The 46136-nt window shown below is 68.3% G+C and carries 53 protein-coding genes and 1 tRNA gene; 5 read left to right on the top strand and 49 right to left on the bottom strand.

Features of this window, described 5'->3' with window-relative positions; translation table 11 throughout:
* Window positions 1–650: 650 nt before the first annotated feature.
* The 26 genes from KGQ19_RS19850 to KGQ19_RS19725 all read right to left on the bottom strand — a co-directional run bounded on the left by KGQ19_RS19850 (window position 651) and on the right by KGQ19_RS19725 (window position 16600).
* Window positions 651–1475 (bottom strand): sensor domain-containing protein, encoded by an 825-nt coding sequence (locus KGQ19_RS19850; protein ID WP_212010685.1) that lies wholly within the window; start codon window positions 1473–1475, stop codon window positions 651–653.
* Window positions 1476–1549: 74 nt separating this feature from the next.
* Entirely contained in the window at window positions 1550–2377 is an 828-nt protein-coding gene (gene map / locus KGQ19_RS19845; RefSeq protein WP_212010684.1) for a type I methionyl aminopeptidase, read from the bottom strand.
* Window positions 2378–2428: 51 nt separating this feature from the next.
* Window positions 2429–3106 carry an adenylate kinase gene (locus KGQ19_RS19840; RefSeq protein ID WP_212010683.1) on the bottom strand — a complete coding sequence of 226 codons (678 nt, stop codon included), beginning with the start codon at window positions 3104–3106 and terminating at the stop codon, window positions 2429–2431.
* 91 nt (window positions 3107–3197) lie between these two features.
* Window positions 3198–4544: a preprotein translocase subunit SecY gene (secY, locus tag KGQ19_RS19835; protein ID WP_194896201.1), complete on the bottom strand. Its 1347-nt coding sequence runs from the start codon at window positions 4542–4544 to the stop codon at window positions 3198–3200.
* 553 nt (window positions 4545–5097) lie between these two features.
* Window positions 5098–5538, bottom strand: coding sequence for a 50S ribosomal protein L15 (gene rplO, locus KGQ19_RS19830; RefSeq protein ID WP_212010682.1), 441 nt, complete (start codon window positions 5536–5538; stop codon window positions 5098–5100).
* Between the two features lies 1 nt (window position 5539).
* Window positions 5540–5722, bottom strand: a complete 183-nt coding sequence (gene rpmD, locus KGQ19_RS19825; RefSeq protein WP_012785176.1) for a 50S ribosomal protein L30 — start codon at window positions 5720–5722, stop codon at window positions 5540–5542.
* Window positions 5723–5727: 5 nt separating this feature from the next.
* Window positions 5728–6366 (bottom strand): 30S ribosomal protein S5, encoded by a 639-nt coding sequence (gene rpsE / locus KGQ19_RS19820; RefSeq protein WP_230418973.1) that lies wholly within the window; start codon window positions 6364–6366, stop codon window positions 5728–5730.
* 55 nt (window positions 6367–6421) lie between these two features.
* Window positions 6422–6805: a 50S ribosomal protein L18 gene (rplR, locus tag KGQ19_RS19815; RefSeq protein ID WP_212010681.1), complete on the bottom strand. Its 384-nt coding sequence runs from the start codon at window positions 6803–6805 to the stop codon at window positions 6422–6424.
* The gene (gene rplF / locus KGQ19_RS19810; protein ID WP_212010680.1) at window positions 6805–7347 is read right to left on the bottom strand and encodes a 50S ribosomal protein L6; all 543 of its coding nucleotides are present in this window, start codon (window positions 7345–7347) and stop codon (window positions 6805–6807) included. The genes rplR and rplF overlap by 1 nt, the downstream gene beginning before the upstream one ends.
* 17 nt (window positions 7348–7364) lie before the next feature.
* Window positions 7365–7763 carry a 30S ribosomal protein S8 gene (rpsH, locus tag KGQ19_RS19805; RefSeq protein ID WP_212010679.1) on the bottom strand — a complete coding sequence of 133 codons (399 nt, stop codon included), beginning with the start codon at window positions 7761–7763 and terminating at the stop codon, window positions 7365–7367.
* Window positions 7764–7858: 95 nt separating this feature from the next.
* Window positions 7859–8044 carry a type Z 30S ribosomal protein S14 gene (locus KGQ19_RS19800; RefSeq protein ID WP_012785171.1) on the bottom strand — a complete coding sequence of 62 codons (186 nt, stop codon included), beginning with the start codon at window positions 8042–8044 and terminating at the stop codon, window positions 7859–7861.
* Window positions 8045–8048: 4 nt separating this feature from the next.
* Entirely contained in the window at window positions 8049–8621 is a 573-nt protein-coding gene (gene rplE / locus KGQ19_RS19795; protein WP_212010678.1) for a 50S ribosomal protein L5, read from the bottom strand.
* Window positions 8621–8980 (bottom strand): 50S ribosomal protein L24, encoded by a 360-nt coding sequence (gene rplX, locus KGQ19_RS19790; RefSeq protein WP_194896228.1) that lies wholly within the window; start codon window positions 8978–8980, stop codon window positions 8621–8623. Before rplX ends, rplE begins: the two co-directional genes overlap by 1 nt.
* A gap of 12 nt (window positions 8981–8992) precedes the next feature.
* Complete coding sequence (gene rplN, locus KGQ19_RS19785; RefSeq protein WP_194896208.1) at window positions 8993–9361, bottom strand: 50S ribosomal protein L14; 369 nt, start codon at window positions 9359–9361, stop codon at window positions 8993–8995.
* A 90-nt stretch (window positions 9362–9451) separates the two neighbouring features.
* Window positions 9452–9733 (bottom strand): 30S ribosomal protein S17, encoded by a 282-nt coding sequence (rpsQ, locus tag KGQ19_RS19780; RefSeq protein ID WP_212010677.1) that lies wholly within the window; start codon window positions 9731–9733, stop codon window positions 9452–9454.
* Window positions 9730–9954 carry a 50S ribosomal protein L29 gene (gene rpmC, locus KGQ19_RS19775; RefSeq protein WP_194896210.1) on the bottom strand — a complete coding sequence of 75 codons (225 nt, stop codon included), beginning with the start codon at window positions 9952–9954 and terminating at the stop codon, window positions 9730–9732. Before rpmC ends, rpsQ begins: the two co-directional genes overlap by 4 nt.
* Window positions 9954–10373, bottom strand: coding sequence for a 50S ribosomal protein L16 (gene rplP, locus KGQ19_RS19770; RefSeq protein ID WP_012785165.1), 420 nt, complete (start codon window positions 10371–10373; stop codon window positions 9954–9956). The genes rpmC and rplP overlap by 1 nt, the downstream gene beginning before the upstream one ends.
* Window positions 10374–10375: 2 nt before the next feature.
* On the bottom strand, window positions 10376–11284 hold the full coding sequence (gene rpsC, locus KGQ19_RS19765; protein WP_212010676.1) for a 30S ribosomal protein S3: 909 nt from the start codon (window positions 11282–11284) through the stop codon (window positions 10376–10378).
* Window positions 11284–11676 (bottom strand): 50S ribosomal protein L22, encoded by a 393-nt coding sequence (rplV, locus tag KGQ19_RS19760; protein ID WP_212010675.1) that lies wholly within the window; start codon window positions 11674–11676, stop codon window positions 11284–11286. Before rplV ends, rpsC begins: the two co-directional genes overlap by 1 nt.
* Window positions 11669–11950, bottom strand: coding sequence for a 30S ribosomal protein S19 (gene rpsS / locus KGQ19_RS19755; RefSeq protein WP_212010674.1), 282 nt, complete (start codon window positions 11948–11950; stop codon window positions 11669–11671). The genes rplV and rpsS overlap by 8 nt, the downstream gene beginning before the upstream one ends.
* A 12-nt stretch (window positions 11951–11962) precedes the next feature.
* Complete coding sequence (gene rplB / locus KGQ19_RS19750) at window positions 11963–12799, bottom strand: 50S ribosomal protein L2 (RefSeq protein ID WP_212010673.1); 837 nt, start codon at window positions 12797–12799, stop codon at window positions 11963–11965.
* Window positions 12799–13134 (bottom strand): 50S ribosomal protein L23, encoded by a 336-nt coding sequence (rplW, locus tag KGQ19_RS19745; RefSeq protein WP_194896215.1) that lies wholly within the window; start codon window positions 13132–13134, stop codon window positions 12799–12801. Before rplW ends, rplB begins: the two co-directional genes overlap by 1 nt.
* Window positions 13131–13784 (bottom strand): 50S ribosomal protein L4, encoded by a 654-nt coding sequence (gene rplD, locus KGQ19_RS19740; RefSeq protein WP_212010672.1) that lies wholly within the window; start codon window positions 13782–13784, stop codon window positions 13131–13133. The genes rplW and rplD overlap by 4 nt, the downstream gene beginning before the upstream one ends.
* A 2-nt stretch (window positions 13785–13786) precedes the next feature.
* Entirely contained in the window at window positions 13787–14434 is a 648-nt protein-coding gene (gene rplC, locus KGQ19_RS19735) for a 50S ribosomal protein L3 (RefSeq protein WP_194896217.1), read from the bottom strand.
* Between the two features lie 11 nt (window positions 14435–14445).
* Window positions 14446–14754 carry a 30S ribosomal protein S10 gene (gene rpsJ / locus KGQ19_RS19730; protein WP_012785157.1) on the bottom strand — a complete coding sequence of 103 codons (309 nt, stop codon included), beginning with the start codon at window positions 14752–14754 and terminating at the stop codon, window positions 14446–14448.
* Between the two features lie 625 nt (window positions 14755–15379).
* Window positions 15380–16600: an FAD-dependent monooxygenase gene (locus tag KGQ19_RS19725; RefSeq protein ID WP_212010671.1), complete on the bottom strand. Its 1221-nt coding sequence runs from the start codon at window positions 16598–16600 to the stop codon at window positions 15380–15382.
* A 136-nt stretch (window positions 16601–16736) separates the two neighbouring features.
* On the opposite strand from KGQ19_RS19725, the gene KGQ19_RS19720 reads away from it, so the two are divergent.
* Complete coding sequence (locus tag KGQ19_RS19720; RefSeq protein ID WP_212010670.1) at window positions 16737–16922, top strand: type II toxin-antitoxin system prevent-host-death family antitoxin; 186 nt, start codon at window positions 16737–16739, stop codon at window positions 16920–16922.
* Here the strand turns inward: KGQ19_RS19720 and KGQ19_RS19715 are convergent.
* From KGQ19_RS19715 to KGQ19_RS19685, 7 genes are all read right to left on the bottom strand, one after another.
* On the bottom strand, window positions 16911–17354 hold the full coding sequence (locus tag KGQ19_RS19715) for a PIN domain-containing protein (protein WP_212010669.1): 444 nt from the start codon (window positions 17352–17354) through the stop codon (window positions 16911–16913). The genes KGQ19_RS19720 and KGQ19_RS19715 overlap by 12 nt on opposite strands.
* Window positions 17344–17562, bottom strand: a complete 219-nt coding sequence (locus KGQ19_RS19710; protein WP_212010668.1) for a hypothetical protein — start codon at window positions 17560–17562, stop codon at window positions 17344–17346. The genes KGQ19_RS19715 and KGQ19_RS19710 overlap by 11 nt, the downstream gene beginning before the upstream one ends.
* A 329-nt stretch (window positions 17563–17891) precedes the next feature.
* Window positions 17892–19085: an elongation factor Tu gene (gene tuf, locus KGQ19_RS19705; protein WP_212010667.1), complete on the bottom strand. Its 1194-nt coding sequence runs from the start codon at window positions 19083–19085 to the stop codon at window positions 17892–17894.
* Between the two features lie 88 nt (window positions 19086–19173).
* The gene (gene fusA, locus KGQ19_RS19700; protein WP_212010666.1) at window positions 19174–21291 is read right to left on the bottom strand and encodes an elongation factor G; all 2118 of its coding nucleotides are present in this window, start codon (window positions 21289–21291) and stop codon (window positions 19174–19176) included.
* Window positions 21292–21316: 25 nt separating this feature from the next.
* On the bottom strand, window positions 21317–21787 hold the full coding sequence (gene rpsG / locus KGQ19_RS19695; RefSeq protein WP_012785149.1) for a 30S ribosomal protein S7: 471 nt from the start codon (window positions 21785–21787) through the stop codon (window positions 21317–21319).
* Entirely contained in the window at window positions 21787–22161 is a 375-nt protein-coding gene (gene rpsL / locus KGQ19_RS19690) for a 30S ribosomal protein S12 (RefSeq protein ID WP_194896225.1), read from the bottom strand. Before rpsL ends, rpsG begins: the two co-directional genes overlap by 1 nt.
* A gap of 563 nt (window positions 22162–22724) precedes the next feature.
* A complete protein-coding gene (locus tag KGQ19_RS19685) occupies window positions 22725–23138 on the bottom strand; it encodes a hypothetical protein (protein ID WP_212010665.1) in 414 nt (137 codons plus the stop codon).
* A 111-nt stretch (window positions 23139–23249) separates the two neighbouring features.
* On the opposite strand from KGQ19_RS19685, the gene KGQ19_RS19680 reads away from it, so the two are divergent.
* Window positions 23250–23600: a hypothetical protein gene (locus KGQ19_RS19680; RefSeq protein ID WP_212010664.1), complete on the top strand. Its 351-nt coding sequence runs from the start codon at window positions 23250–23252 to the stop codon at window positions 23598–23600.
* Between the two features lie 8 nt (window positions 23601–23608).
* On the opposite strand, the gene KGQ19_RS19675 is transcribed toward KGQ19_RS19680, so the two are convergent.
* The 12 genes from KGQ19_RS19675 to KGQ19_RS19620 all read right to left on the bottom strand — a co-directional run bounded on the left by KGQ19_RS19675 (window position 23609) and on the right by KGQ19_RS19620 (window position 38636).
* Window positions 23609–23890 carry a type II toxin-antitoxin system RelE family toxin gene (locus tag KGQ19_RS19675; protein ID WP_212010663.1) on the bottom strand — a complete coding sequence of 94 codons (282 nt, stop codon included), beginning with the start codon at window positions 23888–23890 and terminating at the stop codon, window positions 23609–23611.
* Window positions 23887–24168 (bottom strand): type II toxin-antitoxin system Phd/YefM family antitoxin, encoded by a 282-nt coding sequence (locus KGQ19_RS19670; RefSeq protein ID WP_212010662.1) that lies wholly within the window; start codon window positions 24166–24168, stop codon window positions 23887–23889. The genes KGQ19_RS19675 and KGQ19_RS19670 overlap by 4 nt, the downstream gene beginning before the upstream one ends.
* 99 nt (window positions 24169–24267) lie before the next feature.
* Window positions 24268–28143 (bottom strand): DNA-directed RNA polymerase subunit beta', encoded by a 3876-nt coding sequence (locus KGQ19_RS19665; protein ID WP_212010661.1) that lies wholly within the window; start codon window positions 28141–28143, stop codon window positions 24268–24270.
* Window positions 28144–28175: 32 nt separating this feature from the next.
* Window positions 28176–31652: a DNA-directed RNA polymerase subunit beta gene (gene rpoB / locus KGQ19_RS19660; RefSeq protein ID WP_212010660.1), complete on the bottom strand. Its 3477-nt coding sequence runs from the start codon at window positions 31650–31652 to the stop codon at window positions 28176–28178.
* Between the two features lie 607 nt (window positions 31653–32259).
* Window positions 32260–32643 (bottom strand): 50S ribosomal protein L7/L12, encoded by a 384-nt coding sequence (gene rplL, locus KGQ19_RS19655; protein WP_212010659.1) that lies wholly within the window; start codon window positions 32641–32643, stop codon window positions 32260–32262.
* A 52-nt stretch (window positions 32644–32695) separates the two neighbouring features.
* Complete coding sequence (gene rplJ / locus KGQ19_RS19650; RefSeq protein WP_212010658.1) at window positions 32696–33220, bottom strand: 50S ribosomal protein L10; 525 nt, start codon at window positions 33218–33220, stop codon at window positions 32696–32698.
* A gap of 329 nt (window positions 33221–33549) precedes the next feature.
* A complete protein-coding gene (rplA, locus tag KGQ19_RS19645; RefSeq protein ID WP_212010657.1) occupies window positions 33550–34263 on the bottom strand; it encodes a 50S ribosomal protein L1 in 714 nt (237 codons plus the stop codon).
* 143 nt (window positions 34264–34406) lie between these two features.
* The gene (gene rplK, locus KGQ19_RS19640) at window positions 34407–34841 is read right to left on the bottom strand and encodes a 50S ribosomal protein L11 (protein ID WP_212010686.1); all 435 of its coding nucleotides are present in this window, start codon (window positions 34839–34841) and stop codon (window positions 34407–34409) included.
* Window positions 34842–35070: 229 nt separating this feature from the next.
* Window positions 35071–37194 carry a cell wall-binding repeat-containing protein gene (locus tag KGQ19_RS19635; RefSeq protein ID WP_212010656.1) on the bottom strand — a complete coding sequence of 708 codons (2124 nt, stop codon included), beginning with the start codon at window positions 37192–37194 and terminating at the stop codon, window positions 35071–35073.
* A 161-nt stretch (window positions 37195–37355) separates the two neighbouring features.
* Window positions 37356–38135 carry a transcription termination/antitermination protein NusG gene (gene nusG / locus KGQ19_RS19630; protein WP_212010655.1) on the bottom strand — a complete coding sequence of 260 codons (780 nt, stop codon included), beginning with the start codon at window positions 38133–38135 and terminating at the stop codon, window positions 37356–37358.
* Between the two features lie 49 nt (window positions 38136–38184).
* Window positions 38185–38454: a preprotein translocase subunit SecE gene (secE, locus tag KGQ19_RS51950; protein WP_212010654.1), complete on the bottom strand. Its 270-nt coding sequence runs from the start codon at window positions 38452–38454 to the stop codon at window positions 38185–38187.
* A gap of 109 nt (window positions 38455–38563) precedes the next feature.
* Window positions 38564–38636: transfer RNA gene (locus tag KGQ19_RS19620), tRNA-Trp, on the bottom strand.
* A 199-nt stretch (window positions 38637–38835) separates the two neighbouring features.
* On the opposite strand from KGQ19_RS19620, the gene KGQ19_RS19615 reads away from it, so the two are divergent.
* The 3 genes from KGQ19_RS19615 (at window position 38836) to KGQ19_RS19605 (ending at window position 42737) form a co-directional block, all read left to right on the top strand.
* Window positions 38836–40068, top strand: a complete 1233-nt coding sequence (locus tag KGQ19_RS19615) for a pyridoxal phosphate-dependent aminotransferase (RefSeq protein WP_212010653.1) — start codon at window positions 38836–38838, stop codon at window positions 40066–40068.
* A 117-nt stretch (window positions 40069–40185) separates the two neighbouring features.
* Window positions 40186–41973: an alpha/beta hydrolase gene (locus KGQ19_RS19610; RefSeq protein WP_212010652.1), complete on the top strand. Its 1788-nt coding sequence runs from the start codon at window positions 40186–40188 to the stop codon at window positions 41971–41973.
* A complete protein-coding gene (locus KGQ19_RS19605; RefSeq protein ID WP_212010651.1) occupies window positions 41964–42737 on the top strand; it encodes a CPBP family intramembrane glutamic endopeptidase in 774 nt (257 codons plus the stop codon). Before KGQ19_RS19610 ends, KGQ19_RS19605 begins: the two co-directional genes overlap by 10 nt.
* Here KGQ19_RS19605 and KGQ19_RS19600 read toward each other — a convergent pair.
* The 4 genes from KGQ19_RS19600 to KGQ19_RS19585 all read right to left on the bottom strand — a co-directional run bounded on the left by KGQ19_RS19600 (window position 42624) and on the right by KGQ19_RS19585 (window position 45999).
* Entirely contained in the window at window positions 42624–44180 is a 1557-nt protein-coding gene (locus KGQ19_RS19600) for a DHA2 family efflux MFS transporter permease subunit (protein ID WP_230418970.1), read from the bottom strand. The genes KGQ19_RS19605 and KGQ19_RS19600 overlap by 114 nt on opposite strands.
* A 206-nt stretch (window positions 44181–44386) precedes the next feature.
* Window positions 44387–45145: a TetR/AcrR family transcriptional regulator gene (locus tag KGQ19_RS19595; RefSeq protein WP_212010650.1), complete on the bottom strand. Its 759-nt coding sequence runs from the start codon at window positions 45143–45145 to the stop codon at window positions 44387–44389.
* A gap of 96 nt (window positions 45146–45241) precedes the next feature.
* Complete coding sequence (locus tag KGQ19_RS19590; RefSeq protein ID WP_212010649.1) at window positions 45242–45673, bottom strand: PNPOx family protein; 432 nt, start codon at window positions 45671–45673, stop codon at window positions 45242–45244.
* Between the two features lie 83 nt (window positions 45674–45756).
* Complete coding sequence (locus KGQ19_RS19585; protein WP_212010648.1) at window positions 45757–45999, bottom strand: hypothetical protein; 243 nt, start codon at window positions 45997–45999, stop codon at window positions 45757–45759.
* Window positions 46000–46136: the final 137 nt, after the last annotated feature.

The raw sequence follows: 46136 nt of genomic DNA, 5'->3' as shown, positions 1-46136 counted from the left end.
CCGCCGCCTACCTGCATGTCCGCCGCGCGCGGACTTTACCCCCGGACACCGGTGCTGTACCCCCCGGGCTGACGACGCGACCGAGGGGAACGGACCGCACCACCCCACAAACCGCAGCCGCTGAGACTAGATCGGCCACCCTAGGGAACCGCGCTAGTTTCCCTGAGGTTGCCGAGGCCCGCCGGAGGCCCGGCCCTTCATCACAGCCCTTGACCTTGACCTTAGCTTGGGGTCTTGCTGTTGATCTTACCCTTGCCCGGACTTGCTGGAGTTGAAGAGGCCTGAGGTGGGGCGGGGTTGTGAACGCGGGAACCGGCAGCCGACAAACAGACTCGCCGACCCGAACCCCGAACCGGCACAACTATGACCGAAGGCCGTAAAAAGCCTTGAAACCCACAACCAAACCGCAACCCGGCCCGCAGAGCCAGCCACCAACAGATCCCGCCCAGCGACCGGCGCGTCGTGAACCACCAGGCAAAGGTTGCCTGACAAGGCACTGACGCGGAGACCGGATCTGACTGCGCAGCGCGAACGGCGCCGACTTCCGCCAGCGAAGATCAAGCCCCTGCGATCGGGAAGAGTTCGGCGAGCGATCCCCGGGCTTCGGCTGGCGAAGCAGCAGCTCAACTCGGCGAATCCACCCTCTGTGATCAGCCGAGCCGCAAAGCCCCAGCTTCAGTCTTAGCCCCAGCTTCAGCCTCAGTCTTAGCCCCAACCCCAACCCCAACCGCCGCAGCCTGAGCCGACCCCGAACTCGTCACCGGCCCAGCCCCGAAATCCGCCGCCCCCGGGTCCTCCACCTTCGCCACCGCCCGGCTCACCACCTGCTGCGTCAGGTCCGGGTCGCCGTCGCCGAAGCCGGTGTCGGCGACGTACAGCAGGGTGCTGCCGACCCGGGTCAGTACCAGGTCCACCTGGGCCGGGAGGTCGTCTATGTCGGCGGTGATGCGGATTGCGGCGCTGGCGTCGCCGGTGGGTGGGAAGGGGAGTTGCGCTACCAGGAAGTCGTAGGTGCTGCCGTCTTTGTCGGTCTCGGTGAGTTTGGTGCAGCTGCGCATCGCTTCGGTGACGGTGGCCAGGAGTCGCTGGGCTGCTTCGGGGGTGGCGAAGCCGGCCAGGCCGGTGGCGATGTTGGGGCCGAACTGGGAGCGGGTGAAGGAGGTGTTGGCGGTGACCAGGGCACCGGAGGGGTGGCCTTCGGTGTTCATCAGGTCCGTCATCGGGCGGCAGGCTGGGTCGGCGGACGACATGGTGCCGTTGGCGTCGTCGGTGCCGTCGTCGGTGATGAAGCCCGGTGGCATGTCGGCCAGGGTCAGCAGGCGGGCGTGCAGGTCCGCCGCGGTGGGCCGGGCCGGGGGCGCCGCCGGGTGCGAGGCGGCGGGCTTGGCCGCGCTCTTGCCGGCGCCGCAGCCGGCCGCGGTGCCCAGGGCCAGCAGCGCCGCGGCGGCGAGGGCGGCCGTTCGGTCACGAGCCATGGTTCGTCGTCCGCCGGGGTCGGGGCCGGTGGGTGGCTTGGTGCGCGGGGCCCTGTCGGTCACTGGGTCTGTCGTCACTCTTCCGGAGCAGTGGTCACCACGATGCCCTCGGGGGTCAGGGCGACCGTGTGCTCCCAGTGTGCGGCGTGGGACCCGTCCTTGGCCACGACCGTCCAGTCGTCGGCCAGCACCCGGGTCTTGTTCTTGCCCAGGGTCAGCATCGGCTCGATGGCGATCGCCATGCCGGTGGTCAGGACCGTGCGCTCGCCGCGGACCGGGTAGTTGAACACCATCGGCGCCATGTGCATGGCCGAGCCGATGCCGTGGCCGCCGTAGTCGCGGACGATGCCGTAGCGGCGGGGCTGCGAGCGGGTGTAGCCGTCGATCGCGGTGGAGACGTCGTTGAGGGCGACGCCCTCCTTGACCGCGTTGATGCCGGCCCACATCGCCTGCTCGGTGACCCGGGACAGCTCGGTGAGCTCCGGGGCCACCTCGCCGACCGGGACGGTGATCGCCGCGTCCGCGTGCCAGCCCCGGGTGTTCCAGCGGCCGGTCGCGGCCTGGGCCGGGTCGGCCGGGATGATCGCGCCGCAGTCGATGGAGATCAGGTCGCCCTCGCGCAGCGTGCGCGAGCCGGGGATGCCGTGCACGACCTCCTCGTTGACCGAGGCGCAGATCGAGCCGGGGAAGTCGCCGTAGCCCAGGAAGGACGGCGCGGCGCCCTGGGAGCGGATGGACTCCTCGGCGATCCGGTCCAGCTCACCGGTGGTGATGCCCGGCCGGACCGCCGAGCGCAGCAGCGCCAGCGTGCGGGAGACGACCAGACCGGCCTGCTTCATAGCCTGGAACTGCTCGGCGGTCTTCAGCTCGATGATGCCGTCGTCGTCACCGTGGGCGTGCATGTGTGGGATTTCCTTCGGGACTGCGGGAGGGTACGGCCGGGCTGTCGTGCCTCAGCCGCGGGCGGCGTCGACCGCCGCGAACGCGCGCTCGGTGATGACGTCGACCTCGCCGGTGGCGTTGATCGTGGTCAGCACGCCCTGCTCGCGGTAGTAGTCGATGATCGGGGCGGTCTCGGCGGCGTAGACCTCCAGGCGGGTGCGCACCACGTCCTCGGCGTCGTCCGAGCGCTGGTAGAGCTCACCACCGCAGATGTCGCACTTGTCGCCGGCCTTGGACGGGCTGTAGTCGACGTGGAAGATGTGCCCGGAGTCGTTGCGGCACAGCCGGCGGCCGGAGATCCGCTTGATCACCTCGTCGTTGTCCACCTCCAGGTCCAGCACGACGTCCAGGTAGGCCTTGCCGGCCGAGGGCGAGACGCCGTTGTCGGCCAGGATCTTGTCCAGCTCCTCGGCCTGCGCGACGTTGCGCGGGAAGCCGTCGAGCAGGAAACCGCCCGCCGCGTCCGCCTGGCCGAGCCGGTCGCGGACGATGTCTATGGTGAGCTCGTCCGGCACCAACTGGCCGGCGTCCAGGTACTCCTTGGCCTTCACGCCCAGCGGGGTGCCCTGCGAGATGTTCGCCCGGAAGATGTCACCGGTACTGATCTTCGGTACGCCCAGGTGCGAGGCGATGAACGAGGCCTGCGTGCCCTTGCCCGCACCCGGCGGTCCGACGAGAACGATACGCACTAGATGAGGAACCCTTCGGCGTCAGTGGGACGGACGGCCGAGTGCCGCCCGCTTCGGGTGAGGCGCGTCGACGCCGTCGTCATCACCGCCGTCACCGCAGGAAGCCTTCGTAGTTGTGCTGCTGGAGCTGGGACTCGATCTGCTTCACGGTCTCCAGGCCCACACCCACCATGATCAGGATCGTGGTGCCGCCGAACGGGAACTTACCGCTGGCGTGCAGCTCGGCCAGCGCGATCATCGGGATGATCGCGATGATCGACAGGTACAGGGCACCGGGCCAGGTGACCCGGGTGGAGACGTACTGCAGGTACTCGGCGGTGGGCTTGCCGGCCCGGATACCCGGGATGAAGCCGCCGTACTTCTTCATGTTGTCCGCGATCTCGTCCGGGACGAAGGTGATCGAGACGTAGAAGAAGGCGAAGCCGAGGATCAGCAGGAAGTACGCGATGGAGTAGGTCAGCGAGTAACCGTTGGTGCTCATCCCGAACTCCTTGTTCACCCAGTGCGCCCACCCCTTCTGGGCGTTCGGGTTCGTGAAGTTCGCGATCATCAGCGGCAGCTGGAGCAGCGAGGAGGCGAAGATGACCGGGATGACGCCGGCCTGGTTCACCTTCATCGGGATGTAGGTCGAGGACCCGCCGTACATCCGCCTGCCGACCATGCGCTTGGCGTACTGCACCGGGATCCGGCGCTGGCCCTGTTCGACGAAGACCACCGCGCCGACCATGACCATGCCCATCAGCAGCACGCCGAAGAACACCGGCCAGCCGTTCATGGTGGTGCTGGCCTGCTTGATGGACCACAGCGAGGACGGGAAGTTCGCGGTGATCGAGGTGAAGATCAGCAGCGACATGCCGTTGCCGATGCCGCGGTCGGTGATCAGCTCGCCGAGCCACATGATCAGCGTGGTGGCCGCGGTCAGGGTGATCACCATGACGCCCATGCCGGCCCAGTTGACCTTGGTGAAGATCACGTTCGAGCCGGAACACCCCGGGCCGAGCAGCGCGCTCGGGTTGTTCTTCATCAGGGTGAGCATCGTGGTCGACTGCAGGACCGCCAGCCCGATGGTCAGGTACCGGGTGTACTGCGTGATCTTCGTCTGGCCGGCCTGGCCCTCCTTCTTGAGGGCTTCCAGGCGCGGGATCACGACGGTCAGCAGCTGCAGGATGATCGACGCGGTGATGTAGGGCATGATGCCCAGCGCGAAGATCGACAGCTGCAGCAACGCGCCGCCGGAGAACAGGTTGATCAGGCCCAGCGCGCCGTTGCTCTGGCCGTTGGCCTTGCTGATGCCCACACACTGGCTCAGGGTGTGTGTGTCCACGCCCGGCGCGGGGATATGGGCGCCCAGCCGGAACAGGGCCATGATGGCCAGCGTGAAGAGCAGCTTCTTGCGCAGGTCGGGCGTACGAAACGCCCGAGCGAATGCGGTGAGCATGGTCCTCCTGCGCCTTGACGCGACAGATTGTCAAAGGGTCCTGATGACCGCGGTCCTGCCGGCTCCACGCTGGTACGCGGGGCTGGCGAGGGCACGCGGGGTCGGGTCGGGGTGATGGCCGACCTGCGCCATCTTACGCATAGCAGGAGCGCGATGGCGAGCGTCGGGTGGGGGGCTTGGGCGGTCGGTGGCTGACAGGTGACCGGGGGTGGAGGCGGCGAACCCTCACAGCCGGCTGATCCGGCCTTGCCACCGGGCACACGCAGGACGTCTTCGGCGCCCACGGCCCAGGTCCGGGCCGGGAAGACCGAAACCGTGCCGGTGTACCCGGCACAGGCGCACTACGCTGCGCGATCCCCTTTGTGTGCTTGAACATCGCCCGACCGATCGTGCGATCGGCTGGCAACGCGACGCTCGGCCTCACCTATCTATATAGACGCGCCACACATCGACATGGACACGCCACACGCGACAGGCGCGGGCCACACGCGTGATGGGCGCCGCCCGAACCTTCCGGCCCGGACAGCGCCCATCACGTTTAGTACTGCTCTGCTCAGATCTCCTCGGCGGAGCCGCCGGCGGCAGCCAGCTTCTCCTTCGCGGAGGCGGAGAAGGCGTGAACCTTCACCTGCAGGGCGACCGAGATCTCGCCGGTCCCGAGTACCTTGACCAGTTCGTTGTCGCGGACCGCGCCCTTGGCGATCAGGTCCTCGACGGTGACCTCGCCGCCGGCCGGGTACAGCGCCGACAGCTTGTCCAGGTTCACGACCTGGAACGTCACCTTGAACGGGTTCTTGAAGCCCCGGGCCTTCGGCAGCCGCATGTGCAGCGGCATCTGGCCGCCCTCGAAGCGGGCCGAGACCTGGTAGCGGGCCTTGGTGCCCTTGGTACCGCGGCCGGCGGTCTTGCCCTTGGACCCCTCACCGCGACCCACGCGGGTCTTCGGCGTCTTGGCGCCCGGGGCCGGGCGGAGGTGGTGGACCTTCAGTGTCATGTCAGTCGACCTCCTCGACCTTGACCAGGTGGCGAACGGTGTGGACCATGCCGCGGAACTGCGGCAGGTCTTCCTTCACCACGGTGTCGTTGATCCGCTTCAGACCGAGCGACCGGAGGGTGTCCCGGTGGTTCTGCTTGGTCCCGATCTTCGAGCGGGTCTGCGTGATCTTCAAACGGGCCATGTCTCTCAGCTCCCCACACCGGCGCGGGCGCGCAGGAGGGCGGCCGGGGCCACGTCCTCCAGCGGCAGCCCGCGGCGCGCGGCGACTTCCTCGGGGCGCACCAGGCCCTTCAGAGCCGCCACGGTCGCGTGGACGATGTTGATCGGGTTGTCCGAGCCGAGCGACTTGCTCAGCACGTCGTGGACGCCCGCGCACTCCAGCACGGCGCGCACCGGACCGCCGGCGATGACGCCGGTACCGGGGGCGGCCGGCTTCAGGAGAACGACGCCGGCGGCGCGCTCGCCCTGAATCGGGTGCGGGATGGTGCCCTGGATGCGGGGGACCTTGAAGAAGTTCTTCTTGGCCTCCTCGACACCCTTGGCGATCGCGTCGCGGACTTCCTTCGCCTTGCCGTAGCCGACGCCCACGGTGCCATCGCCGTCGCCGACGATCACCAGGGCGGTGAAGCTGAAGCGGCGGCCACCGCGCACGACCTTGGCCACCCGGTTGATGGTGACGACGCGCTCGATGTGCGCCGACTTCTCAACCGGCGCCTGGTCGCCGCGACGGTCCCGGCGCTCGCGGCGGTTGTTGCCGCCCTCGCCGCCGCCGCCCTGGTTGTTCTGACCACCGAAGCCGCCTCCGCGGCGCTGCGGACCAGCCATCAGAGGCTCCTTCCGTTCGTTGAATACCCGTTGTCTGCCTTGTTCGGCACAAGCCTCACAGCTCCAGCCCCGCTTCCCGGGCGCCGTCGGCCACCGCGGCCACCCGGCCGTGGTACTTGTTGCCGCCACGGTCGAAGACGACCGTGCCGACACCCTTGGCCTTGGCCCGCTCGGCGACGAGCTTGCCGACTTCCTTGGCCTTGGCGGTCTTGTCGCCCTCGCCGGTGCGCAGGCCATCCTCCATGGTGGAGGCGGAGGCCAGCGTCACGCGGGTGACGTCGTCCACGACCTGCGCCACCATGTGGCGCGAGGAGCGGGTGACCACCAGGCGCGGCCGCAGGGCGGTGCCGGCGACCTTCTTGCGGACGCGCAGGTGGCGCCGCTTGACGGCGTTGCGCTTCTTCGCCGAACCCTTGCCGATCTTGACTGCGAAAGCCATTACTTCTTCCCAGCCTTTCCGGCCTTGCGGCGGATGACCTCGCCGGTGAACTTGATGCCCTTGCCCTTGTAGGGGTCGATCTTGCGCAGCTTCTTGATGTAGGCGCAGGTCTCGCCCACCAGCTGCTTGTCGATCCCGGACACGGAGAACCTGGTCGGGCTCTCCACGGCGAAGGTGATGCCATCGGGGGCCGGGACCGGCACCGAGTGGCTGTAGCCGAGGGCGAACTCGAGGTCCTTGCCCTTGGCGGTCACGCGGTAACCGACACCGGAGATCTCCAGCTGCTTGGTGTAGCCCTGGGTCACGCCGATGATCATGTTGTTGACCAGAGTCCGCGACAGACCGTGGCGCTCCTTGGCGACCCGCTCGTCGTTCGGGCGCGCGACGACCAGATTGCCGTCCTCGCCCTTGGAGATCGTGATCGGGGTCACGACGGTGTGCGACAGGGTGCCCTTGGGCCCCTTGACGGTCACGTCCTGGCCGTTGATGGTGACGTCGACGCCGGTGGGAACCGGGATCGGCAGCCGTCCAATACGAGACATTGCTACTCCTCCTTCCCTTACCAGACGTAGGCGAGGACTTCGCCGCCGACGCCCTTGCGGGCGGCCTGGCGGTCGGTCAGCAGACCGGTCGAAGTCGAGATGATGGCGACGCCGAGTCCGCCCAGAACCCGAGGCAGGCTCGTGGACTTCGCGTAGACACGCAGACCCGGCTTGGAGATCCGCTTGATACCGGCGATGGAGCGCTCACGGTTCGGCCCGAACTTCAGGTCGATGGTGAGGGACTTGCCCACCTCCGCGTCCTCGACCTTCCAGGAGGCGATGTAGCCCTCCTGCTTGAGGATCTCGCAGATGTGCGTCTTGATCTTGCTCGACGGCATGGTCACCTGGTCGTGGTACGCCGAGTTGGCGTTCCGCAGCCGGGTGAGCATGTCCGCGATCGGGTCGGTCATGGTCATAGTTGGCCGTAGGCCTTCCTCGCCGTGGTATCCCCGCGCTGCTCACGCTCTTCCGATAGGAGCGCACATACACGGGGACCTGCGGCGTGTAGTAGTTACCAGGAGCTCTTCGTGACGCCCGGCAGTTCGCCGGCGTGCGCCATCTCGCGCAGGCAAACCCGGCACAGGCCGAACTTGCGGTAGACCGAGTGCGGACGGCCGCACTTGGAGCAGCGGGTGTAGCCGCGCACCTTGAACTTCGGCTTCGCGAGAGCCTTGTTGATCAGGGCCTTCTTCGCCATTTGCTCACGCCTCCTTGAACGGGAATCCGAGGAGACGCAGCAGCGCGCGACCCTCATCGTCGTTGCGAGCGGTCGTCACGACGGTGATGTCCATGCCGCGCACGCGGTCGATCTTGTCCTGGTCGATCTCGTGGAACATCGACTGCTCGTTCAGACCGAAGGTGTAGTTGCCCCGGCCGTCGAACTGCTTGGGCGACAGACCGCGGAAGTCGCGGATACGGGGCAGCGCGATCGACACCAGCCGGTCGCAGAACTCCCACATCCGGTCGCCGCGCAGCGTGACGTGCGCGCCGATGGGCTGGCCCTCACGCAGCTTGAACTGCGCGATGGACTTGCGGGCCCGGGTCACGGTCGGCTTCTGGCCGGTGATCGCCGCGAGGTCGCGGACGGCGCCGTCCATCAGCTTGGAGTCACGGGCGGCGTCGCCGACACCCATGTTCACGACGATCTTGGTCAGACCGGGGATCAGCATGACGTTCGGGAAGCCGAACTGCTCCTTGAGCGCCGGGGCGATCTCCGAGCGGAAACGCAGCTTCAGCCGCGGCTGCACCGCGGTCTGGGTCTCAGTCACAGTCATCAGATGTCCTTACCGGTGCGCTTGGCGTAACGAACGCTGCGCGTGACGGTCTTCTTCGAACCGTCGGCGAGCGTGCGCTCCTCCTCCACGCGGCGGTAACCCACGCGCGTGACGACCTTGGCGCCCTCGTGCTCGACGACCAGCATCACGTTGGAGACGTGGACCGGGGCCTCGACGGTGATGATGCCGCCGGTCTTGCTCCCGCGGACGGACTGGCCGACCTTGGTGTGCTTCTTGACCCGGTTGACACCCTCGACCAGGACCTTCTCGGTCTCCGGGAAGGCCTGGATGACCTTGCCCTGCAGACCCTTGTCCTTGCCGGTGATGACCTGGACCAGGTCACCCTTCTTGATGTTCAGCGACGCCATGGCTTACAGCACCTCCGGGGCGAGCGAGACGATGCGCATGTAGCGCTTCTCGCGCAGCTCACGGCCCACCGGGCCGAAGATGCGGGTCCCGCGCGGGTCCCCGCCGTCCTTGATCAGGACGGCCGCGTTCTCGTCGAAGCGGATGTACGAGCCGTCGGGACGCCGGCGCTCCTTGACGGTGCGCACGACGACCGCCTTGACGACGTCGCCCTTCTTGACGCCCGCGCCGGGCAGAGCGTCCTTGACGGTGGCGACGATGACGTCGCCGATTCCGGCGTAGCGGCGGCTGGAGCCACCGAGCACGCGGATGCAGAGGATTTCCTTCGCACCCGTGTTGTCGGCGACCCGGAGCCGCGACTCCTGCTGGATCACTTATCTATCTCCTTCGTCGTGCCGGTTCACCGCAGGGCCGCGGGGTTCGAATCCCGCGGCCGATCCGCGGTGCCTGGCCGAACGGACTGGTTACTTGGCCTTCTCGAGAACCTCGACCAGGCGCCAGCGCTTGGTCGCCGAGAGCGGCCGGGTCTCCATGAGCAGGACGCGGTCGCCGATGCCGGCCGTGTTCTGCTCGTCGTGGGCCTTCAGCTTGGTGGTGCGGCGCACGACCTTGCGGTACTTGGGGTGCGTCTTGCGGTCCTCGACGAGAACGACGATGGTCTTCTCCATCTTGTCGCTCACGACGTAGCCCTCACGCACCTTGCGCGCGCCACGCTCCTCGGTGTTCTCCACCGCCTGCTCGCTCACTTCGCCTCCTCAGTACTGATGCCGAGCTCACGCTCTGTCATCAAGGTGTAGATGCGAGCGATGTCCTTCTTCACGGCGCGCATGCGGCCGTGGTTCTCAAGCTGGCCGGTGGCCTGCTGGAAGCGGAGGTTGAACAGCTCCTCCTTGCTCTCACGGAGCTTCTCCAGCAGTTCGGCGTCGCCGAGTTCGCGCAGTTCGCGCGCGGTGGTCCCGGTCGCCATCAGATGTCACCTGCCTCACGCTTGATGATCCGGCACTTGAGCGGGAGCTTGTGCGTCGCGCGAAGCAGGGCCTCGCGTGCGCGCTCCTCGTTCGGGTACGAGAGCTCGAAGAGCACCCGGCCGGGCTTGACGTTCGCGACCCACCACTCGGGCGAGCCCTTACCGGAACCCATGCGGGTCTCGGCCGGCTTCTTGGTCAGCGGACGGTCCGGGTAGATGTTGATCCACACCTTGCCACCACGGCGGATGTGCCGGTTGATGGCGATACGAGCGGACTCGATCTGCCGGTTGGTCACGTACGCCGGGGTCAGCGCCTGGATGCCGTACTCGCCGAACGCCAGGTTGTTGCCGCCCTTGGAGGCGCCGGAGCGACCGGGGTGGTGCTGCTTGCGGTGCTTGACCCGCCGAGGGATCAGCATCGTCACGCCTCCTTGTTCTGAGCAGCCTCGGTCGAGGCCTCGGCCACCGGGGCCTCCGCCGTCGGAGCCGAAGCCTGAGCCTGGTTCTGCTGGCCGCCGTCGCGACCGCCGCCGGCGCCGCCTTCGCGACGCGGGCCACGGCCACCGCCGCCGCCGTCACGACGCGGGCCACGGCCACCGTCGCGACCGCCGCCGCCGCCGTCACGGCCACCGCCACGGCGGTCGCCATCACGCTGCGGACGCCCGGCACGGGCCTCGGCGGCGTTCAGCGCACGCTGAGCGGACAGCGAGGTGACATCGCCCTTGTAGATCCAGACCTTCACGCCGATCCGGCCGAAGGTGGTCTTGGCCTCGTAGAAGCCGTAGTCGATGTTCGCGCGCAGCGTGTGCAGCGGCACGCGACCCTCGCGGTACTGCTCCGAACGGCTCATCTCGGCGCCGCCCAGACGACCGGAGACCTGGACCTTGATGCCCTTGACGCCGGCCTTCATCGAGGACTGGATCGCCTTGCGCATCGCGCGGCGGAACGCCACGCGCTGGGCCAGCTGCTCCGCGATGCCCTGCGCGACCAGCTGAGCGTCGCTCTCGGGGTTGCGCACCTCGAGGATGTTCAGCTGGACCTGCTTGGCGGTCAGCTTCTCGAGCTTGCCGCGGATGCGGTCGGCCTCGGCGCCGCGGCGGCCGATGACGATGCCCGGACGCGCGGTGTGGATGTCGACGCGGACGCGGTCACGCGTGCGCTCGATCTCCACCTTGCTGATGCCCGCGCGGTCCATGCCGTCGGTCATCAGGCGGCGGATCGCGACGTCTTCCTTGACGTAGTCCTTGTACAGCTTGTCGGCGTACCACCGGGACTTGAAGTCCGTGGTGATGCCGAGGCGGAACCCATGCGGGTTAACCTTCTGGCCCACTATCGGGTCCTGCCCTTCTGCGCGACGCCCGCGGTCTCGCTGACCACGATCGTGATGTGCGAGGTCCGCTTGCGGATGCGGTAGGCGCGGCCCTGAGCACGCGGCCGGAACCGCTTCAGGGTCGGACCCTCGTCCACGTAGGCCTCGGTGATGACCAACTGGCCGTTGAGCTTCTTGTTGTTGCGGGCGTTGGCGGCAGCCGACGCGACGCACTTGAAGACCGGCTCGGCGGCGGCGTACGGGGCGAAGCGCAGGGTGTCCAGCGCCTGCTCCACGTCCTGGCCGCGGACCATGTCCACGACCCGGCGCACCTTCATGGCGGTCATGCGGATGTTCTTCGCCTGGGCAATAGCCTCGTTGCCCGCGAGGTCCTTGGCCTTGTTCTCAGCCACGGCGCGACCTCCGATCGTCCTTCACGTGACCCTTGAACGTACGGGTCGGGGAGAACTCACCGAGCTTGTGGCCGACCATGGCCTCGGTGATGAACACCGGGACGTGCTTGCGGCCGTCGTGCACGGCGATGGTGTGACCCAGCATGTCCGGCACGATCATCGAGCGCCGGGACCAGGTCTTGATGACGTTCTTGGTGTTCTTCGCGTTCTGGGCGTCCACCTTCTTGATCAGGTGGCCGTCGACGAAGGGGCCCTTCTTGAGACTGCGCGGCATCTAAACCTCCTCCTAGCGCTTCTTGTTGGACTTGCGACGGCGGACGATGTACTTGTCGGAGGCCTTGCCCGGCTTGCGGGTACGGCCCTCCTTCTGACCCCACGGGGACACCGGGTGGCGGCCACCGGAGGTCTTGCCCTCACCACCACCGTGCGGGTGGTCGATCGGGTTCATCGCCACACCGCGGACGGTCGGGCGCTTGCCCTTCCAGCGCATGCGGCCGGCCTTGCCCCAGTTGATGTTCGACTGCTCGGCGTTGCCGACCTCGCCGACCGTGGCGCGGCAGCGCATGTCGACGTTGCGGATCTCGCCGGAGGGCAGGCGCAGCTGCGCGAAGCCGCCGTCCTTGGCGACCAGCTGGACGCTGGCACCGGCGGACCGGGCCATCTTCGCGCCGCCGCCCGGACGGAGCTCGATCGCGTGGATCGTGGTACCGGTCGGGATGTTGCGCAGCGGCAGGTTGTTGCCGGGCTTGATGTCCGCGCCGGGACCGTTCTCGATCCGGTCGCCCTGGCTCAGGTTCTTCGGAGCCAGGATGTAGCGCTTCTCGCCGTCCGCGTAGTGCAGCAGCGCGATGCGCGCGGTGCGGTTCGGGTCGTACTCGATGTGCGCGACCTTGGCCGGCACGCCGTCCTTGTCGTGGCGGCGGAAGTCGATCAGACGGTACGCACGCTTGTGGCCGCCACCCTGGTGGCGGACGGTGATACGTCCGTTGCTGTTCCGGCCGCCCTTGCTGTGGACCGGGACGACCAGCGACTTCTCCGGGGTGCTCCGGGTGATCTCGACGAAGTCGGCGACCGAGGAGCCGCGGCGGCCCGGGGTCGTCGGCTTGTACTTACGGATGCCCATTAGGAAACCGGCCCTCCAAACAGCTCGATGCGGCCCTTCTTGCCGTCACCGGGATTGGGGTCCACGGTCACGATCGCGCGCTTGGTGTTCTTGCGCTGGCCCACGCCGAAGCGGGTCCGCTTGCGCTTGCCCTGGCGGTTGATCGTGTTCACCGACAGGACCTTGACGTCGAAGATCTCCTCGACGGCCTCGCGGATCTGGATCTTGTTCGTGTCCGGGTGGACGACGAAGGTGTAGGTGTTCTGGTCCAGGAGCGCGTAGCTCTTCTCGGACACCACCGGCTTGATGATGATGTCGCGGGCCAGGACGCCGCGGTCAGCGAACTTGCTGGTCACGCGTCGCTCCCCTCAACTTCGAGGGAGGACGCCACCGCGGTGGCGGACTTCCCCTTGGCGGGACCGGCCACGAACTGGTCGTACGCGCCGCGGGTGAACACGACGGCGTCGTTGACGAGCACGTCGTAGGTGTTCAGCTGGCCGACGTCGATCAGGTGCACGGTCGGGACGTTCCGGAGGCTCTTGTAGGAGACCTCGTCGGTGCGCTGCAGCACGACCAGCACGTTGCGGTGCTCGGTCACGCCCTTCAGCAGCGCCACGGCGGACTTGGTGTTCGGGGTCTGACCCTCCACCAGCGCGTCCACCACGATCACGCGGCCGTCGCGCGCCCGGTCGGACAAGGCTCCGCGCAGCGCGGCGGCCTTCATCTTCTTCGGGGTGCGCTGGGCGTAGTCGCGCGGCACCGGGCCGTGGACGACGCCACCGCCGGCGAACTGCGGCGCGCGGGTCGAACCCTGACGGGCCCGGCCGGTGCCCTTCTGGCGGTACGGCTTCTTGCCGCCGCCGGACACCTCGCCGCGGGTCTTGGTCTTGTGCGTGCCCTGACGGGCCGCCGCCAGCTGGGCCACCACGACCTGGTGGATCAGCGGGATGTTGGTCTGGACGTCGAAGATCTCGCCGGGGAGGTCGACGGAGACAACCTGCGTCATAGTCAGGCTCCCTTCTTGACCGAGGTCTTGACCAGCACCAGGCCGCCGTTGGGGCCGGGGATGGCGCCCTTGACCAGGATCAGGCCCTTCTCGGCGTCCACAGCCTGGACGGTGAGGTTCTGGACGGTCACGCGCGCCGAGCCCATGCGGCCGGCCATGCGCACGCCCTTGAACACGCGACCGGGGGTCGCGCAGGCGCCGATGGAACCGGGCGAGCGGTGCTTGCGCTGCACGCCGTGGCCCGCGCCGAGGCCCTTGAAGTTGTGGCGCTTCATGACGCCGGCGAAGCCGTGGCCCTTGGAGGTCCCGGAGACGTCGACGATCTGGCCGGAGGCGAAGGCCTCGGCGGTGATCTCCTGGCCGAGCGCGTACTCGGCGGCGTCGGTGGTCCGGATCTCCACGGTGTAGCGGCGCGGCGTCACGCCGGCCTTCGCGAAGTGGCCGGCCTCCGGCTTGTTCACCTTGGTCGGCTTCACGGCACCGTAGGCGATCTGCACGGCCTCGTAGCCGTCGATCTCCTGCTTGCGGATCTGCGTCACCACGCACGGCCCGGCCTTGACGACGGTCACCGGGATCACCCGGTTGTTCTCGTCCCAGACCTGGGTCATGCCGAGCTTTTCGCCCAGGACGCCCTTAATCTGCTTTCCCATGTGCCGGCCGCCTAGAGCTTGATCTCGATGTCGACGCCCGCCGGCAGGTCGAGACGCATCAGCGAGTCAACCGTCTTCGGGGTCGGGTCGAGGATGTCGATGAGTCGCTTGTGCGTGCGCATCTCGAAGTGCTCGCGCGAGTCCTTGTACTTGTGCGGCGAGCGGATGACGCAGTACACGTTCTTCTCAGTCGGCAGCGGCACCGGGCCGGCGACCTGCGCACCAGTGCGGATCACGGTCTCGACGATCTTCTTCGCCGAGGAGTCGATCACCTCGTGGTCGTAGGCCTTGAGCCTGATGCGGATCTTCTGTCCCGCCATGGCTGCTTGGTTCCTTATCCTTCGTCTTTCTTGGACCTGTTGTCCGGCGTCTGCGTCGGCCGACCCCGATCGGTGCCGAGGACTGCTCGCATCAACGCGCCCGGCGGATCGGGGTGGTTGTGGACCCACCCGACCACCGGGTTCGCACGCGTTCCACAGCCTGTGTGTCCCGCGAAGCTTGTCGTGCTTGTCCCGTGTCGTCCGGTCCACGCGGTCGGGCGTGTCGCCCGGTGGAGCGCAGTGATTCCGTGGGCGTGGCTCATCGCCTCGCCTGCAGAACCGGATTCCGCGAGAATGTGCTCTACCAGCTACGGAACCCCGGCCGAAGACGGCCTGGAGTCCCCGCGCACCCTGCGAGCGGGCGCGAACGGTCGAGCAACCTCAACAGTATGGCCCAGGCCTGGGGGTTTTGGGAAATCGGGGCGTGGGCATACCACGGTTCTATTTTGAGATGTGATATGGGGCACGCTGTCGCCCGGCCGGAATCGACGCCCCGACGCTGGTCACCCACCGGAATCGGGCCGGCACTGTCGACATTCGCGCGGGGCACTCCCCGCACCTGCCGATCCAGATACCGACCCGACTGAGGCGGCGCCGATCCGACTGACGTGGCGCCGATCCGGCTTCACGCCGCGACGCGCGGCTCCGGCGCCGCGGACACCGTGGCCGCGGTCACGTACTCCTTGTACTCCACCGCGTTCGCGGCCCGGCCGGTGAGCCAGTTGAAGAAGCCGGCGACCAGCTTGCGGGTCAGCATCTTGTAGGCCTTGTTGCGGCTGCGGATCTTCTTGTCGTCGACCGGCGCCAGGAAGTTGCCCGAGCCCTTGCCCTGCTTCTGGCCGATCTTGGCCCCCGGGCGCAGGATCCGCTCGTAGGCGGCGAAGGCCGCGGCGAAGTCGCCACCCGACCCGGCGAGTTCGCCGGCCAGCACGTTCGCGCCCATCATCGCCATGCCGGTGCCGCTGCCGCCGGGACCGGCGCACCAGGCGGCGTCGCCGAGGAGCACGACCCGACCGGTGGACCAGCGGTCCATGTGGATCTGGCTGAGGGTGTCGAAGTAGAGGTCCTCGGCCTCCCACATGTCCTTCAGGAGAGTCGGCACCTCCCACCCCGCGTTCGCGTAGGTGGCGGCGACCAATTCCTTCTGCGCCTCGGCGTCGCGGCGGTCGTAGACCAGGCCCGGGGCGTGGAAGACGAAGCCGACGCCGAGGCGGTCCCGATCCCGGGCGCTGGCGGCCATCACACCGCAGCCGGGAACGTTGTAGATGCGGCCTTCGTGGTCCAGGCCGAGGGTGTTCGGCGCGGTGAAGCCGGCGATCGCCCAGCCGAGGTCCTTACGGAACCCCTCCTCGGGGCCGAAGGCCAGCCGGCGCACACCGGAGTGCAGGCCGTCGGCGCCGACCACCAGGTCGTAACTGCCGGTCGCGCCACTGGCGAAGGTCACCTGGACGCTGTCCGGGCCCTGCTCCAGGCCGACTATCGACTCGTCGAAGACGTAGTCGGTGTACTCGCGGGTCGCGTCATACAGGATCCGGGCCAGATCCCCGCGCTCGACCTCGACCTCGCCGCTGAAGAAGGCCGAGTCGAAGGCCACCACCGGCCGCCCCGCGTTGTCGATCACCACCTGGTCCCCCATCGCGGTCTCGGCCGCCTTGACCGCCTCGAAGATGCCCATCGCCTTCAGCAGCTTCACCTGCTCACCGCGGAAGTCCACGGCGCCGCCGCTGTCGCGCAGGAAGGCCGAGCGCTCGACGACGGTCGTCTGGAAGCCGTGCCGGTGCAGCCAGTAGGCCAGCGCGGGACCGGCGATCCCGGCGCCGGAGATGAGGATGCTGCGGTTGTTCATGGCTGTGCTCCCTTGGATCGCCCGCCCTGTCGTGCTCGATGAGACGACTGTACAATCGTCTTGAACAATCGTGCAAGACGATTGTACAAACGTGTCGATCCGCGATTCCCGGCGGCGTGCGGCATACCGTCGCGCCATGGAAGCCGCCTACACCCTCGACGACGCCCGCGCCCTGTTCCCCGACCTGGTCGAGGAGGCCCGGCTGACGCGCCACCCGGTCTACGTCACCGACGAGGCCGGCGAGCCGGTCGTGGCGATCGTCGGAATGCGGTGGCTGGAGGAGTGCGAGAAGTTGCTGGCGCAGAGCGGGTCACCGGCCTGAGACCACCTCCAGGCCGTAGCGGTCGGCGAAGTACCGGTAGGGCCGCGGGTCGCCGGTGGCCAGCGGCAGGCCGTAGGACAGGCACCCGGCGGCGAGCCAGCAGTGGTTCAGCGCCGGCGCGCTCCCGGTCCGCTGCGCCGCCACCGTGATGCGGCCCCAGATCCGGGCCACGGTCTCGTCCCCGAGGATCATGCGCCGTGGATCAACCCACTGGCACAGCTCCTCGGCCCGGGAATGGCCCCACAACAGCCGCTCGGGCCAGGTGACCAACTCGGCCACCGTGGTGAACGGCAACACGACGGTCCGGCCCGCGAGCCCGCCCGGCGCCCGCTCGGCCACGAACAGGCGTGAGGCGACATCGGTATCGGCGGCGATGAGATCGGGGCCCGCGTCCGCACCGCGCTCCGGGCCGCCGTGCCGGTCAGCCGGCATGCTGCCGCCGCTCCGCACGCAGCCAGGCCAGGAAGGCCTCGTGCTCGCGATCGGAGGCGAACAACGTCGGCCAGCCGGCCAGCTCATCGAGCGTCATCGGCCGCACGCCGGCCACCCTGACCTGCCGGTCCAGATCGCTCCGCCGGAGCGGCTGGATCCGGGCCAGCCAAGCGTCGAAGGTCTCGCCGGGCAACGGTGGATACTTCACACCAACCTCCGAGGTTCGGGGAATTACATCTAGTTAATGTCCCCCCTGCCGCTCATGAGCGTGAGGCGGTCAGGAAATTCACTCGAAAGTAGAACGCTGCGATTCCGGTACGGTGCCGGACGTGATGACTGCTGACGACGTGCTCCTGGTCCACACCCTGCTGTCCGAGGCCGGTGCCGACCACTGGATCGGCGGCGGCGCCACGACATGGCCCGGCTGCGTCAGGCGTTCGGGATCGCCACTCACTTCTGAGGCAGACAGAAAGGCCCCCGGAGCCGAAGCTCCGAGGGCCTTCCCAGTACCGCGGTGGCCTGACGGCCAGAAGGTACTTACTTCGTGATCTTCACAACGCGGCCGGCGCCGACGGTGCGGCCACCCTCACGGATGGCGAACCGCAGGCCCTCCTCCATGGCGATCGGCTGGATCAGCTCGACGGCCATCTCGGTGTTGTCGCCCGGCATGACCATCTCGGTGCCCTCGGGGAGGGTCACGACGCCGGTCACGTCGGTGGTCCGGAAGTAGAACTGCGGACGGTAGTTGTTGAAGAACGGGGTGTGGCGGCCGCCTTCGTCCTTGGACAGGATGTAGACGTTCGCGTCGAACCCGGTGTGCGGGGTGGTCGTGCCCGGCTTGATCACGACCTGGCCGCGCTCGACGTCGTCGCGCTTGATGCCGCGCAGCAGCAGACCGACGTTCTCACCGGCCTGGCCCTCGTCGAGCAGCTTGCGGAACATCTCGACGCCGGTGACCGTGGTGGTCTGCTTCTCGTTGCGGATGCCCACGATGTCGACGGTCTCGTTGACCTTGACGACGCCGCGCTCGATGCGACCGGTGACCACGGTGCCACGGCCGGTGATCGTGAAGACGTCCTCGATCGGCATCAGGAACGGCTTGTCGATCTCGCGCTCGGGCTGCGGGATCGACTCGTCGACCGCGTTCATCAGCTCCATGAGCTTGGCGCTCCACTCGGGGTCGCCCTCCAGCGCCTTCAGCGCCGAGACGCGGATCACCGGCAGGTCGTCGCCCGGGAACTCGTACTCCGAGAGCAGCTCGCGGACCTCGAGCTCGACGAGCTCCAGGATCTCCTCGTCGTCCACCATGTCGGACTTGTTCAGCGCGACGACGATGTAGGGGACGCCGACCTGGCGGGCCAGGAGCACGTGCTCCTTGGTCTGCGGCATCGGGCCGTCGGTGGCGGCCACGACCAGGATGGCGCCGTCCATCTGGGCCGCACCGGTGATCATGTTCTTGATGTAGTCCGCGTGACCGGGGCAGTCGACGTGCGCGTAGTGACGCGCCTCGGTCTGGTACTCGACGTGCGCGATGGAGATGGTGATACCGCGCTGACGCTCTTCGGGCGCCTTGTCGATCTGGTCGAACGGGGTGTACGGGTTCAGGTCCGGGTGAGCGTCGTGCAGAACCTTGGTGATGGCCGCGGTCAGCGTCGTCTTACCGTGGTCGATGTGACCAATGGTGCCGATGTTGACGTGCGGCTTGGTCCGCTCGAACTTCGCCTTCGCCACGATGTCCTCCTGTTGGACGGTTGTGGTGCCGCCGAGGGATGGCTGCCCCCGGCGGCTCTACAGATTTGTTTAGGTGAACCGGCTTGGGCTACTCGCCGCGCGCCTTCTTAACGATCTCTTCCGCCACGTTCCGGGGAACCTCGGCGTAGGAGTCGAACTGCATGCTGTACGAGGCCCGGCCCGACGTCTTGGACCGCAGGTCCCCGACGTAACCGAACATCTCGCTCAGCGGAACCAGGGCCTTGACGACCCGGGAGCCGAACCGCTCCTCCATGGCCTGGATCTGGCCACGGCGGGAGTTCAGGTCGCCGATCACTTCGCCCATGTAGTCCTCGGGCGTGGTGACCTCGACCGCCATCATCGGCTCCAGCAGCGCCGGATCGGCCTTGCGGGCCGCTTCCTTGAACGCCATGGAACCGGCGACCTTGAACGCCATCTCCGAGGAGTCGACGTCGTGGTACTTGCCGTCCAGCAGCGTCACCTTGACGCCGGTCAGCGGGAAGCCGGCGAGCACGCCGAACTCCATCGCGTCCTGGCAGCCGGCGTCCACCGAGGGGATGTACTCCTTGGGGATGCGGCCGCCGCTGACGGCGTTGACGAACTCGTAGCCCTCGGCACCCGGCTCGCCGTCCGCAAGCGGCTCCAGCGAGATGATGACGGAGGCGTACTGGCCCGAACCACCGGTCTGCTTCTTGTGCGTGTACTCGACCTTCGGCACCGCGCGCCGGATGGTCTCGCGGTAGGCCACCTGGGGCTTGCCGACGTTGGCCTCGACCTTGAACTCCCGGCGCATGCGGTCCACCAGGATCTCCAGGTGGAGCTCGCCCATGCCGGAGATGATGGTCTGGCCGGTCTCCTCGTCCGTGCGGACCTGGAAGGACGGGTCCTCCTCGGCCAGCCGCTGGATCGCGGTGCCCAGCTTCTCCTGGTCGGACTTCGTCTTCGGCTCGACGGCCACGTGGATCACCGGGGCCGGGAAGGTCATCGACTCCAGGATGATCGGGTTCGCCTGGTCCGACAGCGTCTCGCCGGTCGTGGTGTCCTTCAGACCCATGACGGCGATGATGTCGCCGGCGCCCACCGACTCGATCTCCTCACGCTTGTTGGCGTGCATGCGGTAGATCTTGCCGATGCGCTCCTTGCGCCCCTTCACGGAGTTCAGGTAGGTGCCACCGGACTCCAGGACGCCGGAGTAGACCCGGACGAAGGTGAGCTTGCCCAGGTGCGGGTCGCTCATGATCTTGAACGCCAGGGCCGACATCGGCTCCTCGGAGGACGGCTTGCGGTGCAGCACCGTCTCCTCGTCACCGACTTTGTGGCCGTCGATGGCGTCCACGTCCAGCGGCGAGGGCAGGTACCGGACGATCGCGTCGAGCAGGGGCTGAACGCCCTTGTTCTTGAACGCGGTCCCGCAGAACACCGGGTTCAGCTTGGCGGCGAGGGTGGCGCGGCGGATCGCCACGTACAGCTGCTCCAGGGTGGGCTCCTTGCCCTCCAGGTACAGCTCCATCATCTCGTCGTCGGCCTCGGCCAGGGTCTCCAGCAACCGTCCGCGCCACTCGTCGGCGGCCTCGGTGTGGGTGTCCGGGATGTCGACCTCGTCGTAGGCCTCGCCCAGCTTGGTCTCGGCACTCCAGACCAGGGCCTTCATCTTCACCAGGTCGATGACGCCCTTGAAGTCCGCCTCAGCGCCGATCGGCAGCTGCATGACCAGCGGCACGGCCTGCAGCCGGGTCACGATCATGTCGACGCAGCGGTGGAACTCCGCGCCGGTGCGGTCCAGCTTGTTGACGAAGCAGATCCGCGGGACGCCGTAACGGTCGGCCTGCCGCCAGACCGTCTCGGACTGCGGTTCCACGCCGGCGACCCCGTCGAACACCGCGACCGCGCCGTCGAGCACGCGCAGGGAGCGCTCCACCTCGACGGTGAAGTCGACGTGCCCGGGCGTGTCGATGATGTTGATCGTGTTGTCGACGTTGTCCACCGTCCAGTGACAGGTGACAGCAGCGGAGGTGATCGTGATGCCACGCTCCTGCTCCTGCTCCATCCAGTCGGTGGTGGCAGCGCCGTCGTGGACCTCGCCGATCTTGTAGCTCATCCCGGTGTAGTACAGGATGCGCTCGGTCGTCGTGGTCTTGCCCGCGTCGATGTGGGCCATGATCCCGATGTTGCGGACCTTGGCCAGGTCAACGGCGTTGGGGGCCATTTCGCTCAGCTCTTTCCGGTCTCGACTACCAGCGGTAGTGCGCGAACGCCTTGTTGGCGTCGGCCATCTTGTGCGTGTCCTCGCGGCGCTTGACCGAGGCACCCAGGCCGTTGGAGGCGTCCAGGAGCTCGTTCATCAGGCGCTCGGTCATCGTCTTCTCGCGGCGCTGCCGGGAGTAGCCGACGAGCCAGCGCAGGGCGAGGGTCGTCGAGCGGCCGGCGCGGACCTCGATCGGCACCTGGTAGGTGGCACCGCCGACGCGGCGGGACTTGACTTCCAGGGTCGGCTTGACGTTGTCCAGCGCGCGCTTGAGCGTGATCACCGGGTCGGTGCCGGTCTTCTCCCGGCAGCCTTCCAGGGCGCCGTAGACGATGCGCTCGGCGGTGGAGCGCTTGCCGTCCAGCAGGACCTTGTTCACCAGCGAGGTGACCAGGGGGGAGTTGTAGACCGGGTCGATGACGACCGGGTGCTTCGGGGCAGGACCCTTGCGAGGCATTAGCTCTTCTCCTTCTTGGCGCCGTAGCGGCTGCGGGCCTGCTTGCGGTTCTTGACGCCCTGGGTGTCGAGCGAGCCACGGACGATCTTGTACCGAACGCCCGGCAGGTCCTTCACTCGGCCGCCGCGCACGAGCACGATGGAGTGCTCCTGCAGGTTGTGGCCGACGCCCGGGATGTAAGCCGTGACCTCGATGCCGGAGGAGAGCTTCACACGGGCCACCTTGCGCAGAGCCGAGTTCGGCTTCTTGGGCGTGGTGGTGTACACGCGGGTGCAGACGCCGCGGCGCTGCGGGGACCCCTTGAGCGCAGGAGTGTTGTTCTTCACAACCTTGTCCTGCCGGCCCTTGCGGACCAACTGCTGAATGGTAGGCACTAGGTCAGGCCTTCCCTTTCTTTCTAAGTCTCCGCGTGGGCGACCCCGGGCGCGGAGTGCTACTACCTCTCGGTTTCGCGTCGAGTTCCTGCTGGTTGTCCACCGACCGCGACGGTCCGCCCGCGGGGCGGGCGTCTTGTCCGGGTATCACCCGGGACGTCCGGTCCACGAGGTCGGGTGTGTCGCGACCTACAGACCCCTGCTGACTCCCGGTTGGGCTGTGCGGTGAACGCCAGCTCATACCCGGATGGTGCGCAGGCAGGAGTAGCCGGGGGGACACCCCTGGCACGGCGACGAGCCTACCCAGGGCATGCCGGTGAGGTCAAAACGGGGAGAGGGACCCTAGCACCGGAGGGGGCCACCATCAAGGCGGCTGGTCCGTGCGCCGGGCACCTCCACGTCAGTCCCCGCCCCGAACTTATCTATTCTCGCATGCCGGACACCCTCGCGTAACCGATTAACGAGGCGGGTGACAACAAGCGGCAGATGGGTCAACGGCTGGGGCACAGGAGGTATTCCCGCGCCACGCCCGCGCCCTGCCGTCACCTGAGCAACAGCGGCCGTCAGGTGAGCAACAGTGTCAGCACACCCTTGATTCCGGCGTGCGCCACGAAGTAGTAGTGGAAGACCAGATAGGCCAGGATCGCCAGATCGGCCAACCCCAGCACCCGCGCCAGATCCGCGAGCCCGGCCCCGGACCGCGCCCCCTCGGCCGCCAGTATGTTCCGCTTGGCCTGGGACCCCCACCGCGCGGCGAAGACCGCGGCCAGCAACGCCACGACGATCGGCAGGTTGTAGAACGGCGTCCACGACGACCAGGCGAGCACCGCGGCCGCCATCGCCAGCACCGCCCGAAGCTCGAGCCTGGCCCCCCGCTCCGGCCCGCCGTAGCCGCCCTGCCGCGGCACCGGGCTGGGCGAGGGTCGGCTGCCGGCCGCACTGTAATTGGGACGCCCGACTTCGGGCTGGTCGTTCATCGGCGTGGCCGCCTTTCGGGTCACTGACTCCAGGTTCAGGGTACCCACGATGGAACCTGAAGCACCGCTCAAGCATCAAAGGTCTGTATCGTCCGCACACCGGGGGGACCCATGACCTTCCAGCAACACTTCGACGCGCTTGATGTGACTACTCGCGCGGCGTTGGTTTTCCGTTACCGCGAGGGGCTTCCGCTCTCGCACGTGGCTCAGTTGGTCGACCGGCCGGCCCGCAAGCTGGGCCCGCACCTGGAGCGGTCGCTGAGCTCGCTCAGCGACGCCGGCGCGCTGACCGGGGCCGGCGCGCTCGATGAGGCCGAGGACGCGCAGGACGCTCTGCGCCGGCGGCTTGAGGAGCTGCGCGGGGATCCGGCGCTGTCGTCGTTCAGCTTGGTGTCCGCGGTGCGGGCCGAGCGGAACCGGCGGGGATTGTTGCGGGGGCGGGTGATGGGGCGGTTCGCGTAGCGGCCCGGTCACCGGCGTTGAAGCTGGCGCGGGCGGTAGACGTCGGCCCGATGCGCGATTCGGACGATATCGATGACGATCGTGTCGTCGTTGATCTCGTAGATCACGCGATAGTCAAGGCGCCGGGCGCTCCATCGCCCTTCGAGGGACCGGCCGAGCGGTTTACCCACTCGGCGCGGGTTCTCGGCCAGGACATTTTCGATGAACGCGATGGCCGCTTCGACGGCCTTCAGCGGCAGTCGGTCCAGATCTCGCTTGGCAGAACGCCGGTAGCTGATCCGGTAGGTCATTCGCCCTCGGCCCGACGTCGTTCAGCGATGTAGGCCGCCATCTCCTCGCTGGAAATGCCACTTCCGGGGTTTGCCCGCGCTTCGGCGAGATCCTCGTGGATTCCTGGCTGCGACAGCCAGAAGAGGGTCTCCTCGATGCTCTCCCACTCCTCAACCCCTATCAACATCGCCTCGCTCCGGCCGTTGACCGTGATCGTGATGTGCTCGTGCTCCACGCTGGCCCGGCGGACGTAGTCGGACAGATGTGCCTTCACTTCGCTCAGCGGCTGAGTCGTCATGGTCAGAATTCTAGTCAGCCGATGCGGAAGCGCAAACCGAAGGGCGGCCGCTCCCCCACCGGGGAACGACCGCCCTTCAGCGCTCTACTGACTCAGACCTCAGCCGCTGTACCCGCCGAAGTCGTACTCCTCCAGCGGAACAGCCTGGCCGGAGCCGCTGCCGAAGCTGTACGACGAGTAGTCGTCGTCGTAGCCCACCAGCGTGTACATCTGGGCCTTCGCCTCTTCGGTCGGCTCGACCTTGATGTTCCGGTAGCGCGGCATGCCGGTCCCCGCGGGGATCAGCTTGCCGATGATCACGTTCTCCTTCAGGCCGAGCAGCGAGTCGGACTTGCCGTTGATCGCCGCGTCGGTCAGGACCCGGGTGGTCTCCTGGAAGGAGGCCGCCGAGAGCCAGGAATCCGTGGCCAGGGAGGCCTTGGTGATGCCCATCAGCTGGTTACGCGCGGAGGCGGTCTGGCCGCCCTCGGCGATCACCTTGCGGTTCTGCTCCTGGAAGCGGCCGCGCTCGACCAGCTCGCCGGGCAGCAGTTCGGCGTCGCCGGCCTCGATGATCGTCACCCGGCGCAGCATCTGCCGGACGATGATCTCGATGTGCTTGTCGTGGATCGGCACACCCTGGCTGCGGTACACCTTCTGCACCTCGGCCACCAGGTGGATCTGCACCTGCCGGTCGCCCATGATGCGCAGCACGTCGTGCGGGTTGACGGTGCCCTTGGTGAGCTCCTGCCCGACCTCCACGCGCTGGTCGTCGGCGACCAGCAGCATGGTGCGCTTGCTGACCGGGTAGGCGACCTCCTCCGTGCCGTCGTCCGGGGTGACGATGAGCTTGCGGGTCTTGTCGGTGTCCTCGATCCGGACCCGGCCGGCCGCCTCGGCGATCGGCGCCACGCCCTTGGGCGTGCGGGCCTCGAACAGCTCGATGACACGCGGCAGACCCTGCGTGATGTCGTCGCCGGCCACACCGCCGGTGTGGAAGGTGCGCATGGTCAGCTGGGTGCCGGGCTCGCCGATCGACTGCGCGGCGATGATGCCCACCGCCTCGCCGACGTCCACCAGCTTGCCGGTGGCCAGCGAGCGGCCGTAGCACATCGCGCAGGTGCCGACCTTGGACTGGCAGGTCAGGACCGAGCGGACCTTGACCTCGGCCACCCCGGCCGCGATCAGCTTGTCGATCGCGACGTCACCGAGGTCGACGTTGGCGTCCAGGATCGTCTTCTTCTCGACGACGACCTTCTCGGCCAGGTTGCGGGCGTAGACCGAGTTCTCGACGTTCTCGTCCTTGATCAGCTGCCCGTCGGCGCCGCGGGCGGCGATGGGCATCAGGATGCCCCGCTCCGTCCCGCAGTCCTCCTCGCGGATGATCACGTCCTGCGAGACGTCCACCAGACGCCGGGTCAGGTACCCGGAGTCGGCGGTGCGCAGCGCGGTGTCGGCCAGGCCCTTGCGGGCGCCGTGGGTGGAGACGAAGTACTCGACCACCGACAGGCCCTCGCGGAAGGACGCCTTGATGGGACGCGGGATGGTCTCGTTCTTGGCGTTGGAGACCAGTCCACGCATACCGGCGATCTGCCGCATCTGCATGAAGTTACCGCGCGCGCCGGAGTCGACCATCATGAAGATCGGGTTGGTCTTCGAGAAGTTCGCCTGCATCGCGTCGGCGACGTCGTTCGTCGCCTGGGTCCAGATCTGGATGAGCTCCTGGTTGCGCTCCTCCTTGGTGACCAGACCGCGCTCGTACTGCTTCTGGATCTTGTCCGCGCGCGCCTCGTAGCCCTCGAGGATCTCGGCCTTCTTCGGCGGCACGACGATGTCCTCGACGGACACGGTGACCCCGGAGCGGGTGGCCCAGTAGAAGCCCGCGGCCTTCAGGTTGTCCAGGGTGGCCGCGACGGTCACCTTCGGGTAGCGCTCGGCCAGGTCGTTGACGATCGCCGAGAGCTGCTTCTTGGCCACCTCGCGGTTCTCGTACGGGTAGTCCAGCGGCAGCAGCTCGTTGAACAGCGCCCGGCCCAGCGTGGTCTTCAGGCGGAACGGCTGGCCGGTCTCCCAGCCCTCCGGCGCCACCCAGCCACGCGGCGGCACGGCCTCGGAGATCCGCAGCTCGATCGGCGCCTGCAGGTCCAGCTCGCGGTTGTCGAAGGCCATCATGCCCTCGGAGATCGAGCCGAACGCCCGGCCCTCGCCCTTCATCCCGTCACGGTCCATCGTGAGGAAGAAGATGCCCAGGACCATGTCCTGCGTCGGGGAGGTGATCGGCCGGCCGTGCGCCGGGGACAGGATGTTGTTCGAGGACAGCATCAGGATGCGGGCCTCGGCCTGTGCCTCGGCGGACAGCGGCAGGTGCACCGCCATCTGGTCGCCGTCGAAGTCCGCGTTGAACGCGGTGCACACCAGCGGGTGGATCTGGATCGCCTTGCCCTCGACCAGCTGCGGCTCGAAGGCCTGGATGCCCAGGCGGTGCAGCGTGGGGGCCCGGTTGAGCAGCACCGGGTGCTCCCCGATGACCTCCTCCAGCACGTCCCACACCACCGGCCGCGCGCGCTCCACCATCCGCTTGGCGGACTTGATGTTCTGCGCGTGGTTCAGGTCCACCAGCCGCTTCATCACGAACGGCTTGAACAGCTCCAGCGCCATCTGCTTGGGCAGACCGCACTGGTGCAGCTTGAGCTGCGGGCCGACCACGATGACCGAACGGGCCGAGTAGTCGACGCGCTTGCCCAGCAGGTTCTGGCGGAACCGGCCCTGCTTGCCCTTGAGCATGTCGCTCAGGGACTTCAGCGGACGGTTGCCGGGACCGGTGACCGGACGGCCGCGACGGCCGTTGTCGAACAGCGAGTCCACGGCCTCTTGGAGCATCCGCTTCTCGTTGTTGACGATGATCTCCGGCGCGCCCAGGTCCAGCAGCCGCTTGAGCCGGTTGTTCCGGTTGATCACCCGGCGGTACAGGTCGTTCAGGTCGGAGGTCGCGAAGCGGCCACCGTCCAGCTGCACCATCGGACGCAGGTCCGGCGGGATCACGGGCACGCAGTCCAGCACCATGCCGGAGGGCGAGTTGTTGGTCGCCCGGAAGGCCTCGACGACCTTCAGGCGCTTGAGGGCGCGGGTCTTCTTCTGGCCCTTGCCGTTGCGGATGGTGTCGCGCAGCGACTCCGCCTCGGCGTCCAGGTCGAAGGTCTCCAGCCGCTTCTGCAGCGCGGCCGCGCCCATCGAGCCGGAGAAGTACGTGCCGTAGCGGTCACGCATCTCCCGGTACAGGATCTCGTCGCCTTCCAGGTCCTGGACCTTCAGCGACTTGAACCGGCTCCAGACCTCGTCCAGGCGGTCGATCTCGCGCTGCGCGCGGTCGCGCAGCTGCTTCATCTCCCGCTCGCCGCCCTCGCGGACCTTGCGGCGCTGGTCGGCCTTGGCACCCTCGGCCTCCAGGGCCGCCAGGTCCTCTTCCAGCTTCTTCTGCCGGGCCTCGACGTCGGCGTCGCGCCGGTTCTCGACCTGCTGGCGCTCGACGGAGACCTTGGCCTCCAGCGAGGGCAGGTCCCGGGTGCGCCGCTCGTCGTCGACCTCGGTGATCATGTAGGCGGCGAAGTAGATGACCTTCTCCAGGTCCTTCGGCGCCAGGTCCAGCAGGTAGCCCAGCCGGGACGGCACACCCTTGAAGTACCAGATGTGGGTCACCGGGGCGGCGAGCTCGATGTGGCCCATCCGCTCACGACGCACCTTGGCCCGCGTGACCTCGACACCGCAGCGCTCGCAGATGATGCCCTTGAAGCGCACCCGCTTGTACTTGCCGCAGTAGCACTCCCAGTCCCGGGTCGGGCCGAAGATCTTCTCGCAGAAGAGTCCGTCCTTCTCCGGCTTCAGGGTGCGGTAGTTGATGGTCTCCGGCTTCTTCACCTCGCCGTAGGACCAGGTGCGGATGTCGTCGGCAGTCGCCAGACCGATACGGAGCTCGTCGAAGAAATTAACGTCAAGCATGTGGTTTCTATCCTCCTCGATGACTCGTTCGATCAGACCTCTTCGACACTGGACGGCTCACGCCGACTCAGGTCGATGCCCAGTTCCTCGGCCGCCCGGAAGACGTCCTCGTCGGTGTCGCGCAGCTCGATCATGGTGCCGTCCTTGCTCAGCACCTCGACGTTGAGGCACAGCGACTGCATTTCCTTGATCAACACCTTGAAGGACTCCGGGATGCCGGGCTCGGGGATGTTGTCGCCCTTGACGATGGCCTCGTAGACCTTCACGCGGCCGAGCACGTCGTCGGACTTGATGGTGAGCAGTTCCTGCAGCGCGTAGGCGGCGCCGTAGGCCTCCAGGGCCCACACCTCCATCTCGCCGAACCGCTGGCCGCCGAACTGGGCCTTACCGCCCAGCGGCTGCTGCGTGATCATCGAGTAGGGGCCGGTGCTGCGCGCGTGCAGCTTGTCGTCCACCAGGTGGTGCAGCTTCAGGATGTACATGTAGCCGACCGAGATCGGGTACGGGAACGGCTCGCCGGAGCGGCCGTCGAACAGCCGGGCTTTGCCGGACTCGTTGACCAGTCGGACGCCGTCGCGGGTCTTGAGGGTGTTGCCCAGCAGACCGGTGATCTCGTCCTCGCGGGCGCCGTCGAAGACCGGGGTCGCGACCTTGGTCTTCGGCTCGGCCTTGTCCGCGCCGATCGAGCGCAGCCGGTCCTGCCACTCGGCGGTGCCGTCGCCGATGTCCCAGCCGGTGGCGGCGATCCACCCCAGGTGGGTCTCCAGCACCTGCCCCGGGTTCATCCGGGAGGGCACACCGAGCGGGTTCAGCACGATGTCGACCGGGGTGCCGTCGTCCAGGAACGGCATGTCCTCCACCGGGAGGATCTTGGCGATGACACCCTTGTTGCCGTGCCGGCCGGCCAGCTTGTCACCGTGGGTGATCTTGCGCTTCTGCGCCACGTACACCCGGACCAGCTGGTTCACGCCCGGGGGCAGCTCGTCGCCGCTGTCCCGGTCGAAGATCCGGACACCGATGATCTTGCCCTGCTCGCCATGCGGCACCTTCAGCGAGGTGTCGCGGACTTCGCGGGCCTTCTCACCGAAGATCGCACGCAGCAGCCGCTCCTCCGGGGTGAGCTCGGTCTCGCCCTTGGGCGTGACCTTGCCGACCAGGATGTCGCCGGGGACGACGTCGGCGCCGATCCGGATGATGCCGCGCTCGTCGAGGTCGGCCAGGACCTCCTCGGAGACGTTCGGGATGTCCCGGGTGATCTCCTCCGGGCCCAGCTTGGTGTCCCGGGCGTCGACCTCGTGCTCCTCGATGTGGATCGAGGACAGGACGTCGTCCTGCACGAGGCGCTGCGACAGGATGATCGCGTCCTCGTAGTTGTGGCCCTCCCACGGCATGAACGCCACGAGCAGGTTCTTGCCCAGGGCCATCTCGCCGTCCTGGGTGCACGGGCCGTCGGCCAGCACCGAGCCGATCTCCACCCGCTCGCCCTCGGTGACGATCACCTTCTGGTTGAAGGAGGTGCCCTGGTTGGAGCGGCGGAACTTGGCGATCCGGTAGACGCTGGTGGTGGCGTCGTCGTTGGCCACGCTCACCAGGTCGGCGGACACCTCGGTGATGACGCCGGCCTTGTCGGCGGTCACCACGTCGGCGGCGTCGACCGCGCACCGGTACTCCATGCCGGTGCCGACGTACGGCGAGTCCGACTGCAGCAGCGGCACGGCCTGGCGCATCATGTTCGCACCCATCAGGGCGCGGTTGGCGTCGTCGTGCTCCAGGAACGGGATCATCGCGGTGGCGACCGACACCATCTGGCGCGGGGAGACGTCCATGTAGTCGATGTCGCCCGGCAGCATCATCTCGATCTCGCCGCCCTTGCGGCGGCACAGCACGCGCTCGTCCACGTAGCCGCCGTCGTCGGTGACCGGCGCGTTGGCCTGCGCCACGACGTACCGGTCCTCCTCATCGGCGGTCAGGTAGTCGATCTGGTCGGTGACCCGGCCGTCGACCACCTTGCGGTAGGGGGTCTCGATGAAGCCGAAGGCGTTGATCCGGCCGTAGGAGGCCAGCGAGCCGATCAGGCCGATGTTCGGGCCTTCCGGGGTCTCGATCGGGCACATCCGGCCGTAGTGGGACGGGTGCACGTCGCGGACCTCGAAGCCGGCCCGCTCCCGGGACAGACCGCCGGGGCCCAGCGCGTTCAGGCGGCGCTTGTGGGTCAGACCGGACAGCGGGTTGGTCTGGTCCATGAACTGCGAGAGCTGGCTGGTGCCGAAGAACTCCTTGATGGAGGCCACGACCGGCCGGATGTTGATCAGCGTCTGCGGGGTGATGGCCTCGACGTCCTGCGTGGTCATGCGCTCGCGCACCACGCGCTCCATGCGGGCCAGACCGGTGCGGACCTGGTTCTGGATCAGCTCGCCGACGCTGCGCAGCCGGCGGTTGCCGAAGTGGTCGATGTCGTCCTCTTCGACGACCACGTTCGGCGCGCCCTCGACCTGCGGCGGCATCTCGGTCTCACCGGCGTGCAGCTTCACCAGGAAGCGGATCGCGTTGACGATGTCGTCCTCGGTGAGCACCGTGTTGTCGATGCCGCTGGCCTGCCCCAGCTTCTTGTCGATCTTGTAGCGGCCGACCTTGGCCAAGTCGTACCGCTTGGGGTTGAAGTACAGGTTGTCCAGCAGGGTCTGGGCCGCCTCGCGCGTCGGCGGCTCGCCCGGGCGCAGCTTGCGGTAGATGTCCAGCAGCGCCTCGTCCTGGCCGGCGGTGTGGTCCTTCTCCAGCGTCTGGCGCATGGACTCGTACTCGCCGAACTCCTCCAGGATCCGGGCGTCGTCCCAGCCCAGGGCCTTCAGGAGCACGGTGACGTGCTGCTTGCGCTTGCGGTCGACGCGCACGCCGACCATGTCGCGCTTGTCGATCTCGAACTCCAGCCAGGCACCCCGGCTCGGGATGATCTTGGCGTTGAAGACGTCCTTGTCGGAGGTCTTGTCGATGTCCTGCGAGAAGTACAGACCCGGGGAGCGCACCAGCTGGGTCACCACGACACGCTCGGTGCCGTTGATGATGAAGGTGCCCTTGTTGGTCATGAGCGGGAAGTCGCCCATGAACACGGTCTGGCTCTTGATCTCGCCGGTCTCGTTGTTCGTGAACTCGGCGGTCACGAACAGCGGGGCGGCGAAGGTGAAGTCGCGGTCCTTGCACTCGTCGATGGAGTACTTCGCGGGCTCGAAGCGGTGGTCGCGGAACGTCAGCGACATGGTGCCCTGGAAGTCCTCGATCGGGGAGATCTCCTCGAAGATCTCCTCCAGACCGGAGGTGGTGGGTACGTCCAAGCCTGCGGCCTGCTGCTCGGAAACGCGACCCTTCCAGGTGGCGTTGCCGACCAGCCAGTCGAAGGACTCCGTCTGCAGCGCGAGCAGGTTCGGAACCTCGAGCGGCTCTTTAATCTTCGCGAAGGAGATGCGGCGGGCGGCGTTCTTGGTGATGTTCTGGGCGGTGCGCGAGGCGGCCAAGAGGGGTCCTTCCGGGGCTCGGACTGGACTGGCTGTCCTTAGCGCTACCGGATGAACCTGTATCCCTACCCGCCGACGGATCCAACGAAACCCCAGGTCGGCTGCGGTATTCACCGCGTGGGAGCCGATTGGTTCGAAGGTTTCGCGAGGCCGTTAAACGTACAGGGCATGCAGAAAGGCAGCGCAAACGAACAGTGTAGCCATCTTGGCCACGCCTGTCCAGCCCGTGCCTTAATAGGCCTGACGCGGGCCGGCCGGCCCGGTTCTGACGGGCCACCGACGCGTCGGGCAACAGACGGACAGACTAGCCGGATCGACCGACAGTTGTCGCCGCCGACACGGGCGGGACGTCCGTCCTTCGCACCTTTTTTCTTCCCGGGCCGTGCCTCGCGCTGCCGCGGCCTGGCGGGTGCGTCTTATGGAGCTGACGTACGGAGCTGACGTACCGCAGAATCCCGCGTAGCTGGGCCGACGTCAAGAGGCGGGCGCCGATCATTGCCCGCGCGCATCCGCCGCTCATGGTCATCACACTGGTTACGGCGGACAGCACGAAGGACCCCCGGGAAACCCCGGGGGTCCTTCGAATGGCTCGCGCCGTGAAGTGGAACTACTTCACGGAGACGCCGGCGCCGGCCTCTTCCAGAGAAGCCTTGGCCTTCTCGGCGGCCTCCTTGGTGGCCTTCTCCAGCACGGCCTTCGGCGCGCCGTCGACGAGGTCCTTGGCTTCCTTCAGGCCCAGCGAGGTCAGCTCGCGCACGACCTTGATGACCTGGATCTTCTTGTCGCCGGCCGACTCCAGGATGACGTCGAACTCCTCCTGCTCGGCCGGGGCCTCGGCGGCGGCGGCCGGACCGGCCGGACCGGCGACGGCGACCGGGGCGGCGGCCTTGACGTCGAAGGTGTCCTCGAACAGCTTCACGAACTCGGAGAGCTCGATCAGCGTCATCTCCTTGAAAGCCTCGAGCAGCTCGTCCTTGCTGAGCTTCGCCATGATAGGCGTCCTTTCTCTAAGTGAGGTCTAGCTTGGTTTTGCCGGGTGCCTATCAGGCGTCGGCGGACTTCTTGGCCGACAGCGCGTCCACGGTGCGGACGGCCTTGGCCAAAGGAGCCTGGAAGAGCGCCGCCGCGTTCGCGAGGGACGCCTTCATCGCGCCGGCCGCCTTGGCCAGCAGAACCTCGCGGGACTCCAGGTCCGCGAGCTTGGCGATCTCAGCCGGGGTGAGGGTCTTGCCCTCCATCACCCCGCCCTTGATCACCAGAAGGGGGTTCGCCTTGGCGAAGTCACGAAGACCCTTGGCCGCCTCGACCGGGTCGCCCTTGATGAAGGCGATGGCCGAAGGACCCTTCAGCGCCGCCTCGTCCAGACCGGTGACCCCGGCCTCCCGAGCTGCGACCTTGGTCAGCGTGTTCTTCACCACGGCGTAGTCCGTGGTCGCACCGAGCGCACGCCGAAGTTCCTTCAGCTGCGCGACAGTGAGCCCGCGGTACTCGGTCAGCACGGCGGCGTTCGAGTCGCGGAAGTGATCCGCGATCTCGGCGACCGCGGCCGCCTTGTCAGGCCTCGCCATACGGGCCTCCTTCCGGGGTGTCAGAGCCGACTCCAGCCTCGACACGAAAAAACGCCCGGCGCGTCAGCGCGGGCGTCACAGATCAGGTGGACCATCCTGCCGGACGATCAGACTGCTTCACTTATCGCGCCTCGGCGGGTCGCTCCGTGGGAGGAGGCCTTCGACTGGTCCGGGCCGTTCGGCTCGGAGCAGCGACCAGCGGTCTTCGGCTGCGTCAAGATTAGCACGGGCTCGGGGGTGGTTCTGACCACCGACAAAGCGTCGAGCCCCCGTCCCGACCGGGACGGGGGCTCGACTTTTCAATGCCCTGCTGTGCGCCAGGCGTCAGCTCACGCCTCGTCGTCGCCGGCGACGTTGCGCACCCGGTTGGCGTCGACCTGGATGCCCGGGCCCATCGTCGTGGCGAAGGTGATCTTCCGCAGGTACCGGCCCTTGGCGGCGCTGGGCTTCACCCGCAGCACCTCCTCCAGCGCGGCGGCGTAGTTCTCGGCGAGCTGCTGCTCGGAGAAGGACACCTTGCCGATGATGAAGTTCAGGTTCGAGTGCCGGTCGGCACGGAACTCGATCTTGCCGCCCTTGATGTCGTTGACGGCCTTGGCCACGTCCGCGGTGACGGTGCCGGTCTTCGGGTTCGGCATGAGCGAGCGCGGGCCCAGCACCCGGCCCAGGCGGCCGACCTTGCCCATCAGGTCCGGGGTGGCCACGACCGCGTCGAAGTCCAGACGGCCCTTGGCGACCTCGTCGATCAGCTCGTCGGAGCCCACGATGTCGGCGCCGGCCTCGCGGGCCGCCTCGGCCTTGTCGCCCTGGGCGAAGACCAGGACGCGGGCGGTCTTGCCGGTGCCGTGCGGGAGCACGACGGTGGAGCGGACCATCTGGTCGGCCTTGCGGGGGTCGATGCCCAGCCGCATCGAGACCTCGACCGAGCTGTCGAACTTGGTGACCGAGGTCTCCTTGGCCAGACGGATCGCCGTCAGCGGCGGGTAGAACTCCTCGGCGTCGATCTTCGCCGCGGCGTTGCGGTAGCCCTTGCTGCGCTTCATTACTGCTCTCCTAGTGATGGTGAGATGTGGTCTTCGCGAGCCGCGCGCGGCTCTGCCACTGGTGTCGCCGGTACTGCTGCCCGCCGGGCGCGAGGCCCGGGCCGGGTACTGCTGTGGAGGCGTGTCGCCACCGAGCCGAGGGCTCAGTGGTCCGCCACGATCACGCCCATGGACCGCGCGGTCCCGGCGATGATCTTCATGGCGGCCTCGACGTCGTTCGCGTTCAGGTCCGGCATCTTGGTCTCGGCGATCTCCCGGACCTGGGCCTGGGTCAGCGTCGCGACCTTGTCCTTCTGCGGGACGCCCGAGCCCTTCTCGATCCCCGCGGCCTTCAGGATCAGCTTGGCCGCCGGCGGGGTCTTGGTGATGAACGTGAACGAGCGGTCCTCGAACACCGAGATCTCGACGGGCACGACCTGCCCGCGCTGCGCCTCGGTCGCCGCGTTGTACTGCTTGCAGAACTCCATGATGTTCACGCCGTGCTGACCCAGGGCCGGGCCGACGGGCGGGGCCGGGTTCGCCATACCGGCCTTGATCTGGAGCTTGATGACCGCGGTGAGCTTCTTCTTGGGAGGCATTCCCATACTCGTTTCTGTAGACGTCGCCGATAACCCCTACCAAGGGCACGACGGATGAGGGTCGCCACAAGGCAACAGCTGACAAGCTTACCGGACCGGCCGCCGTGCCCCGGACGCGGTGAGGCCCCCGCACCGGTCAGAACCGGTCCGGGGGCCTCACTACAACCTCACCGGCAACACCGCTCCTAAAAAGGAGAAGCCGTATACCGCGCTATCGTGCCGCCGACCGCTACGGCTGCACCGGCTTGGGCAGCGCCTTCGCCACCGAACCGCCCGGCAGCGCCGAGGCCAGACCCGCGGCATCGGCGGCCGACATCCCCGCACCGGCGGCCCGCGTCGCGGCCAGCTTCTTCCCGCCGGCGTCCGTCACTCCCGCGGGACCGGCGATGGCCTGCGCCAGCTGCTGGTCGATCCCGCCCGGCACCGCGGCCGGTCCGCCGAACACGAAGCCGCCGTACAACTCGCCCCGGTTCGCGTCCAGCAGCGCGGTGTCCTGACCGGACAGCCCGGTCTTGGGGTTGACCAGAAGCAGCGGCCCGTTCATGGACCCCATGGCCGCGCCGCCGGACAGCGCGTCCGGCCACGCCAGGCCGGTGGCCACACCGGCGGCCTGCATGGTCGGGAAGAACGCCGCGGCCACCAGGTACGAGGTCTGATACCGGTCGGTGCCGACCAGCGGCAGCCGCCAGTACCCCTGGTGCTGGGAGTCGATCGCCTTCAGCGCCTGCCCGCCGACCCCGGCCAGCAGGATCCCGGAGTTCGGGTCGAAGTCGGTGCCGAAGCGGTGCAGGTACGCCTGCGTCGCGGCCGGCATCTTGGTGTCGTTGCTGAGCACCACCACCGAACCGGGCTGGGCCCCGGCCGCCGCCCCGGCGGACAGCGCGTCGGCGAAGTCGTTGCCGGTGGCCACCAGGATCTGGCTCGGGTGCGGGGCGACCACCTCGGCGATGCGCACCGCGGTGTCGTAGCGGTCCGTGCCGGCGATCCGGTCGACGCTGAAGCCCAGCGCGTGCACCGAGTTCGCGACCGCCGGGGACAGCGCCTGGACGCCGCCCAGCAGGTAGACCGTGGCGCCGGGACGCAGGATCCGCTTGAGCTCGGCGCCGGCCTGCGGGGACAGCGTCTTGGTCCCGGTCAGCAGCAGCGGACCGTTCTCGCGGGCGGCCAGCGCCGAGCCGGCCAGCGCGTCGGCCGGCACGTCGTCCCGGGACAGCACGGCCGAGTCGGCCTGCGTCCGGTAGGTGTCGTTGGCGTCGCCGTTGTTCCGCCACTGCGACTGCGACACCGACGCCGCGGTGCCCAGCCGGTCCGCGCCGGCCAGCCGCAGCACCTGCTTCGGGAACTCGCTGCGGTAGGCGAGATGCTCCCCGCCGGTGAGCGCGCCGTGGACGGTGACCGTGGTCTCGGCGTTGGCCGTGGCCTTCGGGTCGGTGTTCACCGCGACCGAGCGCACCTGGGCGGTGCCCTGGGTGGCGCCGGCCGGGACCGAGTTCTCGTCGAAGGCGATGGTCTTGCCGTCCGGGGCGAACGCCGGGTTGGCGACCGTGACCGTGGGCGCGGCGTCGGCACCGGTGCCCGGCGCGGCGACGAAGGTCTGCTGGACCGGCGTGGCGAGCCCGCCGGCCGGCACCGTGGTCGGCACGGTCCAGATCTGCGGCACGTTGTTCTTGTCGGCCTGCACGAACGCGACCGTGGCCCCGTCCGGGGACACCGACGGCGCGCTACCGGTGGCCGCGACCTGGTAGGGCACGTAGTTCCCGGCCGCGGTGCGGACCCAGATCCCGTCCGAGGTGCTCTGGCCGCCGGCCACCTTCTCCCGGGCGAAGGCCAGCGTGCCGACCCCGTAGTCCGGGCTGGAGTCCGAGGTCCCGGCCGCCGAGGTCTTCGGCAGCGGCCAGGACTCCGGCGTGCCGTCGTCGGTGGCCGAGCCGTTGGCCCAGGTGGCCATCAGCTGCGTCGGCCCGGCAGCCGGGGCGCCCTGGCTCAGGTCGTAGCCGGCGAACACCAGCAGGCTGCCGGCATAGGACCAGACCGGGTGCGCGCCGCCGGCCGCGCCCCGGGCGACCGCCTTGAGGCCGGAGCCGTCGGCGTTCGCGGTGAAGACCTGGCCGTTCGCCGAGAAGGCGTACTTGCTGCCGTCGGGCGACCAGGAGACGTCGGTGCCGGCCCACGGGACGTGGGTGACGTCGCCACCGACGGTCTCCAGGGAGCCGTCGGTGTGGCTGATGGTGAGCGGGCTGCTCGAAGGGACGCCGGGAACTGTGGCGTCGGCCTGCGGCGCGAAGGCCAGACCGGCCAGTGAGGCCGATACGACCGCGGCGGCGGACAGCCGCCGAGACATGCGGACAGACACGTGTGATCCCCCCACGGAATCATTGGGAAATGTCAAGGGCGCCCCACGTTAGTGGAGCGCCCTAGCACGTGCCTATGAGAATCACATGAAGATCGGTCGTATCTTCCGGTGATGCTTTTGACGGAGTCGCAACCCCTTGTCAGCAGCGGATCAACAGCGGATCAACTGTTCTTCTGGATCTGGTTGAAGCTCAGCTCCACCGGGGTCTCCCGGCCGAAGATCTCCACCAGGCCCTTGACCTTCTGCGAGTCGGCGTTGATCTCGTTGATCGTGGCCTGCAGCGTGGCGAACGGGCCGTCGATGACCGTGACCGAGTCGCCGACCTCGAAGTCCAGCACCTTGACCTCGGCCGGCGCCTTCTGCTTGCCGCTGACCTCCTCGGGCTGCTCCTCGAGCAGGATCTTCACGACCTCGTCCAGGGTCAGCGGGTACGGCTCGTGGGCGTTGCCGACGAAGCCGGTGACGCCGGGGGTGTTGCGCACCACGCCCCAGGACTCGTTGGTCAGGTCCATCCGGACCAGCACGTAGCCGGGGAACTTGTTGCGCTTGACCCGCTTGCGCTGGCCGCCCTTGATCTCGACGACCTCCTCCATGGGCACCTCGACCTGGAAGATGAAGTCCTCCATGTTCAAGGTGGTCATGCGGGTCTCGAGGTTCTGCTTCACCCGGTTCTCATAGCCGGCGTAGCTGTGGATCACGTACCACTCGCCGGGCGCGCGGCGCAGGGCCTCGCGGAACTCCTCGATGGCCTCCGGGCTGCCGGGCGCGAACTGGCTGCCGGCCTCGTCCTCCGGCGCGGACTCCGCCCCGGCCTCCTGCTCGGCGCCCTCACTGGCGTCCTCGGGCTCACCGGTGGCGACCTCCGCCTCGACGGCCTCGGCCTCGTCGTCGTTCTCCACGAGAACAGTCGCCTCTTCGAGGTCTCCGTACGTCTCAGACACGGTCGCTCATACTTCCTTTTGCTAGGGGTGGTGGGATCGGTACGGCTGCTCAGCCGAACACCCACATCACCAGTTTGCTGAACCCGTAGTCCAGCGTAGCCACGATCCCGACCATGATCGCGACGAACACGATGACCACCGTGGTGTAGGTGACCAGTTCGTTGCGGGTCGGCCAGACCACCTTGCGCAGTTCGGCGATGATCTGCCGGTAAAACAGGCCCATGCGGCCCAGCGGGGACCGACGGCGCTCGGGGCGGCGGTCGCCACCGCGGCCGCGGTCCGGCTTCGACGTCGCGGAGGTCGAGCTCGTCTCGGTCACCTGGTCCTCATCACTATCGGCGAAAGTGGCGGGTTGGCGCGGAAAGGCTTTCCGCGAACACGCTTCGCGCCCAGGTGAGCCCGTTTCCGGGCTTTCCTGGGCGCCTAAGCAGGGCCGGAGGGACTTGAACCCCCAACCCCCGGTTTTGGAGACCGGTGCTCTACCAATTGAGCTACGACCCTTTGCCTAAGCGTGCTCCACAAACCTACCTCGCCGAGGTGGGGAAGGGGAATCCGCCGATCGAGAGTGTACGGGACGCGCGTGCCGGATTGCGAACGGGTTCGCCCGCCGGCGCCGGCCGCCGTGTCGCGGGCGTGCGCGGGTGTCTCCTTTCGTGGAACGTCACCCCGGGCGGCCCGCCGGTGATGGGACCATGGGGGCATGACAGCCTCCGCAGCAGACGTTCCCGCCCCGACCAGCCGGATCTCCCGGCGGGTCGGCGCCATCGCCGAGTCCGCGACCCTGGCCGTGGACGCCAAGGCCAAGGCGCTCAAGGCGGCCGGCCGGCCGGTGGTCGGCTTCGGCGCCGGAGAGCCCGACTTCCCGACCCCGGCGTACATCGTCGAGGCGGCCGTGAAGGCGGCTCAGAACCCGAAGTACCACAAGTACACGCCGGCCGGCGGGCTGCCGGAGCTGCGGGAGGCGATCGCGCACAAGACGCTGCGCGATTCCGGCGTCTCGGTGTCGGCGAACCAGGTACTGGTCACCAACGGCGGCAAGCAGGCCATCTACAACGCCTTCGCGACCCTGCTGGACCCGGGCGACGAGGTCATCGTGCCGGCCCCGTACTGGACCACCTACCCGGAGTCGATCAGCCTGGCCGGCGGCGTGCCGGTGCCGGTGGTCACCGATGAGAACAGCGGCTACCTGGCCACCGTGGCGCAGTTGGAGGCGGCCCGGACCGAGCGCACCAAGGTCCTGCTGTTCGTCTCGCCGTCCAACCCGACCGGCGCGGTCTACAGCCCCGAGCAGGTCGAGGCGATCGGCAAGTGGGCGCTGGAGCACGGCCTGTGGGTCCTCACCGACGAGATCTACGAGCACCTGGTCTACGGCGACGCCCGCTTCACCTCGATCCTGAAGGCGGTCCCGGAGCTGGCCGGGCAGACCGTGATCGTCAACGGCGTGGCCAAGACCTACGCGATGACCGGCTGGCGGGTCGGGTGGGTGATCGGCCCGGCCGACGTGGTCAAGGCCGCGACCAACCTGCAGTCGCACGCCACGTCCAACGTCTCCAACGTGGCGCAGGTCGCGGCGCTGGCCGCGGTCTCCGGCGATCTGGCGGCGGTGAACGAGATGAAGCTGGCCTTCGACCGGCGCCGGCAGACCATCGTGCGGATGCTGAACGAGATCCCCGGCGTGGTGTGCCCGGAGCCCAAGGGCGCCTTCTACGTGTACCCCTCGATCAAGGGGCTGCTCGGCAAGGAGATCCGCGGCCAGCGGCCGGCCAGTTCGGCCGAGCTGGCCGGGCTGATCCTGGACGAGGCCGAGGTCGCGGTGGTGCCCGGCGAGGCCTTCGGCACCCCGGGCTACCTGCGGCTGTCCTACGCGCTGAGCGACGCCGACCTGGTCGAGGGCGCGTCCCGGCTGCAGAAGCTGCTAAGCGAGGCGCGCTGAGGCGCCCTTGTCGACCGATGGCGGGCCCCGGCGGCAAGCCGGGGCCTTCGTCGTGATCCGCAGCACTACTCCGCTTGATTCCCCCGATTTCACCGTTCGAGCGTTGATAATGGCGGGATGGAGAAATCGGATGTGACGGACTTCTCCGCCGCGACCGAACACTCCCCCGCTCCCTCGAACTCCTTCATCGGCCGCGTCGAGGCCTTCATCCGCCGCCCGCACTGGGACCCGCCGGACGACACCTGGGTGGTGCGCCGCTGGCCGGACCTGACCGGCTACTGCTTCGCGACCCTCTTCTTCTGGCTGTCGCTGACCCCTTCGCTGCTCCCCCGGCCGTGGATCATGCAGGGGCTGCTCGGCGGGATCACCGGCATCGCCGGGTACGGCGTCGGCTCGCTGCTGAGCACCGCGGCGCGCGCGCTGGCCCGGCGGCTCGACCGGCCGTTCAGCGCGCACCTGCGCAAGCGCGGCTGGCAGTTCATCCCGCTGGTGCTGCTCGTGGTGAGCATCGCCGTGGTGGTCTGGGGTGCGCGGGCCCAGCGCCGACTCCAGCTGCTGATGGGCCTGAGCCAGTCCTCGACCTGGAACGCCGGGCTCATCATCGGCCTGTCGCTGGGCACGTTCCTGTTCCTGCTCGCCGTGTGCCGCGCGGTACGGCTGCTCGCCCGCAAGCTCGTGGCCTGGTTCGGGGCTCTGGTGCCGCTGCCGCTGGCCTACGCGGCCGGGCTGCTGGTCTGCGCCACGCTGGTCGTGGTCGGGACCAAGAACGTGCTCTGGGACCGCGGGTTCATCGGATTCATCGACCACGTCTCGCGGCAGGCCAACGAGGGCACCGAACCCGGGATCCACCAGCCGGTCTCGCCGCAGGTCTCAGGGAGCCCGCAATCGCTGGTCTCCTGGTCCAGCCTGGGCACGAAGGGCCGCACCTTCGTGGCCACCGCGCCGACGACCCAGGAGCTGACGGCGTTCTCCGGACAGCCCTCGCTCCCGCCGGTCCGGGTGTACGTCGGCGAGCAGGTGGAAGCCGCGGACTTCACCGCGGCCGCGGCTCTGGCGGTGCGCGAGATGGACCGGACCGGGGCCTGGGACCGCAAGGTGATCAACCTGGTCGGCACCACCGGCAGCGGCTGGGTGGACCGGAACATCCCGACCCCGCTGGAGTACATGTACAACGGCGACACCGCGACCGTGGCGCTTCAGTACTCGTATCTGCCGAGCTGGATCTCATTCCTGGTCGACAAGGAACGCGCCGGACACGCCGCCCGCGCGCTCTACCAAGCGGTCCACACCCGGCTGCTCACCATCCCGGCCGACCACCGGCCCAAGCTGGTGCTCTCCGGGGAGTCCCTGGGCGCCTACGCCATGGACTCGGTCTTCACCAGCCCGCAGGCCCTGATCGACGGCGCGGACGGGGTCTTCTTCGAGGGTCCGCCGGCCGCCAGCAAGGTCTGGCAGCAGATCGTCGGCCACCGGGACCAGGGCTCGCCGATCTGGCGGCCGATCTATCAGAACGGGAAGAGCATCCGGTTCGGGCAGTGGCCGAGATCGGACCTGAAGTACCCCTCGTCCGCGCCCTGGGACCACCCGCGCGTGGTCTTTCTGCAGAACGCCTCGGACCCGGTGGTGTGGTGGACGCCGGACCTGCTGACCGACAAACCGGCCTGGGCCTCGCCGCCGCTGGGGCCGGATATCAGCCCCCAGCTCCGCTACTACCCGATCGTCTCGTTCTGGCAGACCACGGTCGACCTGGCGGTGTCCTTCGGTATGCCGGCCCAGCACGGCCACAGCTACGGCACCGGGGCCTGCGTGGGCTGGGGCGCCGTCCTGCCGCCGCCGGGCTGGACCGCGGCCGACACCGAGAACCTGGAGAACGTCATGGCCGCGATCAACCGGAAGTGGAGTTGACGCCCGGAGCCGGCCGTTGGCTGGCCGACCACCTGCGGCGCCCGCTGGGCACCGGCCAGGCGCTGATCTTCGCGGTACTGCTGCTGGCCGCGCTGAACTGGCTGGAGCACCGGGTCCACTGGTTCAACAGCCTGCCGGACCTGGCGATCGCGGCCATCGTCACCGGGCTGTTCGCCGGGCTGGCCTGGTGGTCCGGACACGCGCTGGAAGAGCTGGGCCTGGACCGCCAGTCCTGGCCGCGGGGCCTGAAGTGGTCCGGGATCATCATCGCCGGGGTGGCCGTGGTCTACCTCGGCGGAGCCCTGCTGCCGGTCACCCGCTCGCTGTTCACCGACCAGCGCTACGCCTCGCTGACCGCCTGGCAGGTCGTGGTCCGGGTGTTCGTCGACGTGCCGTTCGCCACGGTGCTGGCCGAGGAGGTGGCGTTCCGCGGCGTCCTGTTCGGCCTGGCCTCCCGCCGCTGGCCGCCGCTCGGCGCCACCGCCTTCAGTTCCCTGATGTTCGGCTGCTGGCACATCCTGTCCTCGCTGCACCTGAACACCGAGAAGCCAGCGCTCACCTCGCTCCTGGGACCCTCGGGGCTGGGGGCGGCGCTGGCCGATCTCGGGACTGTCGTGTTCACCGGCCTGGGCGGCGCGGTGTTCTGCGAGCTACGCCGGCGTAGTGGCAGCCTCCTGGTGCCGATGTCCTTCCACTGGGCCACCAACGCCCTGGGCTACGTCTTCGGCTTCCTGGTACGGGTGGGCGTCATCCCCGCCCTGTGAGGCCGCCGGACGCCGGCCGGGCACCAGCAACATCGCCAGCGTCGCCACCGCCAGGACCGCCGCCCCGGTGTAGACCGCGGGGATCAGGCCGCTGATGAAGTGCTGGGGCGCGGACTGGGTGGCGGTCGGGTTGTAACCGCCGTGAGCGGCGAACACCACGCCCATCACCGCGATGCCCAGCACGCCGCCGAGCTCGCGCATCGCGTTGTTGACGCCGGAGGCGATCCCTTCCTGATCCCGCCGGACCGAGCCCAGGACCAGGTTGGCGATCGGCGCGAAGAACATCGCCATGCCGATACCGCCGATGATGAAGGCCGGGAGCAGCGAGGTGTAGCTCACCGTGGCCGAGGCGACCGAGGCGACCCAGGCCAGTGCCACGGCCTGCAACCCGAGGCCGACGGTGACGATCCACTTGCCGCCGATCTTGTCCGACAGGATCCCGGCGATCGGCGCCACCAGCATCGGCATCCCGGTCCACGGCAGTACCCGCACCCCGGAGGCCAGCGGCGAGTCGCCGAAGACGGTCTGGAACACCTGGGACAGGAAGAAGACCGCGCCGAACATCCCGAAGGACATCAGCAGGGCGCTGACGTTGATCAGCGGGAAGCTCCGGCCGCGGAACAGGTGCATCGGGACCATCGGCGCTTCGGTCCGCAGTTCCCAGAGCACGAAGGCGGCCAGCAGCACGGCCCCGGCGATGAACCCGGTCAGCACCAGCGCGTTGGTCCAGCCGACGTCCCCGCCGCGGATCAGGCCCAGCACCACGCCCAGCAGCCCGCCGGTGGCCAGCACGGTCCCGACCACGTCCAGCCGCCGCGCCGGGCCGCGGCTCTCGGTGAGGCCGAACCAGGCCAGCGGCAGCAGCACCACCCCCAGCGGCACGTTCACCCAGAAGATCCACTGCCACGAGGCGGCCTCCACGACGGCCCCGCCGATCACCGGTCCGAGCGCCACGGCCAGCCCGCCGATGGCACCCCAGGCGCCGACGGCCGCACCGCGCTTCTCCGGACGCACACTCGCCGACAGCAGCGTCAGGCTCAGCGGCACGATCACGGCACCGCCCAGGCCCTGCACGGTCCGCGCGGCGATCAGCACCGCGATGTTCGGGGCCAGCGCCGAGACCACCGACGCGGCGGTGAAGACGGCAAGTCCGGCGACGAACAGGTTCCGGCGGCCGAAGCGGTCACCGAGCGTCGAGCCGGTCAGCAGGAACACCGCGAAGGTGAGGGTGTAGGCGGAGACCGTCCATTGCAGGCCGGACAGGCCGGCGTGCAGCGACTCCCGGATCGACGGCAGCGCGATGCTGACGACCAGGTTGTCCAGCTGCGCCATGAACATGGCCACGCCGGTGATCAGGAAGGTGCGGACCGGGTGGCCGATGGTGGCGGCCCGCAGGCTGTCGGTCGGTCGGCCCCGGACGGGGCCGGCGGTCTCGGTGCTCATGCTGATACTCCCACATCAGAGATCGGATAGTTAGCAGTCACTAACTAGTCAAGGCAGTGATTGGTCACTAACTTCACCGGGCAGAGTTCTGGGCAGAGTTCTGCCCGGCGGGCGAGCCGGGGCTGGGATGTCCGGATGGATTCGGCATACCGGGGGTGGCGCCTCGGGTCGGCGCCGATGGCGATCGCGGCTGGTCGCCGCGGTGTTCAGTTGTCGGTCGGGGCTGTGCTGGTCGAGGCTGTGCCGGTCGGGGCTGTGCTGGTCGGGGCCGTGTTGGTCGAGCCTGTGCCGGTCGAGCCTGTGCCGCCCAACACCCTCTCGACGTAAGCGGCGTATTCGGGACTGGAGGGACTGTCGCCAGCCGGCCCGCGACCCGCCGCCGCCCGGGCGTCCAGCTCCTCGGCGGAGTTGGCCGTCTCGGCGGCCTCGTCCCGCAGCACCTCGAGCACGGGTTGCCAGTCCGAGTCGCGGTCCATGTCCCACCCCATCGCGGCGATGGTGTTGCAGAGCATGCCTCTGGCGAAGAACTCCACGCGGGCCTCCAGCGGGGCACCGGAGATGTTCTCCACGTGCTGCCACAGCCGGCGCATGAGGGCGCGGACCGCCTTCTGCACCTCGGGGTCGTGGCACGCGGCAAACTGCTGGAGTTGCAGGTTCAGCAGATCACGGTCCGCCATGAGCAGGTCCTGGTAGGCCTGGCCCATCGCGGCCAGCGCCGCGTGCCCGTATTTGCCGTCGGCCGCCTTGGTGAACACTTCCTGCACCCGCCGCGCGGAGTCCTCCAACGCGGCGATGAACAGGTCGCGCTTGGTCGGGAACAGCCGGAACAGGTAGGGCTGCGACACCCCGACCCGCTTGGCGATGTCACCGGTCGAGGTGCCTTCCAGCCCGCGGACCGAGAACTCGGTGACCGCGGCCCGGACCACTTGGTCGCGTCGCTCGTCGGCACTCATGCGGGGGCTCATGGGAAGTAAGTTAGCACTCACTAACCACGACGGCAACCCCACTGCCGAGAGCAATGCCGCCAGGTCAGGACTGGTTGCGGGGCATCGGGCCGGGGACTATGCCGTCGGTACCGGCCGCAGACGCACCACGGCGGCGCCCCGCGCCAACGCGCCGCGCAACTGGTCCCGGTCGACGTTGCCGTCGGCGTCCAGGCTGACCCCGGAGCGCTTACGGTGGCTGGGATTGCCCGCGATGACGACCCGGTACGGCTCGGCGATCTCCTCCTCGTCGGTGATCACCTCCCAGTCCGCGACGGTGTCGCGGCCGCGCCAGGTGATCGGTACCGGCTCCCCGGGGACCAGATTGCGGCGCCACTTGGCGGCGGTGCCGATCAGCAGGTCGCCGCCGGACTCGACGTAGCCGACCGGATTGGCGTAGACGCGCCCGGACTTGCGGCCCGTCACGGTGACGATCAGCATCTTCTTGCTGACCATGCCGTGGAGGGGCGAGCGCAGGATCGACCGCATAGTGGCATCGAGCATGGACATCGGTCAGTACTCCCTACTATTCGGAAAACCAGACTGGTCAGAAGCCGGACTGGCTCAGCACATCGGCCTTGTCGTAGTAGTCGTCACTGGACGAAGAGGTCGGCCAGGCGCTGCGGGTTCTTGCTGTTCCAGGCGGCGGCCCAGTCGACGGCGACGGCCGGCAGCCGGTGGTGTCCGCGGTCGTGGTCGGCCGACGCGGCGGCGGCCGGCTTCGCGGTGCCGACCCCGGCGGACCCTGTGGATGCGGCGGATGCGGCGGACGTTCCAGCGATGCTGAGGACCCCGACTGCGATGCCGGTGGCCACGGCGCGACGGATGATGGACATAGTTCCCTCCCAGGGATGACAGTGCGCTGGCATGGCTGATAGACCGCTGAGGTCAGCAGCCCGCAGAGGTGAGATGAGTGGTCTGAGTTCGGTCAGGCGCCGTCTGCGTCGTCGGCCTCGGGGGCGGGCTCCGGGTG

Source organism: Catenulispora pinistramenti, from assembly GCF_018274385.1.
GTDB lineage: Bacteria > Actinomycetota > Actinomycetes > Streptomycetales > Catenulisporaceae > Catenulispora > Catenulispora pinistramenti.
The sequence above is the reverse complement of the archived record's forward strand: the minus strand, read 5'-3'. Positions and strand labels throughout refer to the sequence as shown.

Bases quoted from the DNA above. Each gene is read 5' to 3' on its own strand.
- KGQ19_RS19595 (WP_212010650.1), bottom strand. From the start codon at position 45,145: ATGAGCCCCCGCATGAGTGCCGACGAGCGACGCGACCAAGTGGTCCGG.
- KGQ19_RS19585 (WP_212010648.1), bottom strand. From the start codon at position 45,999: ATGTCCATCATCCGTCGCGCCGTGGCCACCGGCATCGCAGTCGGGGTC.
- rpsS (WP_212010674.1), bottom strand. From the start codon at position 11,950: ATGCCGCGCAGTCTCAAGAAGGGCCCCTTCGTCGACGGCCACCTGATC.
- rpsH (WP_212010679.1), bottom strand. From the start codon at position 7,763: ATGACCATGACCGACCCGATCGCGGACATGCTCACCCGGCTGCGGAAC.
- KGQ19_RS19590 (WP_212010649.1), bottom strand. From the start codon at position 45,673: ATGTCCATGCTCGATGCCACTATGCGGTCGATCCTGCGCTCGCCCCTC.
- rpmC (WP_194896210.1), bottom strand. From the start codon at position 9,954: ATGGCGACCGGGACCACCGCGCGCGAACTGCGCGAACTCGGCGACGCC.
- KGQ19_RS19680 (WP_212010664.1), top strand. From the start codon at position 23,250: ATGACCTTCCAGCAACACTTCGACGCGCTTGATGTGACTACTCGCGCG.
- KGQ19_RS19665 (WP_212010661.1), bottom strand. From the start codon at position 28,143: ATGCTTGACGTTAATTTCTTCGACGAGCTCCGTATCGGTCTGGCGACT.
- KGQ19_RS19615 (WP_212010653.1), top strand. From the start codon at position 38,836: ATGACAGCCTCCGCAGCAGACGTTCCCGCCCCGACCAGCCGGATCTCC.
- rplE (WP_212010678.1), bottom strand. From the start codon at position 8,621: ATGACTGTGACTGAGACCCAGACCGCGGTGCAGCCGCGGCTGAAGCTG.
- KGQ19_RS19670 (WP_212010662.1), bottom strand. From the start codon at position 24,168: ATGACGACTCAGCCGCTGAGCGAAGTGAAGGCACATCTGTCCGACTAC.
- KGQ19_RS19600 (WP_230418970.1), bottom strand. From the start codon at position 44,180: ATGAGCACCGAGACCGCCGGCCCCGTCCGGGGCCGACCGACCGACAGC.
- rplB (WP_212010673.1), bottom strand. From the start codon at position 12,799: ATGGGCATCCGTAAGTACAAGCCGACGACCCCGGGCCGCCGCGGCTCC.
- KGQ19_RS19610 (WP_212010652.1), top strand. From the start codon at position 40,186: ATGGAGAAATCGGATGTGACGGACTTCTCCGCCGCGACCGAACACTCC.
- rplC (WP_194896217.1), bottom strand. From the start codon at position 14,434: ATGGGAAAGCAGATTAAGGGCGTCCTGGGCGAAAAGCTCGGCATGACC.
- rplJ (WP_212010658.1), bottom strand. From the start codon at position 33,220: ATGGCGAGGCCTGACAAGGCGGCCGCGGTCGCCGAGATCGCGGATCAC.
- rpsJ (WP_012785157.1), bottom strand. From the start codon at position 14,754: ATGGCGGGACAGAAGATCCGCATCAGGCTCAAGGCCTACGACCACGAG.
- fusA (WP_212010666.1), bottom strand. From the start codon at position 21,291: ATGGCCCCCAACGCCGTTGACCTGGCCAAGGTCCGCAACATCGGGATC.
- rplF (WP_212010680.1), bottom strand. From the start codon at position 7,347: ATGTCTCGTATTGGACGGCTGCCGATCCCGGTTCCCACCGGCGTCGAC.
- KGQ19_RS19725 (WP_212010671.1), bottom strand. From the start codon at position 16,600: ATGAACAACCGCAGCATCCTCATCTCCGGCGCCGGGATCGCCGGTCCC.
- KGQ19_RS19675 (WP_212010663.1), bottom strand. From the start codon at position 23,890: ATGACCTACCGGATCAGCTACCGGCGTTCTGCCAAGCGAGATCTGGAC.
- rplO (WP_212010682.1), bottom strand. From the start codon at position 5,538: ATGACACTGAAGGTCCACCACCTCCGCCCGGCCCCGGGCGCCAAGACG.
- KGQ19_RS19715 (WP_212010669.1), bottom strand. From the start codon at position 17,354: ATGCCGGCTGACCGGCACGGCGGCCCGGAGCGCGGTGCGGACGCGGGC.
- KGQ19_RS19720 (WP_212010670.1), top strand. From the start codon at position 16,737: ATGGAAGCCGCCTACACCCTCGACGACGCCCGCGCCCTGTTCCCCGAC.
- rplK (WP_212010686.1), bottom strand. From the start codon at position 34,841: ATGCCTCCCAAGAAGAAGCTCACCGCGGTCATCAAGCTCCAGATCAAG.
- rpsE (WP_230418973.1), bottom strand. From the start codon at position 6,366: ATGGCTGGTCCGCAGCGCCGCGGAGGCGGCTTCGGTGGTCAGAACAAC.
- rplD (WP_212010672.1), bottom strand. From the start codon at position 13,784: ATGACGCAGGTTGTCTCCGTCGACCTCCCCGGCGAGATCTTCGACGTC.
- KGQ19_RS19685 (WP_212010665.1), bottom strand. From the start codon at position 23,138: ATGAACGACCAGCCCGAAGTCGGGCGTCCCAATTACAGTGCGGCCGGC.
- rplR (WP_212010681.1), bottom strand. From the start codon at position 6,805: ATGGCTTTCGCAGTCAAGATCGGCAAGGGTTCGGCGAAGAAGCGCAAC.
- rpmD (WP_012785176.1), bottom strand. From the start codon at position 5,722: ATGGCCCGTTTGAAGATCACGCAGACCCGCTCGAAGATCGGGACCAAG.
- KGQ19_RS19850 (WP_212010685.1), bottom strand. From the start codon at position 1,475: ATGGCTCGTGACCGAACGGCCGCCCTCGCCGCCGCGGCGCTGCTGGCC.
- rpsG (WP_012785149.1), bottom strand. From the start codon at position 21,787: ATGCCTCGCAAGGGTCCTGCCCCGAAGCACCCGGTCGTCATCGACCCG.
- rplP (WP_012785165.1), bottom strand. From the start codon at position 10,373: ATGCTGATCCCTCGGCGGGTCAAGCACCGCAAGCAGCACCACCCCGGT.
- rplL (WP_212010659.1), bottom strand. From the start codon at position 32,643: ATGGCGAAGCTCAGCAAGGACGAGCTGCTCGAGGCTTTCAAGGAGATG.
- rplA (WP_212010657.1), bottom strand. From the start codon at position 34,263: ATGAAGCGCAGCAAGGGCTACCGCAACGCCGCGGCGAAGATCGACGCC.
- KGQ19_RS19800 (WP_012785171.1), bottom strand. From the start codon at position 8,044: ATGGCGAAGAAGGCCCTGATCAACAAGGCTCTCGCGAAGCCGAAGTTC.
- secY (WP_194896201.1), bottom strand. From the start codon at position 4,544: ATGCTCACCGCATTCGCTCGGGCGTTTCGTACGCCCGACCTGCGCAAG.
- map (WP_212010684.1), bottom strand. From the start codon at position 2,377: ATGCACGCCCACGGTGACGACGACGGCATCATCGAGCTGAAGACCGCC.